This window comes from Streptomyces sp. NPDC054883, assembly GCF_053610645.1.
Map to the genome: position 1 here is coordinate 1 of NZ_JBSGYT010000018.1, position 57,671 is coordinate 57,671.

44 protein-coding genes and 1 riboswitch (1 of these 45 running past the window's edge) are annotated in these 57,671 nt (G+C 72.4%); of the genes, 12 read left to right on the forward strand and 32 right to left on the reverse strand.

The window, feature by feature from the left end; all coding sequences use genetic code 11:
• Positions 1–94: 94 nt before the first annotated feature.
• Positions 95–940, reverse strand: coding sequence for a sulfurtransferase (locus ACWGH1_RS15745; protein WP_453354439.1), 846 nt, complete (start codon positions 938–940; stop codon positions 95–97).
• 195 nt (positions 941–1,135) lie between these two features.
• Here ACWGH1_RS15745 and ACWGH1_RS15750 point away from each other — a divergent pair, with 195 nt between their 5' ends.
• Positions 1,136–1,930 carry a VOC family protein gene (locus ACWGH1_RS15750; protein ID WP_453354440.1) on the forward strand — a complete coding sequence of 265 codons (795 nt, stop codon included), beginning with the start codon at positions 1,136–1,138 and terminating at the stop codon, positions 1,928–1,930.
• A gap of 13 nt (positions 1,931–1,943) precedes the next feature.
• On the opposite strand, the gene ACWGH1_RS15755 is transcribed toward ACWGH1_RS15750, so the two are convergent.
• From ACWGH1_RS15755 to ACWGH1_RS15775, 5 genes are read right to left on the reverse strand one after another with little or no spacing between them, the layout of a single operon-like run.
• Positions 1,944–2,741 carry a hypothetical protein gene (locus ACWGH1_RS15755; RefSeq protein ID WP_453354441.1) on the reverse strand — a complete coding sequence of 266 codons (798 nt, stop codon included), beginning with the start codon at positions 2,739–2,741 and terminating at the stop codon, positions 1,944–1,946.
• A gap of 58 nt (positions 2,742–2,799) precedes the next feature.
• Entirely contained in the window at positions 2,800–3,450 is a 651-nt protein-coding gene (locus ACWGH1_RS15760) for a thymidine kinase (RefSeq protein WP_453354442.1), read from the reverse strand.
• Positions 3,451–3,504: 54 nt separating this feature from the next.
• Positions 3,505–4,707 carry an alkaline phosphatase family protein gene (locus tag ACWGH1_RS15765; protein ID WP_453354443.1) on the reverse strand — a complete coding sequence of 401 codons (1,203 nt, stop codon included), beginning with the start codon at positions 4,705–4,707 and terminating at the stop codon, positions 3,505–3,507.
• Entirely contained in the window at positions 4,707–5,303 is a 597-nt protein-coding gene (locus tag ACWGH1_RS15770; protein ID WP_453354444.1) for a DUF5998 family protein, read from the reverse strand. Before ACWGH1_RS15770 ends, ACWGH1_RS15765 begins: the two co-directional genes overlap by 1 nt.
• Positions 5,304–5,343: 40 nt before the next feature.
• Positions 5,344–8,127: a bifunctional acetate--CoA ligase family protein/GNAT family N-acetyltransferase gene (locus ACWGH1_RS15775; RefSeq protein WP_453408727.1), complete on the reverse strand. Its 2,784-nt coding sequence runs from the start codon at positions 8,125–8,127 to the stop codon at positions 5,344–5,346.
• Between the two features lie 184 nt (positions 8,128–8,311).
• Here ACWGH1_RS15775 and ACWGH1_RS15780 point away from each other — a divergent pair, with 184 nt between their 5' ends.
• Complete coding sequence (locus tag ACWGH1_RS15780) at positions 8,312–8,593, forward strand: HPr family phosphocarrier protein (RefSeq protein ID WP_079430157.1); 282 nt, start codon at positions 8,312–8,314, stop codon at positions 8,591–8,593.
• Between the two features lie 231 nt (positions 8,594–8,824).
• Here the strand turns inward: ACWGH1_RS15780 and ACWGH1_RS15785 are convergent, their stop codons facing one another.
• From ACWGH1_RS15785 to ACWGH1_RS15800, 4 genes are all read right to left on the reverse strand, one after another.
• Positions 8,825–9,490, reverse strand: coding sequence for a GntR family transcriptional regulator (locus ACWGH1_RS15785; RefSeq protein ID WP_453408728.1), 666 nt, complete (start codon positions 9,488–9,490; stop codon positions 8,825–8,827).
• Between the two features lie 210 nt (positions 9,491–9,700).
• Positions 9,701–10,498 carry a M23 family metallopeptidase gene (locus tag ACWGH1_RS15790; RefSeq protein WP_453357828.1) on the reverse strand — a complete coding sequence of 266 codons (798 nt, stop codon included), beginning with the start codon at positions 10,496–10,498 and terminating at the stop codon, positions 9,701–9,703.
• A gap of 12 nt (positions 10,499–10,510) precedes the next feature.
• Positions 10,511–10,669, reverse strand: a riboswitch (cyclic di-AMP (ydaO/yuaA leader).
• A 199-nt stretch (positions 10,670–10,868) separates the two neighbouring features.
• Complete coding sequence (locus tag ACWGH1_RS15795) at positions 10,869–12,236, reverse strand: M16 family metallopeptidase (protein ID WP_453354710.1); 1,368 nt, start codon at positions 12,234–12,236, stop codon at positions 10,869–10,871.
• A gap of 20 nt (positions 12,237–12,256) precedes the next feature.
• A complete protein-coding gene (locus ACWGH1_RS15800) occupies positions 12,257–13,603 on the reverse strand; it encodes a M16 family metallopeptidase (protein ID WP_453354708.1) in 1,347 nt (448 codons plus the stop codon).
• Positions 13,604–13,879: 276 nt separating this feature from the next.
• Here ACWGH1_RS15800 and ACWGH1_RS15805 point away from each other — a divergent pair, with 276 nt between their 5' ends.
• Positions 13,880–16,336: a DNA gyrase/topoisomerase IV subunit A gene (locus ACWGH1_RS15805; RefSeq protein WP_453354707.1), complete on the forward strand. Its 2,457-nt coding sequence runs from the start codon at positions 13,880–13,882 to the stop codon at positions 16,334–16,336.
• A 97-nt stretch (positions 16,337–16,433) separates the two neighbouring features.
• Positions 16,434–18,557, forward strand: coding sequence for a restriction endonuclease (locus ACWGH1_RS15810; protein ID WP_453408729.1), 2,124 nt, complete (start codon positions 16,434–16,436; stop codon positions 18,555–18,557).
• Positions 18,558–18,697: 140 nt separating this feature from the next.
• Here ACWGH1_RS15810 and ACWGH1_RS15815 read toward each other — a convergent pair whose 3' ends face one another.
• Both ACWGH1_RS15815 and ACWGH1_RS15820 read right to left on the reverse strand, forming a co-directional pair.
• Positions 18,698–19,849 (reverse strand): CobW family GTP-binding protein, encoded by a 1,152-nt coding sequence (locus tag ACWGH1_RS15815; RefSeq protein ID WP_453353681.1) that lies wholly within the window; start codon positions 19,847–19,849, stop codon positions 18,698–18,700.
• 14 nt (positions 19,850–19,863) lie between these two features.
• On the reverse strand, positions 19,864–21,015 hold the full coding sequence (locus ACWGH1_RS15820) for a citrate synthase/methylcitrate synthase (protein WP_453353680.1): 1,152 nt from the start codon (positions 21,013–21,015) through the stop codon (positions 19,864–19,866).
• A gap of 70 nt (positions 21,016–21,085) precedes the next feature.
• Here ACWGH1_RS15820 and ACWGH1_RS15825 point away from each other — a divergent pair, with 70 nt between their 5' ends.
• The 3 genes from ACWGH1_RS15825 (at position 21,086) to ACWGH1_RS15835 (ending at position 24,725) form a co-directional block, all read left to right on the forward strand.
• Positions 21,086–22,333, forward strand: coding sequence for a citrate synthase (locus ACWGH1_RS15825; protein ID WP_453353679.1), 1,248 nt, complete (start codon positions 21,086–21,088; stop codon positions 22,331–22,333).
• 74 nt (positions 22,334–22,407) lie between these two features.
• Complete coding sequence (locus ACWGH1_RS15830) at positions 22,408–24,024, forward strand: ATP-binding protein (protein WP_453353678.1); 1,617 nt, start codon at positions 22,408–22,410, stop codon at positions 24,022–24,024.
• A complete protein-coding gene (locus ACWGH1_RS15835; protein WP_453353677.1) occupies positions 24,021–24,725 on the forward strand; it encodes a DUF7342 family protein in 705 nt (234 codons plus the stop codon). Before ACWGH1_RS15830 ends, ACWGH1_RS15835 begins: the two co-directional genes overlap by 4 nt.
• Positions 24,726–24,731: 6 nt before the next feature.
• Here the strand turns inward: ACWGH1_RS15835 and ACWGH1_RS15840 are convergent, their stop codons facing one another.
• From ACWGH1_RS15840 to ACWGH1_RS15850, 3 genes are all read right to left on the reverse strand, one after another.
• Positions 24,732–26,327, reverse strand: a complete 1,596-nt coding sequence (locus tag ACWGH1_RS15840; RefSeq protein WP_453353676.1) for a solute symporter family protein — start codon at positions 26,325–26,327, stop codon at positions 24,732–24,734.
• Positions 26,324–26,809, reverse strand: coding sequence for a DUF485 domain-containing protein (locus ACWGH1_RS15845; protein WP_453353675.1), 486 nt, complete (start codon positions 26,807–26,809; stop codon positions 26,324–26,326). The genes ACWGH1_RS15840 and ACWGH1_RS15845 overlap by 4 nt, the downstream gene beginning before the upstream one ends.
• A 157-nt stretch (positions 26,810–26,966) precedes the next feature.
• Complete coding sequence (locus tag ACWGH1_RS15850) at positions 26,967–29,087, reverse strand: DNA gyrase/topoisomerase IV subunit B (RefSeq protein ID WP_453353674.1); 2,121 nt, start codon at positions 29,085–29,087, stop codon at positions 26,967–26,969.
• A 446-nt stretch (positions 29,088–29,533) separates the two neighbouring features.
• Between ACWGH1_RS15850 and ACWGH1_RS15855 the strand changes: the two genes are divergently transcribed.
• A complete protein-coding gene (locus ACWGH1_RS15855) occupies positions 29,534–29,770 on the forward strand; it encodes a DUF7455 domain-containing protein (protein ID WP_373914121.1) in 237 nt (78 codons plus the stop codon).
• Between the two features lie 134 nt (positions 29,771–29,904).
• Here the strand turns inward: ACWGH1_RS15855 and ACWGH1_RS15860 are convergent, their stop codons facing one another.
• From ACWGH1_RS15860 to ACWGH1_RS15890, 7 genes are all read right to left on the reverse strand, one after another.
• Complete coding sequence (locus tag ACWGH1_RS15860; protein WP_453357097.1) at positions 29,905–30,822, reverse strand: S1 family peptidase; 918 nt, start codon at positions 30,820–30,822, stop codon at positions 29,905–29,907.
• 113 nt (positions 30,823–30,935) lie between these two features.
• On the reverse strand, positions 30,936–32,510 hold the full coding sequence (locus tag ACWGH1_RS15865) for an RNA polymerase sigma factor (protein ID WP_453357096.1): 1,575 nt from the start codon (positions 32,508–32,510) through the stop codon (positions 30,936–30,938).
• Positions 32,511–32,865: 355 nt separating this feature from the next.
• Positions 32,866–33,807 (reverse strand): FadR/GntR family transcriptional regulator, encoded by a 942-nt coding sequence (locus tag ACWGH1_RS15870; protein WP_453352259.1) that lies wholly within the window; start codon positions 33,805–33,807, stop codon positions 32,866–32,868.
• A 151-nt stretch (positions 33,808–33,958) separates the two neighbouring features.
• Entirely contained in the window at positions 33,959–35,899 is a 1,941-nt protein-coding gene (locus tag ACWGH1_RS15875) for an ATP-binding cassette domain-containing protein (protein WP_453352260.1), read from the reverse strand.
• A 242-nt stretch (positions 35,900–36,141) separates the two neighbouring features.
• Positions 36,142–36,885 carry an NUDIX hydrolase gene (locus tag ACWGH1_RS15880; protein WP_453352261.1) on the reverse strand — a complete coding sequence of 248 codons (744 nt, stop codon included), beginning with the start codon at positions 36,883–36,885 and terminating at the stop codon, positions 36,142–36,144.
• 69 nt (positions 36,886–36,954) lie between these two features.
• The gene (locus tag ACWGH1_RS15885; RefSeq protein ID WP_453352262.1) at positions 36,955–38,922 is read right to left on the reverse strand and encodes a glycogen debranching N-terminal domain-containing protein; all 1,968 of its coding nucleotides are present in this window, start codon (positions 38,920–38,922) and stop codon (positions 36,955–36,957) included.
• A gap of 611 nt (positions 38,923–39,533) precedes the next feature.
• Positions 39,534–40,796: a DUF4192 domain-containing protein gene (locus tag ACWGH1_RS15890; RefSeq protein ID WP_453352263.1), complete on the reverse strand. Its 1,263-nt coding sequence runs from the start codon at positions 40,794–40,796 to the stop codon at positions 39,534–39,536.
• A 131-nt stretch (positions 40,797–40,927) separates the two neighbouring features.
• Here ACWGH1_RS15890 and ACWGH1_RS15895 point away from each other — a divergent pair, with 131 nt between their 5' ends.
• Entirely contained in the window at positions 40,928–43,087 is a 2,160-nt protein-coding gene (locus ACWGH1_RS15895; RefSeq protein ID WP_453352264.1) for a RecQ family ATP-dependent DNA helicase, read from the forward strand.
• A 214-nt stretch (positions 43,088–43,301) separates the two neighbouring features.
• Entirely contained in the window at positions 43,302–43,931 is a 630-nt protein-coding gene (locus ACWGH1_RS15900) for a hypothetical protein (protein WP_453352265.1), read from the forward strand.
• A gap of 133 nt (positions 43,932–44,064) precedes the next feature.
• On the opposite strand, the gene ACWGH1_RS15905 is transcribed toward ACWGH1_RS15900, so the two are convergent.
• The 3 genes from ACWGH1_RS15905 to ACWGH1_RS15915 all read right to left on the reverse strand — a co-directional run bounded on the left by ACWGH1_RS15905 (position 44,065) and on the right by ACWGH1_RS15915 (position 46,177).
• Positions 44,065–44,733: a hypothetical protein gene (locus ACWGH1_RS15905; protein ID WP_453352266.1), complete on the reverse strand. Its 669-nt coding sequence runs from the start codon at positions 44,731–44,733 to the stop codon at positions 44,065–44,067.
• Positions 44,734–44,782: 49 nt separating this feature from the next.
• Positions 44,783–45,493: a ribonuclease HII gene (locus ACWGH1_RS15910; RefSeq protein WP_453352267.1), complete on the reverse strand. Its 711-nt coding sequence runs from the start codon at positions 45,491–45,493 to the stop codon at positions 44,783–44,785.
• A gap of 81 nt (positions 45,494–45,574) precedes the next feature.
• Positions 45,575–46,177 carry a TetR/AcrR family transcriptional regulator gene (locus ACWGH1_RS15915; protein WP_453352268.1) on the reverse strand — a complete coding sequence of 201 codons (603 nt, stop codon included), beginning with the start codon at positions 46,175–46,177 and terminating at the stop codon, positions 45,575–45,577.
• Between the two features lie 140 nt (positions 46,178–46,317).
• On the opposite strand from ACWGH1_RS15915, the gene ACWGH1_RS15920 reads away from it, so the two are divergent.
• On the forward strand, positions 46,318–47,871 hold the full coding sequence (locus ACWGH1_RS15920; RefSeq protein WP_453352269.1) for an MFS transporter: 1,554 nt from the start codon (positions 46,318–46,320) through the stop codon (positions 47,869–47,871).
• Between the two features lie 150 nt (positions 47,872–48,021).
• Here the strand turns inward: ACWGH1_RS15920 and ACWGH1_RS15925 are convergent, their stop codons facing one another.
• The 6 genes from ACWGH1_RS15925 to nrdR form a co-directional block, all read right to left on the reverse strand.
• Positions 48,022–48,936 (reverse strand): ADP-ribosylglycohydrolase family protein, encoded by a 915-nt coding sequence (locus ACWGH1_RS15925; RefSeq protein WP_453352270.1) that lies wholly within the window; start codon positions 48,934–48,936, stop codon positions 48,022–48,024.
• A gap of 11 nt (positions 48,937–48,947) precedes the next feature.
• Positions 48,948–49,607 carry a histidine phosphatase family protein gene (locus tag ACWGH1_RS15930; protein WP_453352271.1) on the reverse strand — a complete coding sequence of 220 codons (660 nt, stop codon included), beginning with the start codon at positions 49,605–49,607 and terminating at the stop codon, positions 48,948–48,950.
• Between the two features lie 72 nt (positions 49,608–49,679).
• The gene (locus ACWGH1_RS15935) at positions 49,680–50,285 is read right to left on the reverse strand and encodes a YdbC family protein (RefSeq protein ID WP_453352272.1); all 606 of its coding nucleotides are present in this window, start codon (positions 50,283–50,285) and stop codon (positions 49,680–49,682) included.
• 32 nt (positions 50,286–50,317) lie between these two features.
• Positions 50,318–51,166 (reverse strand): arylamine N-acetyltransferase family protein, encoded by an 849-nt coding sequence (locus ACWGH1_RS15940; protein WP_453352273.1) that lies wholly within the window; start codon positions 51,164–51,166, stop codon positions 50,318–50,320.
• Between the two features lie 202 nt (positions 51,167–51,368).
• Positions 51,369–54,266 (reverse strand): vitamin B12-dependent ribonucleotide reductase, encoded by a 2,898-nt coding sequence (locus tag ACWGH1_RS15945; RefSeq protein WP_453357025.1) that lies wholly within the window; start codon positions 54,264–54,266, stop codon positions 51,369–51,371.
• 135 nt (positions 54,267–54,401) lie between these two features.
• On the reverse strand, positions 54,402–54,917 hold the full coding sequence (gene nrdR / locus ACWGH1_RS15950) for a transcriptional regulator NrdR (RefSeq protein ID WP_453408730.1): 516 nt from the start codon (positions 54,915–54,917) through the stop codon (positions 54,402–54,404).
• Between the two features lie 470 nt (positions 54,918–55,387).
• Here nrdR and lexA point away from each other — a divergent pair, with 470 nt between their 5' ends.
• The gene (gene lexA / locus ACWGH1_RS15955; protein ID WP_453353295.1) at positions 55,388–56,179 is read left to right on the forward strand and encodes a transcriptional repressor LexA; all 792 of its coding nucleotides are present in this window, start codon (positions 55,388–55,390) and stop codon (positions 56,177–56,179) included.
• A gap of 128 nt (positions 56,180–56,307) precedes the next feature.
• On the opposite strand, the gene ACWGH1_RS15960 is transcribed toward lexA, so the two are convergent.
• Positions 56,308–57,671 carry the 3' portion of an ATP-dependent DNA helicase gene (locus tag ACWGH1_RS15960; protein WP_453353296.1) on the reverse strand. Its footprint extends 607 nt past the window's final position, so the window shows 1,364 of its 1,971 coding nt (coding positions 608–1,971); its start codon lies off the right edge, out of view; it ends in the stop codon at positions 56,308–56,310.

The following is a 57,671-nucleotide window of genomic DNA, read 5'->3' on the forward strand; positions in this document are numbered from 1 at the left end:
GCCCCCGGACGGAGTCCGGGGGCCGGTCCGGGGCGGAGCGCCGGACCCGCCCGGCGCAGCGGGGCCGCTCCGCACAGCGGCCCCCGCACTCCGCTCAACCGGCGGAGCCGCCGGTCGCGACCGGCCGCCCCGGGTCCGAGGACCAGTCCGACCAACTCCCCGCGTAGAGGGCCGACGGGATCCCCGCCACCTCCAGCGCCAGCACTTGGTGCGCCCCGGACACCCCCGACCCGCAGTACACCCCCACCGGCGTCGATTCCCCGGCCCCCAGCGCCCCGAACCGCTCCCGCAGCGCCTGCGCCGCGAGGAACCGCCCGTCCGGTCCGACGTTCTCGGTGGTCGGCGCCGACACCGCGCCCGGCACGTGGCCGCCGACCCGGTCGATCGGCTCCACCTCGCCCCGGTACCGCTCCCCGGCCCGCGCGTCCAGCAGGACCCCGGCCCGGGCCAGTGCGGCCGCCCCGTCCGCGTCCAGCACGCGCATCGCCCCCGGGTTTGGCTTGAAATCACCCTCGATCGGGGCCGGTTCCTCGTTCGTCAGTTCGCCGCCCGCCGCCGTCCAGGCGGCCAGGCCCCCGTCCAGGACCCGTACCCGCGCGTGCCCCGTCCAGCGCAGCAGCCACCACGCCCGGGCCGCTGCCCACCCCTGGCCCCCGTCGTAGACGACCACCGGGTCGTCCGCCGAGACGCCGGCCCGCCGCATCACCACCCCGAATTCCTCGGGGTCCGGCAGCGGATGGCGGCCGCCCAGCCCCGTCTCACTGACCGGACCTGCCAGTTCGCGGTCGAGGTCGACGTACACCGCCCCCGGCAGGTGTCCCGCCTCGTACGCGGGCCGCTGGTCGGGGCCGCCGAGCTGCCAGCGGATGTCCAGCAGCACCGGCGGCCTGGTTCCGGCCAGCTCGTTCATCAGTTCGGAAGCCGAGAGAATCGCAGTCATGGGCCCATCTTCCTCCCCGCGCCCCCGCCCCGGACAGCGGACGGGACGGCAACGCGCCGCGACCGCCCGCACCGATTCGGTCAACTCTCACCGACCCGCGATCCGTCCGGCCCGGTCGGGCCGCGCCGGACCCCGCGGAGTGGAAGCATCAGAGCGCGACACGGGGGCAGGGCTACGACGGAGGAGACGGCTGACATGACCGAGGCAGCGGAAACAACCAGGCGCCCGCCCGGCGCGCCCTGCTGGGTGAGCCTGATGGTCCACGGTCTCGGCACCACGGAGGACTTCTACGCCGGCCTCTTCGGCTGGGAATACGTCCCGGGCCCCGTCCCCTTCGGACCGTACGTCCGCGCCCTGCTCGACGGCGAGGAGGTGGCCGGCATCGGCGAGATGCCCCCGGACCGGCACCTGCCGGTCGCCTGGACCACGTACTTCGCGACGGACGACGCCGACTGCACCGCCGAATCGATCCGCTCCTGCGGCGGCACGGTCGCGGTCGGCCCGCTGGACGCGGGCAACGCCGGCCGACTGGCCATCTGCTCCGACCCGCTCGGGGCGATCTTCGGGATCTGGCAGGCCGGCGCCCACCTCGGCGGCAGACTGCACGGACACCCGGGCACCCCGGTCTGGAACGAGCTGCTGACCCAGGACACCTCGACCGTCGGCAAGTTCTACGAGCACGTCTTCGGTCACGAGGCGCGGGAACACCCCGACAACTCGGCCGACTTCGACTACCTCGTCCTGCGCCTCCAGGGCCGGCCGGTCGCCGCCGTCCACGGTGTGGGCCGCGCGCTGCCGCACGACCGGGGCTCGCACTGGATGACGTACTTCGAGGTGGCGGACCCCGACGCGGCCGTCGACCGGGTGGCCCAACTCGGCGGACGCGTCGTCCAGCCGCCGCGCGACCGGCTCAGCGGCCGGGTGGCGACGGTCGCGGACCCGGAGGGGGCGGTGTTCACCCTCGTACGGTCCTGGCCGCAGGCCGGCTAGGCCCGGACGCCCCCTAGCGGCCGACCGCGAGGCGCAGGGTGATCCCGTACATCGTCCGCAGCCTGCGCAGCTCCCAGAGGGAGAGCGCGGTCACCGAGGCGGGCGGCCCGATTAGGAAGAGGATCCGTACGGGCAGCGGCGCGAGCACCGGCGCGTCGTCGAACAGCTGCAACAGGAACATCGCCCACACCAGCACCGGAGTGATCAGCGGCGGCAGCACCTCGTGGACATCGCCGGTGCGGAAGGCGTGGTGGACGCAGAGCACCGCCGAAGCCATGCCGAACGGCAGCAGGAACAGCGCCAGCAGCCCGGAACCGAAGCCCAGCAGGCTCATCGAGCCGGCCGTGCCCTGGGTGACGGCGAGCCACAGCAGCAGCGCCGTGCCGAAGAGCGTGCCCAGCGCGGTCAGCGGTCCGCGCAGCCGCTGGCGGTAGAACGCGGGGCCGGGCGGTCTGGCGCTCATCACGAAGACGGCGAGGGCGATCGGTCCGAGGACGAGCAACAGACCGGCGCTGATGACGACTTCACCGACCTTGTCGCTGAGGACCGAGCCGGCCGACTCGCGCAGCGGATAGGCGAAGAGCAGCCAGCAGGTGGCCACGATCCCGATGGCGGTGCGGGCGATCTGGGCCCGCTCGATGGACTCGTCCACGATCCGGTCCGGCCGCCCGGGCCGGTAGATCCGTCCTGCCAGTACGAACGGCAGCAGCAGGAAGGTGACGCATCCGTTCCTGTCGCTGTTGCGCTGCCCTGCCCCCGGCCTGCCCGTGTAGGTACTCAACTGCTCCGCCCCCGTGACGATGATGATCACCGCATCATAAGACGGTGCGTCAGGCGGCGAAGGGGAACCGGCGTACTGCCGGCGGGCGTCAGGCGTGGTTGACCGGGAGGACGTCCGGGGAGAGGGCGCCGGCGTGGGCGGAGGCGGAGGTCATGCGGCGCCGGTGGTGACGCCGGCAGAGGACCTCGTAACCGATCTCCTCCGCGGGGCGGTTGACGTCGCCGACGACGACCTGGGCGCCTTCCACCACCATCTCCCCGCCCACCGTGCGGGCGTTGTGCGTCGCGCGGGCACCGCACCAGCACAGGGCCTCCACCTGGAGCTGTTCCAGGCGGTCCGCCAGCTCGATCAGGCGCTGGGAACCGGGGAAGAGCTTCGTACGGAAGTCCGTGGTGATGCCGAAGGCGAAGACGTCCAGGCCGAGGTCGTCGACGATGCGGGCCAGCTGGTCGATCTGCTCGGGCGCGAGGAACTGGGCCTCGTCCACGATCACGTAGTCGGCCTTGCCGCCCTTGGAGAGCTGGGCGACGAGGTACGCGTACAGGTCCATGCCCTCCGGCGCCTCCACCGCCTCCGTCACCAGGCCCAGGCGGGAGGACAGCTTGCCCTCCCCCGCACGGTCGTCACGGGTGAAGATCACGCCCTGGAGGCCCCGCGCATCGCGGTTGTGGGCGATCTGGAGCGCCAGGGTGCTCTTTCCGCAGTCCATCGTTCCGGAGAAGAACACCAGCTCGGGCATGGGAAGTACGGGACCTTTCGGGTCGTGGTCGGGAGACGGGCGGGGCGGAGAGGGTCAGGTGCGGACTTCGAGGAGGGGGACCAGCTGCTCCGCCGCCGTCATCGAGCCGTGCATGCCGGCGAGCGCGGACTCGTTCGGCTCGTTGCGGCTCGCGGTGATCGCGACATCGGCGTGGGCGGCGGCGATGACGTCGCCGATCCGGCCGAGCACGCGCTCGTCGCACTCCCCCGGCGGACCGAACCAGCCCAGTTCCAGCGCCTCCTCGCGGCCGGCGACCCAGAAGCGGTCCCCGAGCACCTCGCGCCAGACGGTCAGTACGTCGGCCTCCGCGCCCGGCACCGCGTACACGTGCCGCGCCCGGCCCTCGCCGCCGAGCAGGGCCACGCCGGCGCCCAGCTCCCAGTCGTCGTCGAAGTCGATCCGGGAGTCCTCGTCGAAGGGGACGTCCACCATGCCGTGGTCGGAGGTCACGTACAGCGCGGTGCGCGGCGGCAGTTGCTCGGCGAGCCGCTGCACCAGCCGGTCGACGTACATCAGTTGGCCGCGCCAGGCGTCGGAGTCCACGCCGTGCCGGTGGCCGGCGCCGTCGAGCTCGCTGTAGTACGTGTACACGAGCGACCGTTCACCGGCGGCGAGCTGGATCGCCGCGAGGTCCATCCGCTCCTCGCCGGTCATCCGGCCGTGGAAGGTGCCGCCGCTGAGGGCGATCTTCGTGAGCGGGGTGGTCTGGAACGCGGGCGCGGAGACCTGGGCGGTGTGCACCCCGGCCGCGTCGGCGAGCTGGAAGACGGTCGGGTACGGCTGCCAGGCCTTGGGCTGGGTCCACGGTTGCCAGCGGAGCTGGTTCATCAGTTCGCCGGATGCCGGGTTGCGGACGGCGTAGCCGGGCAGTCCGTGCCGGGACGGCGGCAGGCCGGTGCCGACGGAGGCCAGCGAGGTGGCGGTGGTCGCCGGGAACCCGGCGGTGATCGGCAGGCCGGTGCCGCCGCGCGAGCCGGCGAGGAGGGAGGCCAGGTACGGGGCCTCCTGCGGGTGGGCCTTGATCTGCTCCCAGCCCATGCCGTCGACCAGGAACACGCAGTTCCGGTCGGCCGGGGTCAGCTCGGCGATCCCGGCGGTGAGACCGGGGACGCCCTGGCCGGCCGCGAGGGTCGGCAGCAGGTCGGCGAGGGAGCCGGTGCCGTAGTGGGGCACCGGCGCACCGGCCAGGTCCAGCAGCTCCGGCTCGTCCCAGTTCGACGGTGCGGAGTAGGACATCAGCGGGGGGCGGCGGCCGTGGCCGCGGTCGCCTCGGACAGCGCCTGGGCGAAGACCAGGGTCTGCCGGACCGTCTCCGGGCCGTCGCCGGCCTCGCTGACGCGCAGGCTGAGGTCGTCGGCCGTGGAGTTGCCGGTGTAGCCGTGGTCGGAGTCGCAGTTCGGGTCGCCGCAGGCGGCGGGCTCCAGGTCGATGCGCGAGACGGCGCCCCAGCCGATGGTCAGCACGACCTCACGGGGCAGGGTGCCGGGGGTGTAGGACTCCGGGTTGGCCACGACACGGCTGAGCACCACGGAGGAGATGCTGCTGAGCTTGACCGATTCGGTGGAGGTGGTCGCGTACGGGGACGGGGACCCCGCGTCGGCGGCCTGCTCGTCGGTGTGGCTCACGATGAAGCGGTTGTGGGTGAGCACGAGGACGGTGACGTGCCGGCGCACCTCGTTGGAGTCGAAGGTCGTCTCCTGGTGCACCAGGTACGACGAGATCGGCTCGCCGCCCACCGCGGCCTCCACGGCCTCGGCCACGAGGGCCGGGTAGTAGCCGCTGCGCTCGATCGCCGCGCGCAGCCCCTGGGTCGTCGTACCGGATTTCGCCATGAGGTCCATCCTAAGGCCCGTCCGGGGGACCTGGACCTCGCTAGTAGCTGGGCAGCGTGCGCGGTCCGAGGTCGGTGCGGGCGGGCGGACGGGCCACCCGGACGGTGGCGCTCAGTACCGAGGCACCTTCGGTGGCGACCACGACGGGCTCCAGGGACACGCCGACCACCTCCGGGTGGTCGTCGACCAGCCGGGACACGCGCAGCAGGAGCTCTTCCAGGGCCGGGGTGTCGACGGGGGCGCTGCCGCGCCAGCCGAAGAGGAGGGGCGCGGCGCGGATGGACCGGATCAGGCCGGCGACGTCACGGTCGGTGGCCGGGACGAGACGGTGGGCGGTGTCGCCGAGCAGTTCGGAGGGGACTCCGGCGAGCCCGAAGGAGAGGACGGCTCCGGCGGCGGGGTCGATGACGGAGCGCACGACGATGTCGACGCCGCGGGGCACCATCGCCTGGACGACCGGGAGCAGCTCCTTGGGCTTGCCGAGCAGTTCGGTGAGTTCGTCGTAGCTGCGGCGCAGTTCGGCCTCGGAGGTGAGGTCGAGGCGGACGCCGCCGAGGTCCGCCCGGTGGCGCAGGTGCGGGGCGGTGGTCTTCAGGGCCACGGGGTAGCCGAGGATGCCGGCGGCCCGGGCGGCGGCGTCCGCGCTGGGCGCGGGCAGGGTGGTGGGGACGCGGATCCCGTACCGGCCGAGGAGGGCCCGGGCGTCGGCCTCGGTGAGGGTGAGTACGGCGTCGGGCGCGGCGCCCGTGAGGAGCGCGGCGAGCTGGGCGGCGGCTCCGGCCTCGTCGATGTCCTCGAACTCGGGGACCTGGCCGGAGTCGGCGTTGGCCTGCCGCCACTGGGCGTAGCGCACGGCCTCGGCGATGGCCTTGACGGCCCGCTCGGCGGCGGGGTAGGCGGGGATCGGCCCGTGGTCCCCGGCGGCGCGGGGGGCGGCGGTGCCGGCGGCCGGGGCGCTCGCAGGCGGCGGCGCACCGGCCTGGGCGGCGTGCGGGCGGGGGGCCGTGGAGAGGGCGTCGGCCAGGGCGCCCAGTTCCACGTGGACCACCGCCACCGGCTTTCCGGGCCGGGCGGCCACCGCCTCGCGCAGCGCACCCGCCAGGTCGTCGGCCAGTTCCTGCTCCCGCACCCACGGGATCGCCGTCACCACCACCGCGTCGTTGTCCGGCGAGGCCAGCGCCCCGGTCAGGGCCACGCGGAAGTCGTCCGGCGAGGCGAGGGTCGTCAGGTCCAGCGGCGCCAGTGGCCGCAGGCCCTCCGTCAGGCAGGCGTCGTACGTGAGGACCCCCAGCGACTCGGAGTTGCCGAGGATCGCGACCCTCGGCCCGGCCGGCAGCGGCTGCCCGGCCAGCAGCAGGCCGACGTCGACCAGCTGCGTGACCGTGTCGACCCGGATGACGCCGGCCTGTCCGAGCAGCGCCGAGACGGTCGCCTCGGGCAGCCGGGTGCCGGGGACGACGTGGCCGGCCGGGGTGTGCCGCCCGCCGCGGGCCACGACCACCGGCTTGACGGCGGCCGTCCGGCGGGCGAGGCGGGTGAACTTGCGCGGGTTGCCCAGGGTTTCGAGGTACATGAGCGCCACGTCGGTGGCTTCGTCGTCGTACCAGTACTGCAGGATGTCGTTGCCCGAGACGTCCGCGCGGTTGCCCGCCGAGACGAACGAGGACAGCCCCGCGCCCCGCCGCAGCAGCCCGGACAGCAGGGCGATGCCGATCGCACCGGACTGGGTGAACAGGCCGATCCGGCCCCGCTCGGTGGCCGGCGCCGGGGCCAGCGAGGCGTTGAGTTCGACGTCGGGCGCGGTGTTGATCACGCCGAACGCGTTCGGCCCGATCAGCCGCATCCCGTAGGACCGCACCTGCCGCAGCAGGGCGCGCTGGCGCTCCTGTCCCGCGGGGCCGCTCTCCCCGTACCCGGCCGACAGCACCACGAGCCCCTGTACACCGTGCTCCCCGCAGGCCGCCACGGCGTCCGGCACCCGCTGCGCGGGGACGGCGATCACCGCCAGGTCGACCGGGGCGCCGATGGCGGCGAGCGAGCGGTAGGCGCGCACCCCGTCCAGCAGATCGGCGCCGGCCGACTCGTTGACCGCGTAGAGGTGCCCGTGGAAGCCGGTGTCCCGCAGGTTGCGCAGCACCGCCGCCCCGACGCCCGCCCCGGAGCGGCTGACTCCGATCACCGCCACGGAGCCGGGTGCCAGCAGCCGCTGGACGGAGCGGGCTTCGGCGCGCTGTTCGCGGGCGCGCTGCACGGCGAGCGACTCGGCGGTGGGCTCCAGGTCGAGGGTGAGGTGCACGGAACCGTCTTCGAAGCTGCGCCTCTGCTGGTAGCCGGCGTCCGTGAACACCTTGATCATCTTGCTGTTGGCGGGCAGCACCTCGGCGGCGAACCGCCGGATGCCCCGCTCGCGGGCCACGGCGCCGATGTGCTCCAGGAGCGCGGAGGCCACTCCGCGGCCCTGGTGGGCGTCCTGGACCAGGAAGGCGACCTCGGCCTCGTCGGCGGGGGCGGACGCGGGCCGGCCGTCGGGGCCGATCCGGTCGTAGCGGACGGTGGCGATGAACTCTCCGCCGACGGTCGCGGCGAGGCCGACCCGGTCCACGTAGTCGTGGTGCGTGAAGCGGCGCACGTCGCGGTCGGAGAGCCGCGGGTAGGGCGCGAAGAAGCGGTAGTACTTCGACTCGTCGGAGACCTGTTCGTAGAAGCTGACCAGCCGTCCCGCGTCATCCGTGGTGATGGGCCGGATGCGGGCGGTGCCGCCGTCGCGCAAGACGACGTCCGCTTCCCAGTGGGCCGGGTACGAGAGGTCCGACTCGGTGGTCATGGGCACACCCTAAGGGGCGCATCCCCGCGATGGCGCGTGCGCGGCGCATGAGGCATAACGGGACGAACACGTGCAAGCTGGGGAAGGTCGAACGGCGGTGGATCCAGGCCGAAGGCCGGTCCGAGCATTCCGGGCGTCGTGAGAGACTGGTCTAGACAACCGTAAGAACCTGAAGGGCATCACCATGGCAGAGCGCCGCGTCAACGTCGGCTGGGCCGAGGGCCTGCACGCTCGTCCCGCCTCGATCTTCGTCCGTGCGACGACCGCTTCCGGCGTCCCGGTGACTATCGCGAAGGCCGGCGGCGACCCCGTCAACGCCGCTTCCATGCTGGCGGTCCTGGGCCTGGGCGCCCAGGGCGGCGAGGAGATCGTCCTCGCGTCCGAGGCCGAGGGTGCCGAGGCCGCGCTGGACCGCCTCGCGAAGCTCGTCGCCGAGGGCCTCGAGGAGCTCCCCGAGACGGTCTGACCGCCGGGCCCTTCGGGTCATCCGTACGCGGCGGAGCCGCGGCCCCCGTATCGACCGGGCGCCGCGGCTCCGTTGCTTTTCAGACCGAATTCCGGCCACCGGAAACAATTCGGCCACTCGCGCCGGAGAATCCCGCGCACGAGAAACCCGCAACGCAGCGGAATTCCCGTGCCGCGCACGTGAGGGCGGCAAAGCGGACCGGATATCGCTCCCCTTTGTATACGGCCCTTGTTAATGCCGGCCGCTGGCCATGTTTACGGCAGGTTGCGAAGTCCTCACCCTCGGCCGGTGGGATCCGGCCGCCCGGTCGGCGTGCAGAGCGGTCAGCGCCCGGGCGCGCTCGGCGTCGCCCCGCGCCACGGCGTCCACGATCGCGCCGTGCTCGGCCCAGGAGTCGACCGGCCGGGCCGGTGCCTGCACCACGTACATCCAGGCGATCTTGTGCCGGGTCTGCGTCAGCACGGAGATCAGCCCCGGGCTGGCGGAGGCCTGCGCGAGCGTCTCGTGGAACCACCCGCCCAGGGCGCGCAGATCCTCTCCCCGGCCGCTCCTGGCCCGTTCCTGGCCCAGCCTGACCAGACCGCGCAGCACCTTCAGGTGGCCCTCGGTACGCCGGCGGGCGGCCCGGGCCGCGGCGAGCGGCTCCAGGAGCGCCCGCAGCTCCAGCAGGTCCGCCGCCTCCTGGTCGGTGGGCTCGGCGACGCAGGCGCCCGCGTGCCGGCGGGTGGTGACGAACCCTTCCGCCTCCAGGGTGCGCAGCGCCTCACGGACAGGGACGCGCGAGACTCCGTACCTGCGGGCGAGGACCTCTTCGGTCAGCCTGCCGCCCGGCTCGAAGACCCCGGAGACGATGTCGTCACGGATCGCTGTGCATACCGCGTGCGCAGGAATACGCAAGACCTCACTCCGCTCTCATTCCGACTGCCGACTTCCGGCGTTGCCGTCACGACCGTACTGCGACTCTAATGCAGCACACGAACATTTCCGAGGACGGCCGGAAATACGAAACATTTGTCGGCGGACGGAAGGGCGCCCCGGGATACGTCGAAGGCCCCGGCTCGGGGAGCCGGGGCCTTCGACGGAAGCGGTGCGTTCGGTGCCGTCCGGTCAGACGTTGACGCCGTGCGAGCGCAGGTACGCCACCGGGTCGATGTCCGAGCCGTACGTGGCACCGGTGCGGGCCTCGAAGTGCAGGTGCGGGCCGCTGGCGTTGCCCGTGGAGCCCGAGATGCCGATCTGCTGGCCGGCGGAGACCTGCTGGCCGGCGGAGACGTTCAGCGACACCATGTGCGCGTACTGGGTGTAGGTGCCGTCGTTGTGCCGGATGACGACGTTGTTGCCGTACGCGCCGCCCCAGCCCGCCTCGACGACGGTGCCCGCACCCACGGCGTGGACGGTGGTGCCCTCGGCGGCGTGGAAGTCGATGCCCGTGTGGCTGCCGGAGGACCACATGCTGCCGCCCGCCTTGTACTGCGTGCTGACGTACGAGCCGTCGATCGGGGCGACGAAGGTGTTGAGGCGCTTGCGCTCCTCCTCGCGGGCCGCGCGCTCGGCGGCGTCGCGCTCGGCCTTGGCCTTGGCCTCGGCGAGGCGCTTGGCCTCGGCGGCGCGCGTCTTGGCCTCGGCCTCCGCCTGCGCCTTGGCGGCGGTGACCTCGGCGGCCCGGTGCTGGGACTCGGCCTGGGTCTCGATCTCGTTCTGGAGCTCGTCGGCGACGACCACGGCGCTGAGGCCGGTGTCCTCCATCGACGGGGCCGCGGCCCTGTCCGCGGCGAACGCGGGACCGGCCAGGGTGCCGACGACGCCGGTGGTGGCGAGGGCGGCTATGCCGGCGTAACCGGCGGTCTTGCGGCTCATACGGCTTGAACCACGGTGCTTACCGGCGGCACGACTGCCAAACGCCATGAAGGGTTTGATCCTTTCCTTCCCTCTCGCCTACCGGGTTAGCTGACGGGTTCGGAGCAGGAAGGTCTCCTACGGGCCCCTCTTGCGAGGTGGTCCGATTCACCCCAGGGACACTTGTGGGTCCCCGGCTCCCCAGGCTCGCGCCTGACGGGGACTCGGCGATCGCTGCCCGGTGCCGCGGGTGCGGCGCGCACAACTGACGGACAGCACGGCCGACGCTAGGCGGATCTTCGGGCAATCTCCAAACAGACGCGTGCTTTTGTTACCTACGCCACACCACATACGAACAACCACACCACCAAACAGGCAAAAAGGGACTCCGGCGGACAAGCCGCCGGAGTCCCCTGCATCAACCAGGTGGAGGGCCGCGTCAGTTGGTGACGACGGTGACCGCACCGATCCCGAGGGCCCGCACGGGCTCCTCGATCTGCGCCGCGTCACCCACCAGGACCGTGACCAGCCGGTCCGCCGGGAACGCCGCGACGACCGCCGAAGTCGCCTCCACCGTGCCGGTCGCGGCGAGCTGCGCGTACAACTTCGCCTGGTAGTCGTCCGGGAGCTGCTGCTCCACCTGGTCGGCGAGCGTGCCCGCGACCGAGGCCGCGGTCTCGAACTTCAGCGGGGCCACGCCCACCAGGTTCTGCACCGCGACGTCCCGTTCGGCGTCGGTCAGGCCGCCCTCCGCGAGGGTGCGCAGCACCGTCCAGAGGTCGCCCAGCGCCGGGCCGGTGTTGGGGGTGTCCACCGAGCCGCTGATGGCGAGCATCGAGGCGCCCCTGCCGTCGGCGGTGGAGCGCAGCACCTGGCCGAACGCGCGGACCCCGTAGGTGTACCCCTTCTCCTCGCGCAGCACCTTGTCCAGGCGCGAGGTGAGGGTTCCGCCCAGGCAGTACGTGCCGAGCACCTGGGCCGCCCAGACACGGTCGTGCCGGTCCGGGCCGATGCGGCCGATCAGCAGCTGCGTCTGGACCGCGCCGGGCCGGTCCACGATGATCACGCGCCCGGTGTCGTCGGCGGTCACCGGGGGCACTGGCAGCGGCTCGGCGCTACCGCCGGTCCAACTCCCCAGGGTGTCCGCGAGGACCGCGTCGAGGTCGATGCCGGTCAGGTCGCCGACGACCACCGCGGTGGCGGTGGAGGGGCGCACGTGGGCCTCGTAGAAGGCGCGTACGGCCGCGGAGTCGATCCGGGCCACCGTCTCCTCGGTGCCCTGGCGGGGCCGGGACATCCGCAGGCTCCCCGGGAAGAGCTCCTTGGAGAGCTCCTTCGCGGCGCGGCGCTGCGGGTTGGCCAGCTCGTGCGGGATCTCGTCGAGCCGGTTGCGGACCAGGCGGTCGACCTCGCCGTCCGCGAAGGCGGGGGCGCGCAGCGCCTCGGCGACCAGCCCGAGGGCCTTCGCCAGGCGGGAGGCCGGGACCTCCAGGGAGACCCGGATGCCCGGGTGGTCGGCGTGCGCGTCGAGCGTGGCGCCGCAGCGCTCCAGCTCGGCGGCGAACTCCTCGGCGGAGTGCTTGTCGGTGCCCTCCGACAGGGCGCGGGCCATGATGGTGGCCACGCCGTCCAGGCCCTCGGGCTCCGCGTCCAGCGGAGCGGCGAGGTTGATCTCCACGGCGATGACCTGCTGGCCCGGGCGGTGGCAGCGCAGCAGGGTCAAGCCGTTGGGCAGCGAGCCGCGCTCGGGGGCCGGGAAGGCCCACGGCTTGGCCTCGCCGGCCTGCGGCTGCGGGTGGAGGGTCATCGTGACGGCTGCGGTGTCGCTCACTGCTCCGCCCCTTCGTTCTCGGTCTCGTCGGACTCGTCGGACTCCGCAGTGAGCGGCTCGTACACGAGCACCGCGCGGTTGTCGGGGCGCAGCCGCGCCGCGGCGACGGCCTGCACTTCCTCCGCGGTGACGTCGAGGACGCGCCCGACCGCGGTCAGGGCGAGCTGGGGGTCACCGAACAGCACGGCGAACCGGCACAGTTCGTCCGCGCGGCCGGCCACCGTGCTCAGCCGGTCCAGCCACTCGCGCTCCAGCTGCGCCTGGGCGCGCTCCATCTCCTCGGCCGTGGGGCCTTCGGCGGCGAACCGGGCGAGTTCCTCGTCCACGGCCGCCTCGATGTCGGGCACTTCGACCCCGCTGGAGGTCTTCACGTCCAGCCAGCCCAGGGAGGGCGCGCCCGCGAGGCGCAGCAGGCCGAAGCCCGCCGCGACGGCGCTCTGGTCGCGCCGGACCAGGCGGTTGTGGAGGCGGGAGGACTCGCCGCCGCCCAGGACGGTCAGCGCCACGTCGGCGGCGTCGCACTCGCGGGTGCCGTCGTGCGGAAGCCGGTAGGCGGCCATCAGCGCGCGGGCCGGGACCTCCTCGACGATCTCCTCGCGGAGCTGGCCGCCCATGATCTCGGGCAGCGAGCCGTCGCGCGGCGGCTGCTTGCCGTCGTGGGCCGGGATGGTGCCGAAGTACTTCTCGACCCAGGCGAGCGTCTCCCCGGGGTCGATGTCACCGACAACCGACAGGACGGCGTTGTTCGGCGCGTAGTACGTACGGAAGAACGCGCGGGCGTCCTCCAGGGACGCGGCGTCCAGGTCGGCCATCGAGCCGATGGGGGTGTGGTGGTACGGGTGGCCCTCCGGGTAGGCGAGGGCGGTCAGCTTCTCGAACGCCGTGCCGTACGGGACGTTGTCGTACCGCTGGCGGCGCTCGTTCTTGACGACGTCGCGCTGGTTCTCCATGGAGTCCTCGTCCAGGGCGGCCAGCAGCGAGCCCATGCGGTCCGCCTCCAGCCACAGCGCGAGCTCCAGGTGGTGGGCGGGCATCGTCTCGAAGTAGTTGGTGCGCTCGAAGCTGGTGGTGCCGTTGAGCGAACCGCCGGCGCCCTGGACGAGCTCGAAGTGCCCGTTGCCCGGTACGCTCGCCGAGCCCTGGAACATCAGGTGCTCGAAGAGGTGAGCCAGACCGGTGCGCCCCTTGACTTCGTGGCGGGAGCCGACGTCGTACCAGAGGCAGACGGCGGCGACCGGAGTCAGGTGATCCTCGGAAAGCACCACGCGCAGGCCGTTGGCCAGCCGGTGCTCGGTCGCTGTCAGGCCGCCGGAGCCGGCCTGAGCTGTGGCCGTGTGACCCATGGGCATGTGGTCCCTTCGATCGCGATGCAGAGATTTCTGTCAGACCTGCCACTGTATGCAAGCGCGTCGGCGACCGGAGAAGTTCCCGGGTCCTCTCCCGGAGCTCCGTCCGGGGGACCCCCAGGGTCGGAGTCGGCGATGTCGGTGCCACGGGCCACAATGGTCCGCGACACCACCTGACCCGATCGACGCAGACGCCGACGCATACCCCATCATCGCCAGACCAGACCGTCAGACCCCGAGTACACCCTTTCTTGGTTAAGGAGCCGCGCAGCGATGGCCCGCCGCAGCACGAAGACCCCGCCGCCGGAGGATTTCGAGGAGAAGATCCTCGACATCGACGTCGTCGACGAAATGCAGGGCTCCTTCCTCGAGTACGCGTACTCGGTGATCTACTCCCGGGCCCTGCCGGACGCCCGTGACGGCATGAAGCCGGTGCACCGCCGCATCGTCTACCAGATGAACGAGATGGGCCTGCGCCCCGACCGCGGGTACGTGAAGTGCGCCCGCGTCGTGGGCGAGGTCATGGGCAAGCTGCACCCGCACGGTGACGCGTCGATCTACGACGCCCTCGTGCGCATGGCGCAGCCCTTCTCGATGCGGCTGCCGCTCGTCGACGGGCACGGCAACTTCGGCTCGCTCGGCAACGACGACCCGCCGGCCGCCATGCGTTACACCGAGTGCAAGATGGCCGACGCCACGTCACTGATGACGGAGTCGATCGACGAGGACACCGTCGACTTCAGCGCCAACTACGACGGCCAGGAGCGGGAACCGGTGGCGCTGCCCGCCGCCTACCCGAACCTGCTGGTCAACGGCGCCTCCGGGATCGCGGTCGGGATGGCCACGAACATGCCGCCGCACAACCTCGGCGAGGTCATCGCGGCCGCCCGGCACCTCATCCGCTACCCGCAGGCGGACCTGGAGGCGCTGATGCGCTTCGTGCCGGGTCCCGACCTGCCGACCGGCGGCCGGATCGTGGGCCTGTCCGGCATCAAGGACGCCTACGAGAGCGGCCGCGGGACGTTCAAGATCCGCGCGACGGTGGCCGTGGAGAACGTGACCGCCCGCCGCAAGGGCCTGGTGGTCACCGAACTGCCCTTCACGGTCGGCCCCGAGAAGGTCATCGCGAAGATCAAGGACCTGGTCGGCTCGAAGAAGCTCCAGGGCATCGCCGACGTCAAGGACCTCACCGACCGCTCGCACGGCCTGCGCCTGGTCATCGAGATCAAGAACGGCTTCCACCCCGAGGCCGTGCTGGAGCAGCTCTACAAGCTGACGCCGATGGAGGAGTCCTTCGGCATCAACAACGTCGCGCTGGTCGACGGGCAGCCGCTGACGCTCGGCCTCAAGGAGCTGCTGGAGGTCTACCTCGACCACCGCTTCGAGGTCGTACGGCGGCGCAGCGAGTTCCGCCGGGGCAAGCGGCGCGACCGCCTGCACCTGGTCGAGGGCCTGCTGGTGGCCCTCATCGACATCGACGAGGTCATCCGGATCATCCGGGACAGCGACAACTCCGCGCAGGCCAAGGAGCGGCTGATCGAGCGCTTCTCCCTGAGCGAGGTCCAGACCCAGTACATCCTGGACACCCCGCTGCGCCGGCTCACCCGCTTCGACCGGATCGAGCTGGAGTCCGAGCGCGACCGGCTGACCGGCGAGATCGACGAGCTGACCGGGATCCTGGAGTCCGACAGCGAGCTGCGCAAGCTCGTCTCCGCCGAACTGGCCGCGGTCGCGAAGAAGTTCTCCACCGAGCGGCGCACGGTCCTGCTGGAGTCGGGGGCCACGGCGGTCGGGGCGGTTCCGCTGGAAGTCGCGGACGACCCCTGCCGGGTACTGCTGTCCTCGACCGGCCTGCTCGCGCGGACGGTGACCGCCGAACCGCTGCCGCTGGGGGAAGGCGGCCACCGCGCCAAGCACGACCTGATCGTCTCGCAGGTCACCGCGACGGCCCGGGCCGAGGTCGGTGCGGTCACCTCCTCCGGGCGGCTGCTGCGGCTGTCGGTGATCGACCTGCCGCAGCTGCCGGACACCCACACCGCGCCGAACCTGGCTGGTGGCGCCCCGGTCACCGAGTTCCTGTCGGGCCTGGAGCCGGACGAGCAGGTGGTCTGCCTGCTCTCGCTGGACGAGTCCTCCCAGGGCCTGGCGCTGGGCACCGAGCAGGGTGTGGTCAAGCGGGTCGTGCCGGACTACCCGGCGAACAAGGACGAGCTGGAGGTCATCACCCTCAAGGAGGGTGACCGGATCGTCGGCGCGGTCGAGCTGCGTACCGGTGAGGAGGACCTGGTCTTCATCACCGACGACGCCCAGCTGCTGCGCTACCCGGCGGCCCAGGTACGTCCGCAGGGCCGCCCGGCGGGCGGTATGGCGGGCATCAAGCTCTCCGACGGGGCCAAGGTGATCCACTTCTCGGCCGTGGACCCGGGGCGCGAAGCCATGGTGTTCACCGTGGCGGGCTCGCACGGCACGCTCGACGATTCGGTGCTGTCCGGAAAGCTGACCCCGTTCGACCAGTACCCGCGCAAGGGCAGGGCCACCGGGGGCGTGCGCTGCCAGCGGTTCCTCAAGGGCGAGGACGTACTGACGCTGGCCTGGGCGGGCAACGCCCCCGTCCGCGCGGCCACGGCCGGCGGCGCGCCGGCCGAACTGCCGGCCGTCGACCCGCGCCGGGACGGCTCGGGCACGGCGCTGCCCGCTGCGGCCGTGGCGCTGGCGGGGGCAGCGCTGTAGCGGAAGCAGTCGGTTCGGGTGGTACGGGCGGGGGGACGTACCATCCGATTGCCGACTAGTGTTTTCCCTTCGGGTGCGGGTGGGGGGAGTACAGCTGATGAGCCGTCGAGCGAGCAGCGGACTGATCGGTGTCTGGGCGGAGGCGCAGCGCCAGCAGCAGCGCACTCAGGTCATCCGGCAACGCGAGGCCGAGCGCCGGGAGCGGGCGTACGAGCGCGAGGCGGCCCGGGGGCAGCGCGAACAGCAGGCCGCCTACAAGCAGCACCGGGAGGCCGAGGCGCGCCGCCGGACCGAGGCACTCGACGCTGAAGTGGCCGCCCTCCAGGGGCTGCTGGCTGCCGGCTGCCGGGCACCGGCCTTCCGCATGGCCGCCCTGGTGCGCTCCGAACGGCTCGAACCCTTCAACCCGGGCGCACTCGCGCAGCCCGTACCGATGCCGCAGCTCCAGCAGTTCGAGCAGCAGAGCAGCGGCTGGACGCTCGGCTCGGGCCGCCGGGTCCAGGCGGAGCGGGAGGCACACGACCGGTACACCCAGGCGTGGCAGGCCGCCCATGCCGCGGAGCAGCAGCGGCAACGGCAGCTGGCGTCGTACCGGCAGCAGTACGACGCATGGGCGGCTGCGCAGCTCGCCGGGATCCGCGCGCACAACAGCGGTCTCGGCGAACTGGCCGCCGCCCTCGGGGCGGGTGACGCCGAGGCCGCGGTCGAGTACTTCTCGGCGGCGCTGTACGCCTCGTCGGCCTGGCCCGAGAACCTGCCCCGGCAGGTGTCCGCCGCGTACGACCGCGCTGCCCGCCAGCTGGTGCTGGACTGGGAGTTGCCCCGCTACGAGGTGGTCCCGGAGACCAAGTCGGTCCGGTACGTGCCGAGCACGGACCAGGACAAGGAGACGGCCCGCCCCGCCACCCAGCGGCGGGCGCTGTACCGGGACCTGCTGGCTCAGTGCGTGCTGCTGGTGCTGCGCGAGCTGTACGCGGCGGACGAGTTCGGCGCGCTGGACTCGGTGGTGGTCAACGGGTTCGTGGACGACCACGATCCGGTGACGGGACGGGAGGCGCAGATCGTCCTGGCCACCGTGCGGGCCGAGCGCGAGGCCTTCGCCGGGCTGCGCCTGGAGCAGGTGAGCGCGGTGGACTGCCTGCTCGACGGCCTGGGCGGGCTGTTGTCGGCCCGCCCGGACCAGCTGGCAGCGGTACGGCCGGGGCGCCGGCCCGGCGAGGTCGGTGGCGTCGTCAGCCACGGCGGGCACGCGGCCGGCGGCGAGGAGGAACCGGACCTGTTCACGATGGACCCGATCGCCTTCGAGAACCTGGTCGCGGAGCTGTTCCGGGCGATGGGCATGGAGGCGGTGACCACACAGCGGTCGGGTGACGGCGGCGTGGACGTGGAGGCACTGGACCCGGCGCCGATCCGGGGCGGGCGGATCGTCGTCCAGGTCAAGCGCTACCGGAACACGGTCCCGCCGACGGCGGTGCGGGACCTTTACGGCACGGTGCAGGACAGGGGGGCGAACAAGGGGGTGCTGGTCACCACCGCGTCCTTCGGGCCGGGGTCGTACACCTTTGCCAACGGCAAGCCGCTGGAGTTGGTTCCCGGGACCGAACTCGTGGCACTGCTGCACCAGCACGGGCTGCGCGGCCGCCTGGGCGACGGTGGCCGGCCTGCCGGAGCGGCGGCCGCCGACCGCGCCGCGGCGCCCCCGGCCGCGGCCCCGCCCGCGCCGGCATCCGGCCCGGCCGCGTACAACGTCCTCGGCATGTCCTGGTCGGGCGCCGTCGCACTGGACGTCTGCGCACTGGTCTGCGAGGGCGGCCGGGTGCTGAGCGAGGACCACTTCGTCTTCTTCAACAACCCGCGGACTCCGGACGGTTCCGTCCGCTCAGGGGCGCACACCGCGCCGGACAAGGCCGCCGTGGAGGTGGACTTCGACGGCCTGCCGGCGCACGCCGACCGGCTGGTGCTCGTCGCCGCGATCGACCCTGAGGTCGATCCGGACGCCGATCTCGCCGGATTCGCCGACGCCCGGATCCGGCTCCTCGACTCCGCCGGGCAGGAGCTCGACCAGTTGGAGGTCTCCGACGGCCGGGCCGGCGAGACCGCCCTGGTGCTCGGCTCCTTCCGCCGCCGCCCGGGCGGCGACTGGAAGTTCGTGATCGGCGGCAAGGGGTACCGGGGCGGCCTGGAAGACCTGCTGGGCGAGTTCGGCATCGAGGTCGCCTAGGTAGCGTAGGGGGTGTCTGACGGATCAGGGCCGGGCCCGGGTCTGATCCGTCAGACACCCCCTGGTGCTGTGGCCGGGAAGGTTTGCCGGGTCGCGGTTCCCCCGGCGGTAGCTGGGGGTGGACCTTTCCGGTCACAGCACTAGGTTCGGTCCGCGTCCCAGTCCTCCGCGTCGATGGGGGTGTCGCCGGCCCCGGCCTCCGCCGCCTCGTCCCGGACGGGCCTGGCGACGTACCGCAGGATCCCCCACATGCTCTCCGGGCTGACCTGCCGCGGCTCCGGTTCGCGGCACGCCTCCAGCTCGCGGAGCAGGCCGGCGCCGTCCATGTCGGAGCCGATCAGGACCAGCTGGGTCAGCCGCGCCTCGCCCCGCCCCCAGGGGGCGGTGGCGAAGCGGAGGAAGCGGCCCACCGCCTGGACCTCGTAGCGTTCCTCGTGCCCGGGAACGCCGAAGTAGACGAAGCCCTTGATCCGGTAGACACCGGCCGGCCGGCGATCGAGGAAGTCGATGAACCGGCGCGGGTTCAGCGCCTGCCCGGACTCGAACTGCACGCTCTCGTACCGGGCGTGGACGTGACCGGCGTGGCCGTCCTCGTCCGCGGACTCCCCCGCCAGCAGGTCCTCGAAGGAGAGCTGTCCCCGCGGCTCGGTCCAGGGACGGCGGTCGAAGAGCAACTCGGGGTCGATACGCCCGTGGTCGACGGCCACCACCGGGGTCCCGGGTGCGCAGAGCGTGCCGAGTTCGGCCTCGATGCGCGACCGCTCGGCGGCGTCGATCCGGTCGGTCTTGTTCAGGACCACCAGGTCCGCGACGCCGAGGTGGCGGTCGGTCTCCGGGTGTCTGACGCGCGTCGCGTCGAACTCCGCCGCGTCCACGACCTCCACCGTCCCGCCGTACCGGATCGCGGGGTTCTCGCTGGCCATCAGCATCCGGATCAGTTCCTGCGGTTCGGCCAGGCCGCTCGCTTCGATGACGATGACGTCGATCCGGTGGGCGGGCGCGGAGAGCTTCTCCAGGTACGCGTCGAGCTCGCTCCCGTCGACCGCGCAGCACAGGCAGCCCCCGCCGAGGGAGACCATCGAGTCGCCGAGCTGCCCGGCGACCGCCATCGCGTCGATCTCGATCGTGCCGAAGTCGTTGACGACGACTCCGACGCGCGTGCCGCCGCGGTGCGCGAGGAGATGGTTGAGCAAGGTGGTCTTGCCGGATCCCAGGAATCCGGCGAGGACCACGACGGGGATGGTGGACACGCTGCGCTCGGGCTGCCTGCTGGTCGGTGATGTGGGGTGCACCCGGCCGATCGTAGTCAGCCGAGCGCGGGAACCGGCTGCGGCGGGGTGGGTCCGCTGTAGCGGGCGGCGGGGCGGATGATCTTCGAGTCGGCGGCCTGTTCGAGCACGTTCGCGCTCCAGCCGACGACGCGGGCCGCGCAGAACGTCGGGGTGAACATCTCGCGCGGCAGTCCGCACAGTTCCATGACCACGCCCGCGTAGAACTCCACGTTCGTGTGCAGCTCACGGCCGGGCTTGAGTTCGGCGAGGATCTCCTCGACGTGCCGTTCGACCTCCACGGCGAAGTCCACCAGTGGCCCGCCGAACTGCCGGGCGATGTCGCGCAGCATCCTGGAGCGCGGGTCCTCGGTGCGGTAGACGGGGTGTCCGAAGCCCATGATCCGGTCCCCGGCGAGCACGCGTTCGCGGATCCACGGATCGATCCGGTCCGCCGTGCCGATCGCGTCGAGGGTGTCCAGGGCGCGGCTGGGGGCGCCCCCGTGCAGCGGACCGGAGAGCGCCCCGATCGCCCCCGTCAGACAGGCCGCGACGTCCGCGCCGGTGGAGGCGATGACCCGGGCGGTGAAGGTGGAGGCGTTGAAGCCGTGGTCGATCGTGGAGATCAGGTACTGCTCGACCGCGCGGGCCTTGGCCGGCTCGGGCTCCCGGCCGGTCAGCATGTAGAGGTAGTTGGCGGCGTACGGGAGGTCGTCGCGCGGGTCCACCGGCTCCAGGCCCTGCCCGAGCCGGTGCAGAGCGGTGAGCAGCGTCGGCACCGCGGCGCAGGCGGCGAGCGCGTCGGCCGCCCGGCGGTCGGGGCTCAGGTCGTAGACGGGCCGGAATCCGGCGGAGGCGCCGAGCAGGGACAGCGCCGTACGCAGACCGGCGAGCGGGCCGGACAGGGCGGTGGCGCGGGCGAGGCCGGGCAGGGCGTCGCGCACTTCGGCGGGGAGGTGGCGCAGCGGGGCGATCTCGGCGGCGAAGGCGGCGCGTCCGGCGGCGTCCACGGGCAGGGCGCCCCGGAACATCAGCTGCCACACGTCCTCGAAGCTGCGGCTCCCGGCGAGCTCGACGGCCGAGTACTGACGGTAGTGGTAGAAGCCTTCGAGGCCCCGGACGTCCCCGAGCTGCGTCTCGGTGACCACGACTCCCGCCAGTCCGCGGGGTACTTCGACTGTGAGGTTCATGGATCGACCATCCAGTATGTATTCAATCCTTGTCAATATTGATTGAGTCAATATATGTAGGGTGGCGGTCATGAACGAGCAGGCGGACGGCGAGCGGCGGCTCACCACCCAGCAAGCGGCGGAAGCGCTCGGCGTGAAACCCGCGACCGTGTACGCGTACGTGAGCCGGGGGCAGCTGACCAGCCGCCGGGATCCGGTCGGACGCGGCAGCAGCTTCGACGCGCGCGAGGTCGAGGCACTGGCCCGGCGCAACCGGCGCGAGGCGGCCGGACCGGCGGCCGCCGCCGGGGAACTCTCCGTCCGGACCTCCCTCACCCTGATCGAGGACGACCGGTACTACTTCCGCGGCGTGGACGCGGTGGAGCTGGCCGCGCGGCACCGCTACGAGGAGGTCGCGGAGTGGCTCTGGACGGGGACGCTGGTTCCGGGGGCCCGCTTCACCGCCCCGCCGGAGCCGCTGGCCGCAGCGCGCCGCTCGGTGGCCGCGCTGCCCGAGCACAGCGGTCCCGTCGACCGGCTCCGGGTGGCGGTCGCCGCCGCGGCCGTGGCGGATCCACTGCGGTTCGACCTGTCCGAGACCGCCGTACTGGGCTCCGCTCGCTGCCTGATCCCGACGCTGGTCGGCGCACTGCCCGAGGCGGGCCCCGCCCAGTGGGGCGGTGACGTACGGCTGGCCCGCAGGCTGTGGTCCCGGCTCACCGCGCTGGAGCCCGACCCGGACGCCCTGGCCGTACTGGACCTGGCCCTGGCCCTGCTGGCCGACCACGACCTGGCCGCCTCGACGCTGGCCGTCCGCGTGGCGGCGTCGGCGCGGGCCCATCCGTACGCCGCGGTCTCGGCCGGACTCGGGGCCCTCGAAGGGCCCCTGCACGGGGCTGCCGGACGGCTCGCACACCGGATGCTGGTGGAGGTCCTGGAGCGGGGCGGCGCCGCGCCTGTGGTGGCGGAGTACCTGCGGGCGGGACGCCGCGTGCCCGGCCTCGGCCACCGGCTGTACCGGGGACAGGACCCGCGCGCGGGAGCGCTGTTCGCCCGGCTTGAGCAGCTGCCGCGGGCCTCCCGGGCCCTGGAGGCGGCCCGGGACGTGGCCGCGGTGATGGCCCGCCACGGCGGCGGGCTGTACCCGAACGTCGACTTGGCGGTGGCGGTGCTGACGGTTTCGTACGCCATGCCCGCGGAGGCCGGCGAGACGGTTTTCGCGGTGTCCAGGACGGCGGGCTGGATCGCGCACGCGCTGGAGGAGTACCAGGAACGGCCCCTGCGCATGCGGCCGAGCGGCCACTACACCGGCCCCCGCCCGCCCCGGCCCCTGCCGTAACGGAGGCGGGCCGGGCGCCGGGCGCCGCCGCCCGAGGATTCCGCTTGTCCGAAAGCCGACCTACGGTGCTACCCATGCGGTTCCTCCTCACCGGCGCCCGGCGCCTCGGACTGCCCAGACGGGCCGTCTCCCAGATCCTGCTGACGCAGCTCGCCATCGCGGCCGGCGTCGTGGTCCTGGCCACCGGGCTGTTCCTTGCGCCGCTCGGCGCGCAGCTCGACGACCAGGCCATGCGCCGGGCCCTCGCGATCGCCCAGAGCGCGGCGGCCGATCCGGCGCTGGCCGCGGGCCTGCTGGACTCCGCCCCCACCCCGGACGGTCCGGTGCAGGCGTCGGCCGAGCGGATCCGCCGGGCCACGGGCGCCGAGTACGTGGTCGTCGTGGACCTCAACGGGATCCGTCGCTCCCACCCCAGCCCCGACCGCATCGGTAAACCGGTCTCCACCGACCCCGGCGAGGCTCTCGCGGGCCGTGAGGTGATGGAGATCGACCAGGGCACCCTGGGCCGCTCGGCCCGCGGAAAGGTCCCGCTGGTGGCCGCCGACGGCGAGATCGTCGGCGCGGTTTCGGTCGGCATCGCCTACGACAGCGTCCGGGACCGGCTGATCGGGGCGATCCCGGGGCTGCTCGCCTACGCGGGCGGCGCCCTGGCGGCCGGCGCGCTCGTCGCCTGCCTGCTGTCCCGCCGGATCCAGCGGCAGACCCGCGACCTTGCCTTCTCCGACATCTCCGGCCTGCTCGCCGAGCGCGAGGCGATGCTGCACTCCATCCGCGAAGGCGTGATCGCCCTCGACCGGGGTGGCCGCGTCCGCCTGGTCAACGACGAAGCCGCCCGGCTGCTGGGCCTCGCAGCGGACTCCGCCGACGCCCTCGCCGGGCGCGCACTGGACGACGTACTCGGCGCGGGCCGCACCACCGACGTCCTCGCCGGCCGGGTCACCGGCCGCGACCTGCTCACCGTCCAGGGCACCCGGGTGCTGGTGGCCAACCGGATGCCGACCGAGGACGGCGGCGCCGTCGCCACCCTGCGCGACCGCACCGAGCTGGAGCACCTGGCCCGGGAGCTCGACTCCACCCGAGGCCTGATCGAAGCCCTGCGGGCACAGGACCACGAGCACGCCAACCGGCTCCACACCCTCCTCGGCCTGCTGGAGCTCGGTCTCCACGAGGAGGCGGCGCAGTTCGTGACCGAGGTCGCCGGAGTGCACCGCAGCACCGCCGAGCAGGTCACCGAGAAGGTCCGCGACCCGCTGCTGGCCGCGCTCCTCGTGGGCAAGGGCGCGGTCGCCGCCGAACGGGGCGTCTCGCTGCGCCTCGCTGACCGCACTTTGCTCCCGGACCGCCTCCTCGATCCGGGCGGCCTCGTCACCATCACCGGCAACCTCGTGGACAACGCCCTGGACGCGGCCGCGGGCTCGGCGGCGCCCTGGGTCGAGGTCGAGCTCCGCTCCGAAGGGCGCTCGGCGGTGCTCCACGTCCGGGACAGCGGCCCCGGCATCCCCGCCGGCCGTCACGAGGAGATCTTCACCGAGGGCTGGTCGACCAAGCAGCCCTCGGCCCACCGCGAGCGCGGTCTGGGTCTCGCGCTGGTGCGCCGCCTGGCGGAGCGGCAGGGCGGCGCGGTCCGGGCCGGCGGGGCAGTGGACGGAGGGGCGGAGTTCTCCGTCGTACTCCCGGAGGCCCTGCGATGAACGAGTCCCCGATGCACGTATTGGTCGTCGACGACGACGTGCGTGTTGCCCTGATCAACGCGGCGTACGTGGCGAAGGTTCCCGGTTTCCGGGTGGCGGCCCAGGTCCATTCGGCGGCCGCGGCCCTGGAGTTCCTGGAGTCCCATCCGGTCGACCTGATCCTGCTGGACCACTACCTGCCCGACGAGAACGGCCTGGACCTGGTGCGCCGCCTGCGCCAGCACGGCCACCGCACCGACGTCATCATGGTCACCGCCGCCCGCGACCTCGCCACCGTCCAGGCGGCCATGCGCCTCGGCGCCCTCCAGTACCTCGTCAAGCCCTTCACCTTCGCCGGGCTGCGCACCCGGCTGGAGGCCTACAGAGCCCTGCGGCACGCCCTGGAGGCCGGCGGCGAGGCCGAACAGGCCGAGGTGGACCGCCTCTTCGGCGCCCTGGCGGCCGCCGAGAGCCCCAACGACCTGCCCAAGGGCCACTCCCCCACCACCGCCGAACTGGTCCGCCAGGTCCTGCGCACCGCCACCGGACCCCTGTCGACCCAGCAGATCGCGGAACGCGCCGGCATCAGCCGCCAGACCGCCCAGCGCTACCTCAAGCTGCTGGACCGCGCCGGCCGGGTCACGCTCGCCCTGCGCTACGGCGAGACCGGCCGCCCGGAGCACCGCTACAGCTGGCGCCCCCAGGATCCCGGCCCGGCGTAGCCCGAGTCACACCGCGCCCGCCCCGGTGAGCGACCGGACCTCCGTCTCCGCGTGCTTCGCCGCGTCCGGTGCCTCCGACGAGGTGAGCGTGCCGAGCCAGCCCGCGAGGAAGCCGAGCGGGATCGACACGATCCCGGGGTTCTGGAGCGGGAAGTACTGGAAGTCGGCTCCCGGGAACAGGGACTCCGGGCTGCCGGAGACGACCGGGGACAGCAGGACCAGCAGCACCGCCGGCACCAGCCCGCCGTAGACGGACCAGACCGCCCCCCGCGTGGTGAACTCGCGCCAGAACAGCGAGTACAGCAGCACGGGCAGGTTCGCGGACGCGGCCACCGCGAAGGCCAGCCCGACCAGGAACGCCACGTTCAGGTCCTGGGCCAGCAGCCCCAGGGCGATCGCCACCGCTCCGATCCCCACGGCCGCGGCCTTGGCCACGGCCACCTCGCCGCGCCGGCGGCCGTGGCGGCGGCGGCGGAGCGACGCGTACAGGTCGTGCGCGACGGAGGCCGAGGACGCGAGGGTGATCCCGGCGACCACCGCGAGGATGGTAGCGAAGGCGATGGCGGCGACGAAGGCGAACAGCACCGCACCCCCGGTGGAGTCGGTTCCCCCGCCCAGGAAACCGGCCAGCAGCGGAACCGCCGTGTTCCCCGAGGCGTTGGACGCCCGGACCTCGGCGGGCCCCAGCAGCGCGGCAGCGCCGAACCCGAGCACGATGGTCATCAGGTAGAAGCCGCCGATCAGCGCGATGGCCCAGACGACGGACCGGCGCGCCGCCCGCGCCGTCGGCACGGTGTAGAAGCGGGACAGGATGTGCGGGAGGCCGGCCGTGCCCAGGACGAGGGCGAGGCCCAGGCTGATGAAGTCCAAGCGCGAGGTCGAGTCCGCCCCGTACTTCAGGCCCGGGCTCAGGAACCGGGCGCCGTGTCCGCTGCGTTCGGCCGCCGTGGTCAGCAGCTGGTTGACGTCGCCGTGGAAGCGCAGCAGCACCAGCACGGTCAGCGTGATCGCGCCGCCCATCAGCAGCACCGCCTTGACGATCTGGATCCAGGTGGTGGCCCGCATGCCGCCGAACGACACGTACACCACCATGAGCGCGCCGACCCCGACCACGGTCAGGGTCCTGGCGGCGGTGCCCGAACCCCCGATCAGCAGTCCGACCAGACTGCCCGCGCCCACCATCTGCGCGACGAGGTACAGCACGGAGACCACGACCGAGGACGTGCCGGCGGCGATCCGGACCGGCCGCTGGCTCATCCGGGCCGCGACCACGTCGGCCAGGGTGAAACGCCCGCAGTTGCGGACCAGTTCGGCGACCAGGAAGAGGACGACCAGCCACGCGACGAGGAAGCCCACCGAGTACAGCATGCCGTCGTAGCCGAACAGCGCGATGAGGCCGGAGATGCCGAGGAAGGAGGCGGCCGACATGTAGTCGCCGGCGATGGCGAACCCGTTCTCCAGCGGGGAGAAGAGGCGCCCTCCGGCGTAGAACTCCTCGGCCGTGCCGTGCCGGTTGCGGCTGACCCAAGTGGTGATGCCCAGGGTGATCGCGATGAAGGCGCTGAACAGGATCAGCGCGAGGGCCTGGTGTTCGGTGCTCAACGGCCTTCCCCCTGCGCCCGGATCCGCTCCTGGCCCCGCTCCTGCTCGAAGACCGTCCAGCGCAGGTCGAGCGCGGCCCGGTCCCGGCGCAACCGGGCGTGGCGGGCGTACGCCCAGGTCAGCAGGAAGGTGCTGAGGAACTGGCCCAGGCCCGCGAGCAGGGCCACGTTGACCGCGCCGACGACGGGCCGGGCCATCAGCCCGGGCGCCGCCGTGGCGGCGACGACGTAGGCGACGTACCAGAGCAGGAAGCCGGCGGTCGCCGGGATGACGAACCTCCGGTAGCGGCTTCGCACTTCCTGGAAGGCCGCGCTGCGCTGCACTTCGAGGTAGATGTCGGCCGCGCCGGGTGCGGGCCGCTCACCGGTCACCGGGCGCGCGGGATCCGTCGCGGCACCCTCACCCCAGCCGACCGCCGGCGCGTCGTACCAGGGGTCGTCCAGCCGGATCGTTCCGGCATCACGACCTTCGTGCTTGTCCACCGAACTCTCCTTGTCCGCGACCGCATTGGCCGCGCGGCACAAGGATGTGGGCAATGGGGGCTTTCCGGACTGCCGTCCCGGCGCTGTTCACTCGTTCAGGTGAGGGCGAAAGAGTGAACGGCGCCGGTACGCCGCGATCCGGTGGGCCCCGGTCGGCTCAGGCGTCGATGCGCGAGCGGTCGAGGGTGGCGGCGGAGCCGGTGATGAACTCCTTGCGGGGGGCGACCTCGTTGCCCATGAGGAGGTCGAAGACGGATTCGGCGGAGTCCAGGTCCCCGATGTTGATGCGGCGCAGCGTCCGGTGCCGCGGGTCCATGGTGGTCTCCGCGAGCTGGTCGGCGTCCATCTCGCCGAGGCCCTTGTAGCGCTGGATGGCGTCCTTGTAGCGGATGTTCTTGCGCTGGTACTCCAGCAGGGTCTGGCGCAGCTCGTTGTCCGAGTACGTGTAGACGTACTTGTCCTGGCCCTTCTTCGGCTGGACGAGTTCGATCCGGTGCAGCGGCGGCACGGCGGCGAAGACCCGGCCCGCCTCGACCATCGGCCGCATGTACCGCTGGAAGAGCGTGAGCAGCAGGCACCTGATGTGCGCGCCGTCGACATCGGCGTCGACGAGCAGGACGATCTTGCCGTAGCGGGCGGCGTCGAGGTCGAAGGTCCGGCCCGAGCCGGCTCCTATGACCTGGATGATCGCGCCGCATTCGGCGTTCTTGAGCATGTCCGAGACCGAGGACTTCTGGACGTTGAGGATCTTGCCGCGGATCGGCAGCAGCGCCTGGAACTCCGAGTTCCGGGCCAGCTTGGCGGTACCGAGCGCCGAGTCGCCCTCGACGATGAACAGCTCGCTGCGCTCGACGTCGTCACTGCGGCAGTCGGCCAGCTTGGCGGGCAGCGAGGAGGACTCCAGCGCGGTCTTGCGGCGCTGCGCCTCCTTGTGCTGGCGGGCCGCGATCCGGGTCCGGGCGGCCGCGACGATCTTCTCCATGACGGCGCGGGCCTGCTGCTTGTCGTCGCGCTTGGTGGAGGTCAGGAACGCCTTGAGTTCCCTGGCGACGACGGCGGCGACGATCCGGGTGGCCGCGGAGGTCCCGAGGACCTCCTTGGTCTGGCCCTCGAACTGCGGCTCGGCGAGGCGGACGGTGACGACCGCCGTCATGCCCTCCATCGCGTCGTCCTTGACCACGTCGTCCTCGGCCACGCGCAGCAGCTTCGCCGAGCGCAGCACCTCGTTGACGGTCTTGGCGACCGAGCGCTCGAAGCCGGAGACGTGGGTGCCGCCCTTGGGGGTGGCGATGATGTTCACGAAGGACTTGACGTTGGTCTCGTACCCGGTTCCCCAGCGCAGGGCGATGTCGACGCCGAGCTCACGGGTGACCTCGGTGGGGGTCATGTGGCCGCGGTCGTCCAGGACCGGCACGGTCTCCTTGAAGGTCCCGGTGCCGGTGAGCCGCAGCACGTCGCAGACGGCCTTGTCCTGGGCGAGGTACTCGCAGAACTCGCCGATGCCCCCGTCGAAGCGGAAGACCTCCTCGGTCTTGCCCGCACCGTCGATGCCGCGCTCGTCGCGGACGACGATCGTCAGGCCGGGCACGAGGAAGGCCGTCTGGCGGGCACGCTGGTAGAGCGTCTCCAGGTTCAGCCGGGCGTCCTTGAGGAAGATCTGCCGGTCCGCCCAGTAGCGGACCCGGGTGCCGGTCTTGCCCTTGGTGATCCGCTTGATCTTGCGCAGGCCGTTCGCGGGGTCGAAGGGGCTGTCGGGGTCCTGCTCGGTGAACATCCCGGGGACGCCGCGGCGGAAGCTGATGGCGTGCGTCGAGCTGCCGCGGTCCACCTCGACGTCGAGCCGCGCGGAGAGCGCGTTGACGACGGAGGCGCCGACGCCGTGCAGGCCGCCGGAGGCCGCGTAGGAGCCGCCGCCGAACTTGCCGCCGGCGTGCAGCTTGGTCATGACGACCTCGACACCGGAGAGGCCGGTCTTCGGCTCGACGTCGACGGGGATGCCGCGGCCGTTGTCCCGGACCTCGACGGAGGAGTCCTCGTGGAGGATCACCTCGATGTGGTCGCAGTAGCCGCCCAGGGCCTCGTCGACGGAATTGTCGATGATCTCCCACAGGCAGTGCATCAGGCCTCGACTGTCGGTCGAGCCGATATACATGCCGGGGCGCTTGCGAACGGCCTCAAGACCCTCGAGGACGAGCAGGTGCCGCGCGGTGTAGTTGGAACCGTCCCGGTCTGCTCCGGACAGCAGTGCGCTCGAAGGCACGGACGTGTCGGCGGTCACGCAGTTCGCTCCTCGCTGAATTTCTTTTCTGGCCCGGTTGGGCGCAGGGGTGGCTCGGTCGCCCGTCAGAGGGTACCGAGGCCTGGTAGAGCCGATGCAACGCCACCCGCGTCGCTTCCCCAGCCTAGTGCAGATCCGCACGGGTGTTCGATCCCCCGTGGGGGTGACGCAAACATCACGTTCCCTTCCACGCATGAACCATTTAGGGTTCGGGCACGTCCTCATGAACAACCGGCGCTCATGCCGGGGAGGACGGAACTGCAACAAGCGAACGACTGACAACGCGAAACCGTAAAGCAACGCAATACGGCTCCTTCGCCGCCAACCGGCAACAGCCGGCCAGCTTCGGAAGGAAGTTTCGAAAGAAAGCCGCGAGCGGGAACGTTTTCGGCCTGGTTGGATGTTGACCCTGGTACGACAGCTCGTCGAGCTAGAGAAGAGGCGACGTGACTACTGTTCTGACACCCGCGACCCCGCTGACGGCCGCTGACCGATGCGACCGTTGCGGCGCCCAGGCATATCTGCGCGTCGTCCTGCTGAGCGGCGGTGAACTGCTCTTCTGCGCCCACCACGGGCGTAAGTTCGAGCCGGAACTCAAGAAGATCGCCGCGGAAATACAGGATGAGACCGAGCGGCTTACGTCCGCTCCGGCTGCCGATGCCGCCGACACCGAGGACCGCTGACACAGGCCTACCTCGCATCCGACGAGCCAGGACCGGCCAGGCCGGTCGACGGGCGGTTCCCCCTGTGACCCAGGGGGAACCGCCCGTCCTCGTTTCTCCCGGACCGACCAGCCGCAGACGGCTACCCGCGGGCCCTACGAGCCTTCGAGGGGGCCTGGGCGCCGCACTGAGCCCCTCGGAGCGCCCATCGCGGGCCGCTGCTCGGCCACCGGCTGCAAGGCCCTCTGGGGGCTGCTCACGAAGCCGGCCATCGCGGCGATCCGGGTGTACACCCCGGGACTGTCGGCGCGCCCGCAGCCCCGCCCCCAGGACACCAGGCCGATCAGCCGCCCCCGAGCGACGAGCGGGCCGCCGCTGTCCCCCTGGCAGGCGTCCTTGCCGCCGTCCTGCTCCCCCGCGCACACCATGCTCTCCGGCCGGTACTGGCCGTCCGCGTCCCCCGGGTACGCCGCGGCGCAGGCCTCGTCCGACAGCACGGTGACGCGGGCGGCGCGCAGCCCGTAGGCGTAGTCGCCGAACCCGCTGGTGTCGCCCCACCCGTACACGAAGGCCTGGGTCCCGGGCTCGTACGCCGGGTGCCCTGCGCCGGCCATGGGGAGCACGTACTGGGCCGGCACCGCTTCGGCCAGTTCCAGTACCGCGATGTCCCCCGCGTTGCTCTTCGGGTCGTACTCCGGATTCACCCGGGCCGACCGGACGGCGATCTCACGCCCGTCCGCCGCCCGCAGCTCCGTACGTCCAGCGATCACCCGCAGGTCGGGCACCGACTCGACGGGGCCGCCCAGCACCTGGCGCCCGAGGCAGTGGGCGGCGGTCACCACCGTGGCCGGGGCGACGACAACGCCGCCGCAGAACTGGCCGCCCCGCGTACCCCCGAACCGGTCACGGCTGGCCAGGGCCACGACCCAAGGACTGTCGGCCACCTTCACCGGCTGGCCCCCGATCACCACACCGTCCGCGGCCGCCCGGGGCAGCTGGGCCGGATGCGCCGCGGCCGCTCCCGCCACCAGCGTCAGCGCGCCCGCCAGGGCACGGGCTAGGAAACGACGCATGAGGCCTCCTGACTCCGAGTGTGCATGACTCCACCCAGAGTGGGATGCCCGGTGGCCGTGCGCACCCGCGCGGCCACCCGGCGCCGTCCTGCCGCCGTCCGTGTGCGGGCCGGTCAGTCGAGGTAGTCGCGCAGGACCTGCGAGCGGGACGGGTGCCGCAGCTTCGACATCGTCTTGGACTCGATCTGGCGGATCCGCTCGCGCGTCACCCCGTAGACCTTGCCGATCTCGTCCAGCGTCTTGGGCTGCCCGTCGGTCAGGCCGAAGCGCATCGACACCACGCCCGCCTCGCGCTCGCTGAGGGTGTCGAGCACCGAGTGCAGCTGCTCCTGCAGGAGCGTGAAGCTCACGGCGTCGGCCGGGACCACGGCCTCGGAGTCCTCGATGAGGTCACCGAACTCGCTGTCGCCGTCCTCGCCGAGCGGGGTGTGCAGGGAGATCGGCTCGCGGCCGTACTTCTGGACCTCGATGACCTTCTCCGGGGTCATGTCGAGTTCCTTCGCCAGCTCCTCCGGAGTGGGCTCGCGGCCCAGGTCCTGGAGCATCTGGCGCTGCACCCGGGCCAGCTTGTTGATCACTTCCACCATGTGCACCGGGATGCGGATGGTGCGGGCCTGGTCGGCCATGGCCCGGGTGATCGCCTGCCGGATCCACCAGGTCGCGTACGTGGAGAACTTGTAGCCCTTGGTGTAGTCGAACTTCTCGACGGCGCGGATCAGGCCCAGGTTCCCCTCCTGGATCAGGTCCAGGAAGAGCATGCCGCGGCCGGTGTAGCGCTTGGCGAGCGAGACCACGAGGCGGAGGTTGGCCTCCAGCAGGTGGTTCTTGGCCCGGCGGCCGTCCTCGGCGATGATCTCCAGCTCGCGCTTGAGCTTGGGCGCCAGCTTGTCCGAGTTCGCCAGCTTGTCCTCGGCAAACAGACCGGCCTCGATGCGCTTGGCGAGTTCGACCTCCTGCTCGGCGTTGAGCAGGGGGACCTTGCCGATCTGCTTGAGGTAGTCCTTGACCGGGTCGGCGGTGGCGCCGGCCACGGCGACCTGCTGGGCCGGGGCGTCGTCCTCGTCGTCCGAGATGACGAAGCCCTTGGTCTCGCCGCCGTCCTCTTCCTCCTCGGACTCGGCCTTGGCGACGGGACCCTCCTCCGGGGTCTCCTCGTCGGCCTCGTCGGCGTCCTTCTTGGCCGCCGCCTTCTTCGCCGCCGCCTTCTTGGCGGTGGCCTTCTTGGCGGGAGCGGCCTTCTTGGCCGCCGTCTTCTTCGCTGCGGCCTTCTTCGCGACCGGCTCGGTCCCGGGCTCCTCCACCAGGGCGTCGGCGGTGTCCGGTTCCGCCGGCGCGGGCTCCGCTGCCGCGGGCGCGGCGGCCGGCGCGGCCTCCGCCTTCGCCGCTACGGTCTTGGTCGCCGTCCGCTTGGCCGGGCTCTTCGCTGCGACGCTCTTGCGGGGGGTGCGCTTGGGCGACTCCGCGGCACTGACCATCAGCGTCACACCCTCTTCCTCGAGGATCTGGTTGAGGCTGCGCAGAACATTCTTCCACTGGGTCGCAGGAATCTGGTCAGCCTCGAAGGCCCGACGCACGTCATCGCCGGCGATCTGCCCCTCGGCCTTGCCCCGCTCGATGAGCGCCATCACAGACTCGGAATCGGCGATCTCCGGCGGGAGCGTACGGGATGTGCTGGCCGACACGAACAACCTCTCGGAACGATGGGAACGGCTTCCGACCCCGGCCCGGTGGTGCTGGACCGTGGCCGACGACCACCGGCTGGGAATGGGCCGGGGGCGCGGGCAGGGGCCGGGGAGCTGCACAGCACCCGCAAGGGCTGCTGTCTTCCCTCCGTCGGCCATCACCTCTTAAGTCATCGCGTGACGTCGCGGAGCGTTACGCCCAATCTTCGTGGTCCGAGTCACACCACTTTTACGTCAATGCCGGTCATACGGCCATACGCGCAGTTCGGGCGGCCGTGCCGGGGCCGCACATCGGTGTCGCCGGGCCCGATCCGGGCCCGGCGACACGTGGTGAACCCCCGCGCCCCCGCGCGTCGCCCTGTCAGTGCTCGCGCGGGGCCGGGACCACGCGCTCGACCTCCGGGTGCACGGTGAGCAGCTGGCGCATGGCGTTCTCGGCGCCCGTCGCGTCACCGGCCGCGAGCGCCTCGACCATGCGGGCGTGGTGCGCGACGCCCGTCTCGCTGGGCCGGTCGCAGGCAGCGACCGGGCTGCCCGAGACCTGGAGGGCGCCGGAGACGATGCCGGAGAGGTGCTCCAGCATCCGGTTGCCGGCGACCTGGATCAGCAGCGCGTGGAACTCGTTGTCGGCGCGGGCGAAGGTGATCGCGTCGCCCTGGCCGAGGGCGTGGCCCATGATCTCGACCATGTCGGCGAGCCGCTGCTGGATGTCGGGGCGGCCGTGACCGGCGGCGAGGCGGGCGGCCAGCGGTTCGATGGTCCAGCGGAGCTCGTTGAGCTCGCGGCGCTGGTCGTCGCGCTGGGGGCCGAAGGCCCGCCACTCGATGATGTCGGGGTCGAGCAGGTTCCAGTCGGCGACCGGGCGGACCCTGGTGCCCACGTTCGGGCGGGCGCTGACGAGGCCCTTGGCCTCCAGGACGCGCAGTGACTCGCGGACAACCGTCCGCGAGACCTCGAAGCGCTGGCCGATCTCCTCGGGGACCAGGGGGCGGTCCGCGCCGAGGTCGCCCGACACGATCATCTGGCCGAGCTGCTGGACGAGTTGGCCGTGCAGTCCGCGGCCCCGGCTTCCTGCTGCCCGGCGGCCGACGCGGCTCAACTCGACGTCGGCGCCGTCCCAGTGGGGTGGCCCGACCCGGTCGGACCCGGGGGTCTCCGCGAAGGGGTAGCGGTCGAGTTCGCCCGGGCCTGCGAGACCGGAGTCGGCGTGGCGGGCGGCGGTCATCATGGTGTGCGCAAGGGTACTCACGAATCCTTTGTCGGCTGCGCCTTCATCACCCTTGAGGTCTTTGGTGAAAAGCACACGAAAGGGTGATCGGTGCCACCTACGCAATTGACGACTTATCGTAAAGAACCGGGCCTATTGCGGGGAGTTGCGATCCCTTTCGCGTGATGCGAACGCCATCGGTCCCGTTGCCACCCCGTCCCGCCACGGAACGATCAGCATCGGTCTCTCACCAGCGCACCCGGCTGCGCAGTCCTGTGAACCCATAGGCGCACAACAGGACGATCAACGACAACACCAGCGCGATACCGACGGGTTGGGCCATCATCCGCAGGACGTCCAGCACGAAGCGGTCCGTCTCCGGGGGCCAGTGCGCCGCGGACACCCCGCGCAGCCGCGAGGCGATCCCGTCCGCCGGGTACGCGGACGGTCCGGCCAGCGCCTTGCGCACCAGGGGTACGACCGCCACCGGTACGGCGAGCACCGCGGCCAGGCCGGCGGCCGTGGAGCGGAAGACGGCGGAGGCCAGGACGCCGGCCCAGGCGCAGCCCATGAGCAGCCCCGCCCAGCCCACGGCCGGGGCGATCCACTGCGCGGGCGAGCGCAGCGGAGCGGCTCCGAAGACCAGCCCCACGGCGCAGGCGTCCGCGGTGAGGGCGAGGGCGCCGATCAGCAGGGCCAGGGCGGAGCAGACTCCCAGTTTGGCGGTGAGCAGTCCCAGCCTGCGCGGCACGGTGCCGCGGGCCGCCGCCAGGGCGGGGTAGCGGTACTCCTCGCCGAAGGCCAGAGCGCCGAGGAGTCCGGCCCCCAGGGCCGCGGGCGGCAGGGGCAGCAGTTCTGGCCATGCGGCGAGCATCCGGTTGCGCGGTGCCGTGCCGGTCCGGGCGAGCAGCACGGCGGTGATCGCGGAGACGGCGATCACCACGGCCGCCGTGAGCCAGGGCGTGGCGGTGCCGAAGACGCGGTGCAGCTCGTAGCGCAGGGGCCGCAGCGGGCCACCGAGGCGGCGGACCGCCGAGACCGGGAGCCCGGGGCCGGTGTCCTGAGCGCGGCCGGGGTTCGGTGAGCGGTCCTGGACGGCGGCCTCGGCCGCCCAGGCGCCGGCCGTGGACGCGGCGGGGCGTTCGGGGCTGCTGGGGAAGCCGGATGTGGTGCGTCCCTCGGAGGCGAGCTGCTGCCCGGCCTCCTGACGCGCCTCCGCCAGGGCGTCGATCCGCACTTCGGCACGCGCTTCGGCGCCGGCTTCGGTGCGGGCCTGTGGGACGGGCCGGGCCGGCGCTCCCGCTTCGCCCGCGTCCCCGGCGTCTCCGGTCTCGTCGGCGAGCTGGTGGACCAGGACCCCGTTGCGGAACGCGGCTTCGCCCACCTCCGCGCAGTTGCTGCCGTACACGGACAGACGGGTGCCGCTCTCCGCGACGATCTCGACGGCGCGCTGGGCCGCCCGGGCCTCGCGTCCCAGTACGTCGGCGAGCCGGGCCGCGTGCGGGGTGCGTACGGCGACCCTCGGCCGGAGCCGGGTACGGGCGAAGTCCCCGGCGTCCTGGTCGGCGACGAGCCGGCCCGCCTCGATGGAGACGACCCGGTCGGCGCCGCGGGCGGCCTCCTTGGCGTCGTCGGTGGTGAAGAGCACCGCACCACCGAGGGAAGCGTGCCGGCGCAAGAGCCCGTACAGCCAACTGCGTTCGCGCGCGGACAGTTCCGCGGCCGGCTCGTCGAGGAGCAGCGTGCAGGGGTCGGCGAGGAGCGCCGCGGCGAGTGCGAGCCGGCGCTCCATCGCGCGCGAGAGCGAACCGAGCCGGTGGTCGCGCAGGCCGGCGATGCCGACGACCTCCAGCATGGTGTCGGCCCGGGAGGCCGGCACCCCTGCGGCGGCGCAGAGCATCCGCAGCTGGTTGCGGACGGTCCGCGACGGGTTGCCGGGCACGTCCCCGAGCAGCACGCCGACCTCACGGCCGGGGTGTGGGACCCGGTGCAGCGGGCGGCCTCGGAAGTAGGTGACGCCGCGGCCCGGTTCGAGTTCGAGCATGAGCCGCAGCGCGGTGGTCTTGCCGGAGCCCGGTTCCCCGAGCAGGGCGGTCACGCGCCCGGGGCGGGCCTCGAAGGTGAGGTCGTCCACGGCGGGCGGGAGGTCTCGACGGGGTGTGCTGGTGAGTCCGATGGCCTGGAGCATCGCTTCTCTCGCGGGGGGTGAGACCGCTCTGCGGCAGGGTGGGTACCGCCAGCAAGATAACGCGATATGTCCGATTTTCCGGGCAGGTGGACCGCGGCCACGCCCGTGTCGCGGCGCGAGCCCGCCCCACCGGGAGCGAGCCGGCAAAGCAAAGGCGGGGGCCGGCCCCGGGCCTGCCGGGCGCCCGCCGGACGGGACGGGGCGGGGCTAGCGGGAGCGAGCCGGACCCTGGTGTTGGAGTGTCAGACCTCGGGGCGCAGCATCGGCGGGTTGAGCAAGGTCGCCCCGCCGGCCCGGAACAGCTGGGCCGGGCGCCCGCCCTGACGGGTCGTGGTCCCTCCCGCCGGCACCAGGAACCCGGGGGTCCCGGTGACCTTGCGGTGGAAGTTTCGGGGGTCGAGCGCCACGCCCCACACGGCCTCGTAGACCCGGCGCAGTTCACCGACCGTGAACTCCGGCGGGCAGAAGGCCGTGGCCAGGGAGGAGTACTCGATCTTGGAGCGGGCCCGCTCCACCCCGTCCGCAAGGATCTGGGCGTGGTCGAAGGCGAGCCCCGCGGAGGCCTCACCGGCCGCGAGGAGCTCGTCGACCGGAGCCCAACGGGCGCTGTTGGCGTCGCCGCCCGCCCGGGGCGCCGGCAGGTCCGGCGCCAGAACCAGGTGCGCCACGCTGACCACCCGCATCCTGGGGTCGCGCTCCGGGTCCCCGTAGGTGGCGAGCTGTTCGAGGTGCGCGCCGTTGTCCACACCCGGGGCACCCGGATCGTGCGCGCACAGGCCGGTTTCCTCGGAGAGCTCCCTGGCCGCGGCCGCCGCCAGGTCCTCCTCGGCGCGCACGAAGCCGCCGGGCAGGGCCCAGCGGCCCTGGAACGGCTGCTCACCCCGCCGGACGACCAGCGCGCAGAGTGCGTGGCGCCGTACGGTGAGCACGACCAGGTCGACGGTGACGGCGAAGGGCGGAAAGGCCGACGGGTCGTAGGGCGACATGCCGCGATCATAGTCGTCTGCCTGACGATAAACAGAGCTTTGGTGATCCCGGAAACGGCGATCCGGAGCTTAGCCTCCCAGTTGGAGCGCATCAGCCGCCTCCTCCACCATGCCGAGCCCGAGACGGCTGACGCGTACGGCGAACGGTTCCCCGGCCACGCGCAGCCCCGAGAGGCGCAGGGCGCCGAGCGGAGCACCTGTAAGGGGTGCGAGGGCGACCGTGCCGGCGGGGGCGTCCGGGCGGATACCGGCGAGCGCGGTCAGGACGTGGATCCCGGCCGCGGCGGCCACCGCGGCGGGGCGGCAGGCCGCGGGGTGCGGGAGGGGGGCGCTGCCGACGGTGCGCTGCTCTGCCGCGTACATCTCCGGCAGCCGGTATCCGAACCTCTCCGCCGCGTCGAGCAGGCCCCGCAGCAGCCCGGCGGCCTCCCTCTCGAAGCCGGCCTGCGCCAGGGCCGCCACGGCGACCGCGCTCTCGTGGGCCCGTACGGCTCCGGAGCGGTGACCGAACGGGTTGTGACCCGGCTCCCGGGCCGCCATGCTGCGCAAGCCCCACCCGGAGTCCATGGCGGGGGCGCCGAGCAACCGGGCGAGCTGCTCGGTGCGGGCCCGGTCCAGCAGGCCGGGAGCCAGGCGGCCCGCGCCCAGCAGGCCGGTGTCCAGCAGGTGCGCGGCGGCCCCCGTCAGCCGGGGCAGCGGCCGCCCGTCGGGGTGCAGGGCGGCGGCCGGCCGGCCACCGTCCGGGCCGTCGATCCAGAACGCGGCCTGGAACCTCTCCCGCAGTCCGGCCGCCCACTCCCGCCACTCCGCGGCTCCGTCCCGCCCGCACCCGGCGAGGAGGTCGGCACCGAGCAGCGCGGCCCGGTGCGCGTGGGCCTGGGTTTCGCAGCGCCGGGGTCCCGGGGTGGGATCGGCCAGGAAGCCGTCCTCGCGCAGGGCTCCGCGCAGCCAGCCGAGGCAGCGCTCGGCGGCCGGCAGCAGCCGGGCCACCTCGGCTTCGGGCAGCCCCCACCGCCACGCTTCGGCCAGCACCGCCGGGAAGGCGAGGGTGGCCTCCGTTCCGGTGCAGCCGGGCGGCAGCTGCGGTCCGGCCCCGCGCAGCGGTCCGGGGATCTTCCCGGCGTCGGGTCCCTTTCCGGGGGTCTGGGTCCGCGCCAGGGTGCGCAGGGTGGCCCCGGCCAGGCCGGTGCCGAGCGGGAGCGCCATCCGGGCGGCCCACAGCGACTCCGCCGGGGCGAGCCCGAGCCGCCAGGGGACCCCGGCCGCGACGAAGGCGTCCGCCGGGTCCGCCGGGTCTCTCAGGAGCAGGGCTCGCAGGTCCTCGGCGCTGGTCCGGAACCAGGCCTCCGCCCGGGGGTCGTCCCCTTCGGCCCGTGCGTCGGACATTGGGTTCGCCACCTGCCCGGCCGGGGCCCGCGCGGTGCGTTCGCCGGCGGTCCGCAGCTCGATGGTGCGGGTCTCACCCGGCCCCAGTTCGAGCTGCCAGCGCAACAGTCCGGACGAGGCGAGCGCGTCGTCCGGAGCCGGCTCGGCGGTGGTGACGGCCTGCGCCTCACCGGTGCTCCAGCGCAACCCGGCGGCGTGCACCCCGGCGGGCAGCTCCGCTCCGGCCCGGCCGGCCGCCACGGCGGCCAGCTCCGCCAGGTCCGTGCCGAGCGAGAGCTCCACGGGCAGGCGTACCGGCCGGGCCGCGTAGCTGCGCAGGGTGATCCGCTCGGTGCCGTCCGCGTGGCGGATCCGCTCGATTCCGATGTCGGGGTCGGGGCCCGCCTCGGCGCCCGTGCGGACGGTCGCGGTGAAGGCCGCCCGGTCCGCCCCGAGGCTGCGCCCTTGGACGGCGACCGGATCGCGGCCCCCGACGCGGAGCACGCACCGGGAGAGCAGCCGGCGCCCCGCGCGGTAGACACCGTCGAGCCCCCGACCGGTCAGCTGACCGTGCTCAGGCGAGATGACCAGGCAGGGCGCGGCAACGCAGATGACGGCGCCGTGCACGGGCGGCAACTCGGGCCTGCGGGCGGGAGGTACGGGGTGAGCCATGCGTCGCCTTGTCTGCGCTCCGGTCGGTTCCGCTCGTCGGCGGAGGGGCCGGTCACCCACCACCCCCCAGCGCAACGCCCCTACCCCCACCCGGGTCACGGGCCCCACCGACGGCTCCGGCCGCCCCCCGGCCCATGCGTCGCCCTCGGCGATCACGCAGCCGAACCAGGAGCCGGCGGGGGTTCCGGTGATGCCACGGCCGGCCCGCGAGCTTTCGGGGACCGGGGCTCCGCCTCCCATGGCTCGCGAATTGCCGAAGCGCCCGGCGATCCGCCACCCGAGCCGAGCGCCGGCGCAGGCCGGTGCGTGGCTCGGCGAGTGCCGGGAGCCGCGGGCCGCCCGGGCGACGCGCGGCCGGGGCGGCGGCACCGTCGGCGCTCCCCGTAAGCGCCCGCTGACCAGCCCCGCGGCAGCGCGGGTGGCCTCACGCAGCCGCGCCACCGGAGCCCGCCGACCTCGCAGCGGCGGCCGTCCCCGCAGGCAGGGCGCCGCCCTCTCCCGCTCCGGGGTGTCCGCGCCCTTTGGCGGAGCGCTGCGGACCCGCGACCGGGTACCGGCAACCCGGCGCGGGAGGCCACGCAGTCGCCCCGCCGATGTCTGCCGCTCCCGGTTCACTGGTCGCTCCCCGCGCTCCGGCGGGACTCGCGGCGCTCGGTCTTCGAACGACGGCCGGGCGGGCGGGTGCCGGCGGTCGACCGCTTGCGGCGCGGCTCCCGGCGCCTGCGCTCCGCCCGCAGGCACTCCCTGAGCCCCTCCGGGTCGATGCCCTCGTTGCAGGCGTGGTGGAGCAGCTGGGCGAACCGGTAGTCGGCGTCGGCCCTGAGGGCGAGCCCGAGCGTGATCCGCGCGGTCGGCTCGTCTCCGGTCGACCAGGACACCCAGCCCGCCAGGGTCAGCGGGGCGGCGGCGTGCTCCCCGTACGCTCCGACGCAGCGCCGGGCGAGCGCCCGCCACAGCCGCAGGGCGGGGGCCGCCTCCTCGTCCTCCATCCATTCGGCGGCGATGTCGCGGATCTCGCGGTCCTGGAGGCCGATGATCACAGCGGCGGCCTCGTCGTGGTCGAGCAGTGCGTCGTCCCAGCCGTCGGCTCCCGGGCCGGTCTCGGCCGGCGGGGCGAGGGTCATGCGCCGCATCAGGGTCCTGGCCAGCGCGAGCGTCTCCGCACCGACTTCTTCCCGGCTCGCCCCGTCGAGGATCTTCGGCACCAGGGCGGCGGCGGCGCGTTCCAGGGCCTTTTCCTGCTCGACGGCTTCCGCTCCGCCCAGAGGTGCCAGCCGGCCCTCGATCTCCTTGAGGGATCCCCGGACCTGGATGCCGGCGAAGGTGGCCGCCGCGGCCATGACCGAAGTGCCCGGCAGGGCCATCGGATTGCCTTCCGCCGGGCAGCAGCGCTCGTCGGGGCAGGTGTAGGACCAGTAGCGGCCGCCGGAGAGGCACAGGGCCTCGATGACCGGCACGTCGAGCGCCCCGCAGGCCAGCCGCAGCCGGTGGGCGAGCGGCCGCAGGCGGGTCATCACCCGCTGCGCGCTCTCGCCGCCGAGCGGGTCCTGGCAGAGGTAGACGACGATTCCGTCGGGCTTTCCGCCCCGGCGCTCACTGCCCCGGATCAGGGTTTCGGCGACCTGTCGGGCGGTGTCCTCCCATTCCGGGGGCGCCGAGGGGATGCCGACACGGAGCCGGCCGCCGAAGCGACCGCCTTCGCCGTGGACGGCGACCAGGACCAGCGAGTCCGTCGGGTGGAAGCCGAGCATGTAGGGCAGGGCGTCGGCCAGCTCGGCCGGGCTGCGCAGGGTGATCTGGGTTGCCGTGGTCGATCCGGACGGGGCGCTGGACCGCCGTCCGGCCGGACTGGGTGATTCGTGGTTCTTCGTCATGCGTCGACGGTCCCGCGCCTGATCATTTCCCGAAAGCCCTGTGGATAACTGGGCGACTAGTCCACATTTCAACATCCACAGGCTCAGAGCGGCATTGGCGCGATGTCGGAGGCATCGGGTTGCATGGGGGCATGAACGCAGACCTGAGGTCCTCGGCCGATTCCGTACTCGCCCGCCTGGTGGGCGATGCCACGGGCACCGCGCGGCTGCGCGAGGACCAGTGGCGGGCGATCGAGGCCCTCGTCGCACACAAGCGGCGGGCGCTGGTGGTGCAGCGCACCGGATGGGGCAAGTCCGCGGTCTATTTCGTGGCCACCTCGCTGCTGCGCGCGGGCGGAGCCGGCCCCACCGTGATCGTCTCCCCGCTGCTCGCACTGATGCGCAATCAGGTCGAGGCCGCCGCCCGGGCAGGCATCCACGCCCGTACCATCAACTCCGCCAATCCCGAGGAATGGGAAGGGATCCAGGCCGAGGTCGCGGCGGGCGAGGTAGACGTCCTCCTGGTGAGCCCGGAGCGGCTCAACAACCCGGACTTCCGGGACCAGGTGCTCCCCAAGCTGTCCGCCGCCACCGGCCTCCTCGTGGTCGACGAGGCGCACTGCATCTCCGACTGGGGGCACGACTTCCGCCCCGACTACCGGCGGCTGCGCACCATGCTGGCCGACCTCCCGCCCGGCGTGCCCGTGCTGGCCACCACCGCCACGGCGAACGCCCGGGTGACCGCCGATGTCGCCGAGCAGCTGGGCACCGGCGCCGGGACCGACGCCCTGGTGCTGCGCGGGCCGCTGGACCGGGAGAGCCTGAGCCTGTCGGTGCTCGCCCTTCCCGACGCGGCGCACCGGCTGGCCTGGCTCGCCGACCACCTCGGCGAGCTCCCCGGTTCGGGCATCATCTACACGCTGACCGTGGCCGCCGCCGAGGAGGTCACGGCCTACCTGCGCCACCGGGGGCACACCGTCTCCTCGTACACGGGGAAGACCGAGAACGCCGACCGCGAGCAGGCCGAGAACGACCTCCAGGCCAACCGGGTCAAGGCCCTCGTCGCGACTTCCGCCCTGGGGATGGGCTTCGACAAACCCGACCTGGGTTTCGTGGTGCACCTGGGTTCGCCCTCCTCCCCCATCGCCTACTACCAGCAGGTCGGCCGCGCCGGCCGTGGCGTGGAGCACGCCGAGGTGCTGCTGCTGCCGGGCCGTGAGGACGAGGCCATCTGGCAGTACTTCGCCTCGGTGGCCTTCCCGCCCGAGGAGCAGGTGCGCCGCACCCTGGAGGTACTCGCCCAGGCGGGGCGGCCGCTGTCGCTGCCCGCACTGGAGCCGCTGGTCGACCTGCGGCGCACCCGCCTGGAGACGATGCTCAAGGTCCTGGACGTGGACGGCGCCGTGCACCGGGTCAAGGGCGGCTGGACGTCGACGGGCGAACCATGGACCTACGACGCCGAGCGCTACGCGTGGGTGGCCCGGCAGCGGGCTGCCGAACAGCAGGCGATGCGTGACTACGCGTCGACGACCGGATGCCGGATGGAGTTCTTGCGCCGCCAGCTCGACGACGAGGAAGCGGCGCCCTGCGGCCGCTGCGACAACTGCGCGGAAGCCCGCTTCACCGCGGAGGTCTCCGGCACCGCCCTGGAAACCGCCCGGGGCGAACTGGGCCGTCCCGGTGTGGAACTGGAGCCCCGGAAGATGTGGCCGACCGGCCTCGCGGCCGTGGGCGTGGACCTCAAGGGCCGTATCCCTGCCGGGGAACAGGCCTCCACCGGCCGTGCGCTCGGCCGGCTCTCCGACATCGGCTGGGGCAACCGGCTGCGCCCGATGCTGGCGCGCCAGGCACCCGACCAGCCAGTTCCGGACGATGTGGCGCAAGCCGTGGTCGCGGTGCTCGCCGACTGGGCCCGGGGCCAGGGCGGTTGGGCTTCGGGAGCCCCGGACGCTCCCGCGCGGCCGGTCGGCGTCGTCGCGTTGCCCTCGCGCAGCCGTCCACAGCTCGTCGGCTCGCTGGCCGCGCGGATCGCCGAGGTCGGGCGCATGCCGCTGCTCGGAGCGCTCTCCTACACGGACGAGGCCCCGGAGTTCGGCCTGCCCTCCTCCAACAGCGCCCAGCGCGTCCGGGGTCTCCATCTCGCCTTGACCGTGTCTCCTGCCCTGGCTGCGACGCTGGTCCAGGCGGCGGGCCCGGTGCTCCTCGTGGACGACCGCGCCGAGAGCGGCTGGACACTCGCCGTGGCCGCCCGGCTGCTGCGGCGGGCGGGCGCGAAGGAGGTGTTCCCCCTGGTGCTGGCCCTCCAGCCATGACGAATGCGTCGTGCACGGCGTACCGGGGCAAGGATATGAACGGCATACCGGCGAATTCCGGTCGGCGGCCGCAAATGCTCATTGCCCCACGCTCGCGCGCCACGCGAGAATCGGAGAGCTCCCGCTCGGCTCGTCGGCACTCTCCAGGGCCGTGCCGTGGCGCGCCCACATCCCAGCCGTGCCCGTCCGCGGGCGTGTACCCGAAGGGAGGACCGTGACCATCGGATTCGCCCCGCCCTCGACCACGTCCCTGACCACGGCCACCGGCGGCGCCAGCCGGCACGGCAGACTGCTGGAACCCGCCGAGTGGTCGGCGGCCGGTGTGCCCCTGCTGAGCAATCCGCGCGAGGTCGTCAGCGGGCTGCACTCCAGGCACCACCCGGTGCCGTTCACGGCCGTGATCGCCGTGCTCGACCCTGAGGAACGGCTGGTGGCGAGCGCCTCGTTCGTGCAGCGGTCGGTGTCGGCCGACGGCTGGGAGTACCGCAACGCCCTGCTGTCCCGGCTGCGCCGCGTCCTGCCGCACGACCTGCGGCGCCGGACCCCCGTGCGCACGGCGGTGCTGCTGTACTGCCGTGAGGGCGACGAGCGGTGGACCGAGGAGGACGGCGCCTGGATGTGGGGGCTGCGCGACGCGTGCACCCTGCACGGGCTGCGCTGCGGCGCGTACATCACGCTGACCCGCGGGGGCTGGCAGGTGCTCGGCGAGGGCCGCGGCGGACGCAGACCCAGTTCGGACTCCCGCCCCGAGTTCCTCGGTGCCACCTCTGCCGAACCGGCCCCGACGCCCCTGCGCACCGGTGGGGGCGCGGCCGAAGCACTGCGGCACACCGCCGCCCGCTGAGCCCGTACTCCCGGGCCCGGCGCCGGCCCCCTCCACCGAGCGGGGGCCGACGGGCCCGCTCAGGGCGCGGGGCAACAGCGGGGCCGACGCCCGGCCCGCCCCGCTCTCCCCGCCCGTACCGGAGTACGGGCCGTCAGACGCCCGCGCCGAGCACGGAGTTGATCTGCTGCGCGTCGCCGCACACGATCAGCAGCGCACCGGCCCGGGCGAGCGCGACCGGAAGCGCACCGGCCACCGCGTCGGCCCGACCACCATTGGCCGCGAATACCACGACGGGACGGCCGGATGCGCGCCCGGCCTGCGCCACGTCCGCGTAGAACACGTCGTCCCGGGCATCGTGCTGGGCCCAGTACGCGGCCTCGCCGAAGGACAGTTCGTGCGCGGCCCACGGGTGCGCGTCGCCGGTGGTGAGCACCAGGATGTCGCCGGGCGCGCGCCCGGTGTCGAGCAGCAGGTCGACGGCCTCTTCGGCCGCGTCCAGCGCGCCCTCGGCGGAAGCCGGGATCAGCTGGACCTGGGGCACCGCCGCCGAGACGGACGGTGCGGCGGGAGCTGCGGGAACGGGCCCGGGAGTGGCCTGCGCCGCACGCTGCGCGGGCGGGGCGGGCCTGGGGGCTCCTCCCGCGCGGCTCACCGCTGCGGGGGAGGGCCCGGGGCGGCCGGGCCGCGGGACGGCGGCTGGACGCGGACCAGGTACGGGACGGGGGGTCTGCGCGGTGCGGCTCGCGGCCGGCGTGACGCGGGGACCCTGGGCACTCTCGTGAATCTGAGGCTCCTCGGGGTGAGAGGCATGAGTTGACATCTATCAAACACCGGTACGAAACGTACCGGCGGATGGCACGTGGACGCGATCAGAAATCGAAGCCGAGTTGGCCTCCGTTTTCCAGCTCCGCCGATTCCTGGCTGCGGCGCACCTTCTTGAGGTGCCGCCACTGGGGCAGCGCGTCAAGATACGACCACGAGAGCCGGTGGTACGGGGTGGGTCCCAGCTCCTCCAGGGCCGCCCGGTGCACGGGCGAGGGGTAGCCGGCGTTGGCGGCGAACGCGAAGTCCTTGACCGCGAGGACCCGTTCGCCGAGTTCGGCCATCATCCGGTCGCGCCGGACCTTGGCGATCACGGAGGCGGCGGCGACCGCGACACAGGACTGGTCGCCCTTGATCACCGTACGGACCCGCCAGGGCGGGCCGAGATAGTCGTGCTTGCCGTCGAGTATCACCGCGTCGGGCCGCACCGGCAGTGCCTCCAGGGCGCGCACCGCCGCGAGCCGCAACGCGGCCGTCATGCCCAGTTCGTCGATCTCCTCCGGCGAGGCGTGCCCCAGCCCGTGGGCGGTGACCCAGCCCTCCAGGATGTCGAGCATCGCGTCCCGGCGCTTGGGGGTGAGCAGTTTGGAGTCGGTGAGTCCCGCGGGCGGTCGGCGCAGGCCGGTGATCGCCGCGCACACGGTGACCGGACCGGCCCAGGCCCCTCGTCCGACCTCGTCGACCCCGGCGATGACCTTGGCGCCGGTGGTTGCACGGAGGGAGCGCTCGACGGTGTGGGTGGGTGCTTCGTACGGCATGGCGCCAGCAAGGGTACGCCGCCCCGCGCCGCCTGCACACCCCGCCCCGGGCCGGGGGCGCGGCCGAAGCCCCCCGCGGACTCACACCCGGAGCATCGGCACCATCACCTGGTCGATCAGCTGGGCGATGTCCCGGTCGCCCCATTCGCTTCCGTACATCTTCGCGCGATACATCAGCATTGCGGGAATGACGTCGACAATGAACGGAATGTTCGCGTCCGATCGTACTTCTCCCCGCTCGATCCCTCGCTGCACAAGCGTCTGTATCAACGCTTGCGCGGGTTCGTGCAGCCCGCTCCAGATCACGCCGCGGAACCGGTCCGCATGGTCGTGGTCGCATTCGTGAAGTACCGCGCGCAGAGCCACACCGGCGCGCGAACGCATCACGTCACACATCCGCACGCACAGCCCGTAGAGGTCGTCACGGATCGACCCGCTGTCCGGAATCCCGTCCATCGGCGGCAGTCCGGCCCTCAACACCTCGGCCACGAGCGCGGCCTTCGACGGCCAGCGCCGGTAGAGCGCCGCCTTCCCCGTCCGGGCGGCGGTGGCGACGCCTTCCATCGTGAGCGCGTTCCAGCCGACGGTGCTCAGCTGCTCCAGGGCCGCGTCCAGGATGGCCCGTTCGAGTTCCGGGCCCCTTCTGCGACCCGGCGGTACGTCCGACCAGCGGGAACCCGTCATGCTCCATACCTCCGACCGGCCCGCGCGTCCGTCGCACGTATTTTCAGCCTTAGTGAACGCTTGCGTTCCCTAAATGTAGCTCCTACCGTGGGTCGCCAGTGAACGGATGCGTTCACTATTTCACTTCGGGGGGATCCTCAGTGACAAGCGTTCAACTCGACAAACCCCGGATATCCGGGGCCGCGCGCCACCCCGGCCGTCCCGGCGTGGCACTCGCGGTGATCGCCGCCTGCCAGCTGATGGTCGTGCTCGACGCGACGATCGTGAACATCGCGCTCCCGCACATCCAGACCGCGCTCGCCTTCTCCACCACCGACCTGTCCTGGGTGCTCAGCGCCTACACCCTCACCTTCGGCGGCCTGCTCCTGCTCGGCGGCCGGGCCGGCGACATCCTCGGGCGGCGCCGGGTCTTCATGACCGGCATCCTGCTCTTCACCCTCGCCTCCCTCCTCGGCGGATTCGCCCAGGAGCCCTGGCAGCTCCTGGCCGCCCGCGCCCTCCAGGGAGTCGGTGGCGCCATCGCCTCACCCACCTCGCTGGCACTGATCACCACGACGTTCGCCGAAGGTCCCGAGCGCAACCGGGCGTTCGGCGTGTTCGCCGCCGTCTCGGCCGGCGGCGGCGCGATCGGCCTGCTGGCCGGCGGAATGCTGACGGAATGGCTCGACTGGCGCTGGGTCCTCTTCGTCAACGTGCCGATCGGAGTCCTGATCGCCGTCCTCGCCCCGCTGTTCATCAGCGAGTCCGAACGCCACCCGGGCCGTTTCGACATCGCCGGGGCGCTCACCTCCACCGGCGGCATGGCCTCGCTGGTCTACGGGTTCATCCGCGCGTCCGAGGACGGGTGGCGCGACTCGCTCACCATCGGCTCCTTCGCCGCCGCGCTGGTGCTGCTCGCGCTGTTCGTCGTCATCGAGTCCCGGGCGCGGGAGCCCATCATCCCGCTGCGGATGTTCGCGGACCGCAACCGCGCCGGCACGTACCTGATCATGCTCGGCCTCGCCGCGGCGATGTTCGGCATGTTCTTCTTCATCGTCCAGTTCGTGCAGAACGTGCTCGGCTTCTCCCCCATCCAGTCCGGCCTCGGCTTCCTGCCCGTGACCGTCGCGATCGTCACCGCCGCCGGGCTCTCGCAGCGGTTCCTGCCCCGCTTCGGCCCCAAGCCGTTCATGGTCGCCGGGTCCGCGCTCACCGGTTCGGGCCTGGCCTGGCTGAGCTTCATCGACACCGACAGCTCGTACATTTCCGGGGTGCTCGGACCGATGGTGCTGTTCGGCTTCGGCATGGGCCTGAACTTCGTGACCCTCACCCTCACCGCCGTCTCCGGAGTGGCCCCGCGCGAGGCGGGCGCTGCCTCGGGGCTGCTCAACGCGAGCCAGCAAGTCGGCGGCTCGCTAGGCCTGTCGATCCTGGTCACCGTCTTCGGTACCGCCAGCCGTGACGAGGCCGCCAAGCAGGTCCCGGCCTTCATGGCGCAGGCGGACCCTGGTCAGCTGGCCGCCTTCAAGGCGACCGGCCGGCTGCCCGACCCCTGGGGCGACCTCGTCCTGACCCAGGGCATCTCCACCGCGTTCCTGGCTGCCGTGGCGATGGCGGGGCTCGCCCTCGCCACCGCGCTGCTGGTGATCCGGGTGCGCAAGAGCGACCTGGAGGCCCTCAACGGGGCTGCCGCCGAGGCCGGTCCGGCGGCCTGAGCCGGAGGCCGTACGCGGCCCGGGCGCCCGGAGCCGTCCGGCGCCCGGGCCGCAGCACGCATGGGCTTACCGAGCCACCCGGCGCACGCCTGAGCCGGCCCGGTCCTCAGTGCGGCGCCCCGGGCAGCACCGCCTGAGCCGGTCCGGTCCTCAGTGCGGCGCCTGGGGCAGCCATGCCGGCAAGGCCTCGGTCCGCGCCAGCCACGCCTGCGGCAGCACCGCGTCGCCGCGCGCGCCCAACACCCCGCCGACGATCGCGCACGTCGTGTCCACGTCCCCGCCCACCTGGGCGGTGGTCCAGAACGCCCGCTCGTAGTCGTCCAGCGAGCGCGCCGCCGACCACAGGGCGAACGGCACCGTGTCATGGGCACTGGTGCGCCGGCCACATCCCAGGACCGCCGCGACCGTGGTGGCGTCGCCGTAGTCCAGCATGTCCCGCGCCCGCCGCAGCCCCGCGCCCACCGCGCTGCGCGGGACCAGCGCGATGACCCCGTCGAGCAGGTCGGCCGCCTTGGGCGGGCCGGCGGCGCCGGCCGCGAACGCGGCCGCGGCGGCGACGGCCATCGCCCCGCACACCGCCTCGCGGTGTTGGTGGGTGGTGTACGCGGAGATCTCCGCCTGGTGCGTGGCCTGCTCGGGATCGTCCGCGTACCAGGCGCCGAGCGGTGCGATGCGCATGGCGGCGCCGTTGCCCCACGAGCCCTGCCCGTTGAACAGCTCGGCCGCCAGGGTGCGCCAGTCCTCACCCTCGCGGATCAGGCGCAGCATCCGGTTGACGGCGGGCCCGTAGCCGCGGTCGAAGTCGTGGTGGTGGGCGAACGATCCGGCCAGCGCGTCCTGGTCCACCCGGCCGTGCTCGGCGAGGACGGCCACCACCGAGCAGGCCATCTCGGTGTCGTCGGTCCACTGCCAGGTCTCGCCGCCCGCCGGCAGCTCGCGCCGCTTGAGCAGCGGGTAGTTCACGGGGACGAAGTACTGGGAACCCAGCGCGTCCCCCAGGGCCAGCCCGCGAAGGCTGGACATGGCGCGTGCGTAGCGCCTCTCGGGAGTGGAGTCAGCGGTCATTGCGCGTCACTTTAGTCGTCCAGGTCGTAAGGCTCAGGTGTGGTCCAGCGCTCAAACGGGCGGTCCAGACGGTACCGGCCGTCCGGGCCCAGCAGAAGTGTCCGGTATTCGCCGTTCCCCGGGTTGGACAGGGCCTCGAACTCGGCCACCGACCAGTGGAACCAGCGCATGCAGAACAGCCGCATCGTCAGTCCGTGCGTCACGAGGAGCACGTTCTCGGGGTGGTCCGGGGCCTCGAAACTGCGGTAGAGGCTCTCCAGGAAGGAACCGACCCGGTCGTACACGTCGGCGCCCGACTCGCCCTGGGCGAAGCGGTAGAAGAAGTGCCCGTAGGCGTCCCGGTACGCCTTCTGCAGGCGTACGTCGTCGTGGTCCTGCCAGTTCCCCCAGTCCTGCTCGCGCAGCCGCGGTTCCTCGCGCATGCGGACCCGCGTGGGGTCCAGCCGCAGCTCGCGGAAGGTCTGCAGGGTGCGGCGGTAGGGGGAGACGTACGCGCTGATGCGCTCGTCCCCGAACAGCTCGCGCAGCCGTGCGCCGGCCTGCCGGGCCTGCTCGCGCCCGGCGGGCGTCAGCCGCAGGGCGTGGTCGGGTTCCCGCTCGTACACCGTGTCATCGGCGTTGCCCTGGGATTCCCCGTGCCGGACGAGGACGATGCGCCGTGGTCGTACCATTCCACGACCCTATTCGGCCACCGGGCCGGGGTTCGAACGGGCACGCCGTGCAGGCAGCTGTTCGTCCTACGGTCATACCGTCCAGGTGGGTTCGAGGTCGACGACGTCCCCCGTGAGCGCCTCCACGTCCGCCTCGGTCTGGGCGCGCAGCGAGAGCCGCTCGACCCGCTCCTGCCGGTACTTGCCGTGCTCGGCGGCCGCTCGCCACATGGACAGCACCAGGAACTCCCGCCCCGGGGCTTCTCCGAAGAGGCCGCGGATCATGCCGGGCGACCCGGCCATGGCCGGGTTCCAGACCTTCTCCTGCATCAGGGCGAAGTGCTCGACGCGCCCCTCCCGCACCCGCGTGTGGGCGACCCGCACCACGTCGGCGTCGGAGAAACGGGGCTCGAAACCGGTCTTCACGTCGAAGCGGTAGTCGAAGAGCGTGACCCGGGCGTCGGTGAAGGTGCCGTTCTGGGAGGCGGCCAGCCGGTCGTGCGAGCGCGCCATGAAGGAGTCGTAGAAGGAACGGCTCTCCCAGAACGCGAAGACGTGCGCCACCCCCTGCCGGCCCCGGCTCCATCCGCCGCCCTGCCCCCGGAAACCGGGCTCGCCCGGTAGCCCCGCCCATTTGCGCTGCCCGCGCTCGAACCCGCGTCGGTCCGTCACCGTGCAGCGAATCCACTTGACCAGCACCGCGCCATCGTACGGGCCCGGCGCGGCCCGGGTCAGTCCCCGGCGCGGAAGATCCGCACCAGATCGGCCGCGTCCCGCTCGGGCAGCCGAAGGCCGAACTCCCGGTCGAGCAGGGGGATCAGCTCCTCCGGCGCCACGATCCGCCGTACCACCCGCCCGTCGGGGTACCAGTGCGTGAGTTCGCGCCCCAGCAGGGCCACCCGCACGTCCTCGCCCGGCCGTTGGACTATGACCTTGCCGAGGAAGGCGGAACGCGGGTGTGAGGAGCTGTAGTGGTTCAGCACCACGTAGTCGACCGGATGGTAGGGCTGCGGGGTGAAGGCGTAGAGGTCGCGCCAGGCCCCCTCCTGCAGCCGCCGCAGGACGAGGACGTCCCCCTCCTCCTGGTGCACGGCGTACGTGGACTCCCCCTGCCGCACCTCGGCACCGGGCCGCCCGAGCGGGACGGGCTCGAACGGGCCCGGGTACCCGAACCCCGCGTCGCACAGCCAGGGTTCACCCTCGACGGTGACGACGAGGACGGCGTGCGTCACCGGCAGCAGGCGGTCTCCGCGGGCCCGGTTGCGGGCACCGCGCCCCGAGACCTCGAAGCCGATCCGCTGGAGGGCGGCGGCCAGCAGCGAGTTCTGCTCGTAGCAGTAGCCGCCGCGGCGGCGGTGCACGAGCTTGTCCTGCAGTGTCTTGACGTCCAGCGCGACGGGGCGGCCGAGCGTGACGTCCAGGCTTTCGAAGGGAATGGTGGCGGTGTGGGCCCGGTGCACTGCGTACAACGTCTCCAGGTCGGGCCGCGGTTCCCGCCCCCGGCTTCCCCCTTCGCCGTCTCCACGGATGCCGATCCGGGCCAGATACCCGTCGAGGTCCAGCTCATCCCCGCTCCACATGGCTCTCCCACTCCCCCAGCGTGAAGTCCGGGGCCGCGGCGGTCGCCCCGCCCCCGCCACCATGATCGTCGTGGCGGCCCGGGCACGCCAGCCCGTTCCACCCCGCCCGCCGGACCGCCCCTGGGGCGCGGCACGCGAAAGCGGGGACCGGCTCGGCCGGTCCCCGCTCCGCGGCTACTCAGTGGCAGCCGTCAGCCCGTGCTCAGCTGCAACCGCTGGTCGAGCCGCAGCCCTCGCAGATGTAGCAGGAGCCGGCGCGCTGCATCTTCGTACCGCAGGAGAAGCAGAGCGGGGCGTCGGCGGAGACGCCGAGCTGCATCTCGACGAGTTCGGCGCTGGAGTGCGCCGTCTTCGGGGCCGGGACCTGGACCGGCGCGGCGACGGCCGGCTTCGGCTCCGACCGCACCGCCGTGAGCGGGGCCGACTGGGCCAGCGACTCCGTGTCCAGCTCCTCCTCTTCCAGCGGCTCGTACGAGCCGGTGTCGAGGTGGCGCTGACGCTCCTCAGCGGTGTGGATGCCGAGCGCCGAACGGGTCTCGAACGGCAGGAAGTCCAGCGCCAGGCGGCGGAAGATGTAGTCGACGATCGACTGCGCCATCCGCACGTCCGGGTCGTCCGTCATACCGGCCGGCTCGAAGCGCATGTTGGTGAACTTCGAGACGTAGGTCTCCAGCGGCACGCCGTACTGGAGGCCGACGGAGACGGCGATCGAGAAGGCGTCCATCATGCCCGCGAGGGTGGAACCCTGCTTGGACATCTTCAGGAAGACCTCGCCCAGGCCGTCGTCCGGGTAGGAGTTCGCGGTCATGTAGCCCTCGGCGCCACCGACCGTGAAGGAGGTGGTGATCCCCGGCCGGCCCTTCGGCAGGCGCTTGCGGACCGGGCGGTACTCGATGACCTTCTCGACCGCGGCGCGGATGGTGTCCTCCGCCTTGGCGGTGACCTCTTCCTTCTCCTCTTCCTTCTTCTTCGCGGAGAGGGGCTGGCCGACCTTGCAGTTGTCGCGGTAGATCGCGAGCGCCTTGACGCCCATCTTCCACGCCTCGAAGTAGATCTCCTCGATCTCCTCGACGGTCGCCGTCTCCGGCATGTTGACCGTCTTCGAGATCGCGCCGGAGATCCACGGCTGGATCGCGGCCATCATGCGCACGTGGCCCATCGGGGAGATGGAACGCTCGCCCATGGCACAGTCGAAGATCGAGTAGTGCTCGGTCTTGAGGCCCGGGGCGTCGACGACCACGCCGTGCTCGGCGATGTGGGAGACGATCGCCTCGATCTGCTCCTCCTGGTAGCCCAGGCGGCGCAGGGCCTGCGGGACGGTGCCGTTGACGATCTGCATCGAGCCGCCGCCGACGAGCTTCTTGAACTTGACCAGGGCCAGGTCCGGCTCGACACCGGTGGTGTCGCAGGACATCGCCAGACCGATGGTGCCGGTCGGGGCGAGGACGGAGGCCTGGGAGTTGCGGAAGCCGTTCTTCTCGCCGAGGCGCAGGACGTCCTGCCAGGCCTCGGTGGCCGCGGCCCAGATCGCGTTGTCCAGGTCCTCGGTGCGCGGCGCGACGGCGTTGGCGTCGGCGTGCTGCTTCATGACGCGCTTGTGCGACTCGGCGTTGCGGGCGTAACCGTCGTAGGGGCCGACGATCGCGGCCAGCTCGGCGGAGCGCCGGTACGCGGTACCGGTCATCAGCGAGGTGATCGAGGCGGCGAGCGTGCGGCCGCCGTCCGAGTCGTAGGCGTGACCCGTGGCCATCAGCAGCGCGCCGAGGTTGGCGTAGCCGATGCCGAGCTGACGGAAGGCGCGGGTGTTCTCGCCGATCTTCTGCGTCGGGAAGTCCGCGAAGCAGATGGAGATGTCCATCGCGGTGATGACCAGCTCGACGACCTTGGAGAAGCGCTCGGCGTCGAAGGACTGGTTGCCCTTGCCGTCGTCGTTGAGGAACTTCATGAGGTTCAGCGAGGCGAGGTTGCAGGACGTGTTGTCCAGGTGCATGTACTCGCTGCACGGGTTGGACGCGGTGATGCGGCCGGACTCGGGGCAGGTGTGCCAGTTGTTGATCACACCGTCGTACTGGATGCCCGGGTCGGCGCAGGCCCACGCGGCCTCGGCGAGCTTGCGGAAGAGCGCCTTGGCGTCGACCTTCTCGATGACCTCGCCGGTCATGCGGGCGCGCAGGCCGAACTCGGTGCCGTTCTCGACCGCCGTCATGAACTCGTCGTTCACGCGGACGGAGTTGTTGGCGTTCTGGTACTGGACGGACGTGATGTCGTCGCCGCCCAGGTCCATGTCGAAGCCCGCGTCGCGCAGGGCGCGGATCTTCTCCTCTTCCTTCACCTTGGTGGCGATGAAGTCCTCGACGTCCGGGTGGTCCACGTCCAGGACGACCATCTTGGCCGCACGGCGGGTGGCGCCGCCCGACTTGATCGTTCCCGCGGACGCGTCGGCGCCGCGCATGAAGGAGACCGGGCCGGAGGCGTTGCCGCCGGAGGAGAGGAGCTCCTTGGAGGAGCGGATGCGGGAGAGGTTCAGGCCGGCGCCGGAGCCGCCCTTGAAGATCATTCCCTCTTCCTTGTACCAGTCGAGGATCGACTCCATGGAGTCGTCGACGGCCAGGATGAAGCAGGCGGAGACCTGCTGCGGCTGGGGCGTTCCGACGTTGAACCACACCGGGGAGTTGAAGCTGAAGATCTGGTGCAGGAGGGCGTACGTCAGCTCGTGCTCGAAGATCTCGGCATCCGCGGGCGAGGCGAAGTAGTCGTAGTCCTCGCCGGCCTTCGTGTAGGTCTTCACGATCCGGTCGATGAGCTGCTTCAGGCCGGTCTCGCGCTGCGGGGTGCCGACCGCGCCGCGGAAGTACTTGCTGGTGACGATGTTGACCGCGTTCACCGACCAGAAGTCGGGGAACTCGACGCCACGCTGCTCGAAGTTGACCGAGCCGTCGCGCCAGTTGGTCATGACGACGTCACGGCGCTCCCAGCTCACCTCGTCGTACGGGTGCACGCCCGGGGTGGTGTGGATGCGCTCGATCCGCAGGCCGCTCTTGGCAGTCTTGGTCCCCTTGGCGCGGGAACCTCGTGCCGAGCCGCTCGCCGTCTCTGTCATGCCGCCTCCCATATGCGGGCAAAAACGCCCTAAAGTGCCAACGATATTCCGCAGCACGGTGCCGTGTGTCTGTATCTACGAATCTTCGAATCTCGCCTGGCCGACCGGGCCCGGGCCGCTCCGCGGCCCGTCCGGTCAGTCGGCGGCGGAGGCGGGCACGGGGACGACCGCGGGGGTCCCACCCGGCTCGCACTCATGGGGGTGAGGCCGCCGTTCGCGGAGTTCCACGATGGCGGTCTCGAAGTCTTCAAGGGTGTCGAACGCTTTGTACACGGATGCGAACCGCAGGTACGCGACCAGGTCGAGTTCCTGCAAGGGACCGAGTATGGCCAGGCCCACGTCGTGGGTGGTCAGCTCGGCGCTTCCGGTGGCGCGCAGCGCCTCCTCGACCCGCTGGCCGAGCTTGGCGAGGGCGTCCTCGGTGACCGGCCGCCCCTGGCACGCCTTGCGGACGCCAGAGATGACCTTGGAGCGGCTGAAGGGTTCGGTCACCCCGCTGCGCTTGATCACCATCAGCGAGGCCGTCTCCACCGTCGTGAAGCGACGGGAGCAGTCGGGGCACTGACGGCGCCGCCGGATCGACGTGCCGTCGTCGGTGGTGCGGCTGTCGACGACCCGGCTGTCGGGGTGCCTGCAGAAGGGGCAGTGCATGGTTCCCTCACCCTCCCTCTTTGGCGCGACTGATCACCTCACGACGCCCCTGAACGGCAGGAACGAGGCTCTGCCGGGGGCTCGTGAAGCAGCCACCAGCATATGCGATGCCGGGACCCTCGGCGGACCCGGGACCACAACTTCTGGGCGGCAGCGCTCATCCAACCACTAGATCTTGGGTTGTGGTGGATTTACGGCCCGCCGCGTGTCGCGGTGTCCGGTGTCCGGATACCGGGTCCTGCGGTGCCACACTGGGCGCGGGCCCGCACGGAGCCGATCCGACCCGGAAGGGTACCGTAGACGGCACGGGGACGGCCGAACCCGCGTTCGGTCAGACTGTCGGTCCATACACCTCTTGAAGTGCTCCAGGCGGGCGATCTGCGATATTTCACTCGAACGTGTGTTTGGCGCAACCTTTCGAAAGCAACTACCGTTGTCCAGCTAGGGAGAACATTTCGAGAGGGGCCGACGTGACCACGACCGCAGACAGTGCCACCATCACTGCCCAGAACCGCTCCCAGAGCCGACTTGAGCCGGTGCATGCCATGAACGACGCACGTCAGAACCCGGAGGCGGAGCCGCTGCGCCCCGCACGCTCGCTGCCCGGGCGACCTCCAGGCATCCGCGCCGACAGCTCCGGGCTCACGGACCGGCAGCGGAGGGTCATCGAAGTCATCCGCGATTCGGTCCAGCGCCGGGGCTACCCGCCGTCGATGCGGGAGATCGGCCAGGCGGTCGGCCTGTCGAGCACGTCGTCGGTCGCCCATCAGCTGATGGCCCTCGAACGGAAGGGCTTCCTGCGGCGCGACCCGCACCGCCCGCGCGCCTACGAGGTACGCGGCTCGGACCAGCCCAGCTCGCAGCCCACGGACACCACCGGCAAGCCCGCCGCCTCGTACGTTCCCCTGGTCGGCCGGATCGCGGCCGGCGGCCCGATCCTCGCCGAGGAGTCGGTGGAGGACGTCTTCCCGCTCCCCCGCCAGCTGGTCGGCGACGGCGAACTCTTCGTCCTCAAGGTCGTCGGTGACTCGATGATCGAGGCGGCGATCTGCGACGGCGACTGGGTCACCGTCCGCCGTCAACCGGTCGCGGAGAACGGTGACATCGTCGCCGCGATGCTGGACGGCGAGGCCACCGTCAAGCGGTTCAAGCGCGAGGACGGCCACGTCTGGCTGCTCCCGCACAACTCCGCGTACCAGCCGATCCCCGGCGACGAGGCGACCATCCTCGGCAAGGTCGTCGCCGTACTGCGCCGGGTCTGACGCCCGTCGCCCCGATCCAGCTCCGGGACCTCTGCGCCGGTCCCGGAGCTGCTTTGTGTCCTCGCGCCCCCTCCCGTGGTGGGCGCAGCCGTCCGCGCTATTGGGCCTCGTACTGCTAGCCCTCCGTACTACTTGCCGTCCGCCTGGGCCGAGGCGTCGATCGCTGCGAGCGAGCGGCGGACCTGGTTGCGGTCTGTGGTGTACCAGAAGTCGGGCAAGGTGGCGCGCAGGAAGGTCCCGTAGCGAGCCGTGGCCAGCCTCGGGTCGAGAACGGCGACGACACCCCGGTCACCGGTCGCCCGTACGAGCCGGCCCGCGCCCTGAGCCATCAGCAGGGCGGCGTGGGTGGCCGCGACCGCCATGAAGCCGTTGCCGCCGTGCTCCTCCACCGACTTCTGCCGGGCGCTCATCAGCGGATCGTCGGGCCGGGGGAACGGGATCCGGTCCATGATCACCAGCTGGCAGCTGGGTCCGGGCACGTCGACTCCCTGCCACAGCGAGAGCGTCCCGAAGAGACAGGTCTTCGGATCGGCCGCGAACGCCTTGATCAGCTCGCCGAGCGTCTCCTCGCCCTGGAGCAGGATCGGATCGTCCAGCCGCCCGCGCAGCTCCTCGGCGGCGGCCTTCGCGCCGCGCATGGAGGAGAACAGTCCGAGGGTCCGGCCGCCGGCCGACTCGATCAGCTCCGCGAGCTCGTCCATCATGTCGCCGCGGGTCCCCTCGCGGCCCGGGGTGGCCAGGTGCTTGGCGACGTAGAGGATGCCCTGCTTGGGGTAGTCGAACGGCGAGCCGACGTCCAGCCCCTTCCAGACCGGGACGTCTTCGCCGGCCACGCCTTCCGCTGAGAGGCCGAGCGACCCCGCGACGCCGTTGAAGTCGCCGCCGAGCTTGAGCGTCGCTGAGGTGAGGACGACCGAGCGGTCTTCGAACAGCTTCTCGCGCAGCAGGCCCGACACCGAAAGGGGGGCGACCCGCAGAGTGGCGCCGAAACGGTCGTGGCGTTCGTACCAGACGACGTCGTACTCCGAGCCGAGCACGATCCGCTCCGCCACCGAGTGGACGCTCTCCACCGCCGCCAGGGCCTGCTTGCGGACGGCGTCCTCGTCCTGGACGGACTTGTCCCGGGTGGAACCGATCGCCGAGATCACATTGCGCGCCGCGTCCCGCAGGGACATCAGCGCGTACCCGAGGTCCTCGGGGACCTGCTCCAGTCGGCCGGGCAGGGCCAGCTCCATGACCCGCTCGAAGGACTCCGACGCGGTCTGCAGGGCGTCGGCGGTCTTCTCGTCGACGAGTTTGGCGGCGCGCTTGACGGCCCGGTTGACCTGTCCGGGGGTGAGCTCCCCGGTGGCGACGCCGGTGACGCGGGAGACGAGCTCGTGGGCCTCGTCCACGATCAGCACCTCGTGCTGGGGCAGCACGGGGGCGCCCTCGATCGCATCGATCGCGAGCAGGGCGTGATTGGTGACGACGACGTCCGCGAGCTTGGCCC

Excerpts from the sequence above, each read along its gene's own strand:
- ACWGH1_RS15800 (WP_453354708.1), bottom strand. The coding sequence starts at position 13,603 with ATGGGTCACACGGCCACAGCTCAGGCCGGCTCCGGCGGCCTGACAGCG.
- ACWGH1_RS15940 (WP_453352273.1), bottom strand. The coding sequence starts at position 51,166 with ATGTGGAGCGGGGATGAGCTGGACCTCGACGGGTATCTGGCCCGGATC.
- ACWGH1_RS15775 (WP_453408727.1), bottom strand. The coding sequence starts at position 8,127 with ATGACCACCGAGTCGGACCTCTCGTACCCGGCCCACTGGGAAGCGGAC.
- ACWGH1_RS15810 (WP_453408729.1), top strand. The coding sequence starts at position 16,434 with ATGAGCCGTCGAGCGAGCAGCGGACTGATCGGTGTCTGGGCGGAGGCG.
- nrdR (WP_453408730.1), bottom strand. The coding sequence starts at position 54,917 with ATGCACTGCCCCTTCTGCAGGCACCCCGACAGCCGGGTCGTCGACAGC.
- ACWGH1_RS15770 (WP_453354444.1), bottom strand. The coding sequence starts at position 5,303 with ATGGCGAAATCCGGTACGACGACCCAGGGGCTGCGCGCGGCGATCGAG.
- ACWGH1_RS15765 (WP_453354443.1), bottom strand. The coding sequence starts at position 4,707 with ATGTCCTACTCCGCACCGTCGAACTGGGACGAGCCGGAGCTGCTGGAC.
- ACWGH1_RS15915 (WP_453352268.1), bottom strand. The coding sequence starts at position 46,177 with ATGACGGGTTCCCGCTGGTCGGACGTACCGCCGGGTCGCAGAAGGGGC.
- ACWGH1_RS15745 (WP_453354439.1), bottom strand. The coding sequence starts at position 940 with ATGACTGCGATTCTCTCGGCTTCCGAACTGATGAACGAGCTGGCCGGA.
- ACWGH1_RS15805 (WP_453354707.1), top strand. The coding sequence starts at position 13,880 with ATGGCCCGCCGCAGCACGAAGACCCCGCCGCCGGAGGATTTCGAGGAG.
- ACWGH1_RS15930 (WP_453352271.1), bottom strand. The coding sequence starts at position 49,607 with ATGGTACGACCACGGCGCATCGTCCTCGTCCGGCACGGGGAATCCCAG.
- ACWGH1_RS15795 (WP_453354710.1), bottom strand. The coding sequence starts at position 12,236 with ATGACCCTCCACCCGCAGCCGCAGGCCGGCGAGGCCAAGCCGTGGGCC.
- ACWGH1_RS15780 (WP_079430157.1), top strand. The coding sequence starts at position 8,312 with ATGGCAGAGCGCCGCGTCAACGTCGGCTGGGCCGAGGGCCTGCACGCT.
- ACWGH1_RS15895 (WP_453352264.1), top strand. The coding sequence starts at position 40,928 with ATGAACGCAGACCTGAGGTCCTCGGCCGATTCCGTACTCGCCCGCCTG.
- ACWGH1_RS15925 (WP_453352270.1), bottom strand. The coding sequence starts at position 48,936 with ATGACCGCTGACTCCACTCCCGAGAGGCGCTACGCACGCGCCATGTCC.
- ACWGH1_RS15760 (WP_453354442.1), bottom strand. The coding sequence starts at position 3,450 with ATGCCCGAGCTGGTGTTCTTCTCCGGAACGATGGACTGCGGAAAGAGC.
- ACWGH1_RS15885 (WP_453352262.1), bottom strand. The coding sequence starts at position 38,922 with ATGGCTCACCCCGTACCTCCCGCCCGCAGGCCCGAGTTGCCGCCCGTG.
- ACWGH1_RS15905 (WP_453352266.1), bottom strand. The coding sequence starts at position 44,733 with ATGTCAACTCATGCCTCTCACCCCGAGGAGCCTCAGATTCACGAGAGT.
- ACWGH1_RS15860 (WP_453357097.1), bottom strand. The coding sequence starts at position 30,822 with ATGCGTCGTTTCCTAGCCCGTGCCCTGGCGGGCGCGCTGACGCTGGTG.
- ACWGH1_RS15890 (WP_453352263.1), bottom strand. The coding sequence starts at position 40,796 with ATGACGAAGAACCACGAATCACCCAGTCCGGCCGGACGGCGGTCCAGC.
- ACWGH1_RS15945 (WP_453357025.1), bottom strand. The coding sequence starts at position 54,266 with ATGACAGAGACGGCGAGCGGCTCGGCACGAGGTTCCCGCGCCAAGGGG.
- ACWGH1_RS15875 (WP_453352260.1), bottom strand. The coding sequence starts at position 35,899 with ATGCTCCAGGCCATCGGACTCACCAGCACACCCCGTCGAGACCTCCCG.
- ACWGH1_RS15750 (WP_453354440.1), top strand. The coding sequence starts at position 1,136 with ATGACCGAGGCAGCGGAAACAACCAGGCGCCCGCCCGGCGCGCCCTGC.
- ACWGH1_RS15830 (WP_453353678.1), top strand. The coding sequence starts at position 22,408 with ATGCGGTTCCTCCTCACCGGCGCCCGGCGCCTCGGACTGCCCAGACGG.
- ACWGH1_RS15825 (WP_453353679.1), top strand. The coding sequence starts at position 21,086 with ATGAACGAGCAGGCGGACGGCGAGCGGCGGCTCACCACCCAGCAAGCG.
- ACWGH1_RS15820 (WP_453353680.1), bottom strand. The coding sequence starts at position 21,015 with ATGAACCTCACAGTCGAAGTACCCCGCGGACTGGCGGGAGTCGTGGTC.
- ACWGH1_RS15835 (WP_453353677.1), top strand. The coding sequence starts at position 24,021 with ATGAACGAGTCCCCGATGCACGTATTGGTCGTCGACGACGACGTGCGT.
- ACWGH1_RS15880 (WP_453352261.1), bottom strand. The coding sequence starts at position 36,885 with ATGTCGCCCTACGACCCGTCGGCCTTTCCGCCCTTCGCCGTCACCGTC.
- ACWGH1_RS15790 (WP_453357828.1), bottom strand. The coding sequence starts at position 10,498 with ATGGCGTTTGGCAGTCGTGCCGCCGGTAAGCACCGTGGTTCAAGCCGT.
- ACWGH1_RS15910 (WP_453352267.1), bottom strand. The coding sequence starts at position 45,493 with ATGCCGTACGAAGCACCCACCCACACCGTCGAGCGCTCCCTCCGTGCA.